The sequence below is a fragment of the Antarcticirhabdus aurantiaca genome (assembly GCF_009765365.1).
GTDB classification, from domain to species: domain Bacteria; phylum Pseudomonadota; class Alphaproteobacteria; order Rhizobiales; family Rhizobiaceae; genus Antarcticirhabdus; species Antarcticirhabdus aurantiaca.
This window is the reverse complement of sequence record NZ_VTOM01000008.1, coordinates 52120-107500: the sequence shown is the minus strand read 5'-3', so window position 1 is coordinate 107500 and position 55381 is coordinate 52120. Positions and strand designations below refer to the sequence as shown.

The window sequence follows — 55381 nt, the reverse complement described above, 5'->3', positions numbered from 1 at the left end:
GCTTGGCCAAGGCGTTCTCAATAGGGTTGAAGTTGGGTGAATAGGGCGACAAGAAGCAGAGGCTCGCCCCCGCTGCCTCGATGACGATCCGAACGCCCACCGCCTCGGGCTGGCAGATTGTCCATGATGACCACGTCGCCCGGCGAGAGGGTGGGCGCGAGCACCTGTGCGACAGAGGCCAGGAACACCGTGCCGTTGATGGCGCCGTCATAGACAAACGGAGCCGTCATGCCTGTGATACCTTCGCGCCTTTGCATTGACCTGTTTCAGGTAGGGGTATGCGGAGAGGGAACGGTTGCGGTCTGGCTCGGTTGCGAGAGCGTTCCAGGCGTTGCAGCAGGCGTCCATGACGGGGTCGAGATCGGCCGGCAGGGGGGAGGATCCGTCGCGCAAGATGACCCATCCCAAGACTCAGAGCACGCTCGATAAATTTGACGAGCCAAATAGTTTATTTTACAGCCTATCATCACGCATAATATCAAGGACCAGATCATGATCCCAGTGGTGGATCCCGCTTCTATCGCTGGGGAACATTATGACATAATCGTGGTGGGAACCGGCTTCGGCTCGGCCTTCTTCTTGCTTGGTCTGCTCGCAGATCTCGGAGAAAAAACACGTGTTTTGGTAGTGGAGAGAGGTGGCGTAAACGATCACGCATGGCAATTCTCCAACGGCCGCAACTCACCAATTCCTGATGATGCGACCTATTCGAGCACATCGGAAAAACCCTGGAATTTCACTATCGGTTTTGGTGGAGGCACTAACTGCTGGTTTGCTCAAACGCCACGCATGCAGCCAAGTGACTTCCGAATGCAAAGCCTATATGGCTTCGGCGATGACTGGCCAATTTCTTATGATGATCTTGAGCGGCATTACTGCCGCGCCGAGGAGGCGATGGCGATCTCGGGCGATCCGGCGATGGCTCAGGTTCTACCCCGCTCCATGCCATTCCCACAGCCGCCGCACAACATGTCGTCAGTAGACCGGATGATGCAGGCCGCCCAGCCTGACCGGCATTTTGTAATGCCTACTGCGCGCGCGCGCGTGGCAACCGATACACGTCCAGCTTGCTGCGCCTCCTTGCGCTGCCAAATCTGCCCAGCCGACGCTAAGTTCACCGCACTCAATAGCATGCGCGACATGTTCTCGCACCCTGCTATAACCCTCGTGGTCAATACGCGTGCGCTGCGCTTCGAGGAAACAAATGGGACCGTACGTCGGCTTGTGGTTTATCATAAGGAACGTGAGACGAGCGTTTCGGGTGATTTGTTCGTTCTAGGCGCCAACGCCATCCATAGTCCTGCAATTCTTCAGGCATCGGATATGGATGATAGGCTTACCGGCAAGGGTCTACACGAGGCCTTTGGGGCTGAGCTTGAGGTTTATCTCGATGGCCTCGATAATTTTGACGGCAGCACTATCACCACGGGCCTAAATTACTCAATGGCGGATGGCCCATTTCGGTCCAGCCATAGTGGAGCGTTGATCTATTTCGAAAACCGCTGGAAATATGGTCTGCGCCGGGAGCCGGGCCGCTGGCGCCAATCACTGCCGATCATGCTAGCAGTGGAGGACACGCTCGACGACCGCAACTACGTTGCACTCGGCGAGGATGGCGAACCGGTGGTTCATTTCCACGGCATTTCCGAGTATGCCAAAGACGGGATGCAGGCCGCGATCGATATGCTGCCGAAGGTTCTAGACCCGCTCCCTGTGGAGCGCATCCGCTTTCATGCCTATCGCAGTACGGAGTCGCATTTGCAGGGCACTTTGCGGATGGGATCCAACCCTGCGACCTCGGTCGTCGATGCGAGCCTCATCCATCATCGCTATCGCAATCTAGTGGTGGTCGGGTCCTCGACCTTCGCTACCTGTTCCACAGCCAATCCCAGTCTGACAGTGGCCGCCTTGTCACTGCGGGCAGCAAGCCGCCTCTCCGGGAGGAGTGCATGAACCTCAACGGTCAGCCGCCTTCTTCCAGCGGTTCTCGCGGCAACATTACCCGCCGTGGGCTACTAATGGGCCTGGGTGGGATCGCTGCCGCCGCCGTGCTTGGCGGCGGCGCAGCGAGCATGACTGACGAAGACTTTCTGCGAAGCACGCTGCACCGGCTTGTAGGACGCTTCGAGATGACGTCAGACCAGTTCGCCGCCTTCACACAGAGTTTCCGCGCCGGATATCCTGAGCTCGCTACAGTTAAAATGCTACCATTCCGCGTGAGCGAGCAATTTGGCGCGTCTTCCCTATTAGACAGTATCGCGCCTCAAGCGATTCTAAGTAAAGTTGAGACTTTCGAGCGTCGATTGCTTACGGAATTTATCATGAGTACGGATTATCTTCCGCTGTACGAGGAAAAGCCAAACCAAGGTGTGCTTTCAGTCTCGTATTTTGGGTTGCAAGGTTGCTCCAATCCCTATGCAGATCTAACCATGGCTTAGAGCGTCTAACAAAACGCTGGCTGGCGCGTTGTGAGGAGATTGCACGCCCTCTTCTTCCGGACGGCCTCTGGGCCGCGATCGAACCGCTTCTGCAGCCTGAGCTGCCCAAGCCCAGAGGCGGACGTCCCCGTGTTTCAGATCGGGCGGCTCTGACCGGCATCCTGTTCGTGCTGCGCTCGCGAACGCCTTGGGAGCTTCTGCCGCGGGAGATGGGCTGCGGCTCGGGCATGACGTGCTGGCGCCGACTGCGTGATTGGCAGGAGGCAGGCGTCTGGGCCAGGCTCCAGAAGGTGCTGCTGGATCGTCTCGGCCGGCGCAACGCCATCGACTTCAGCCGCGCCGCACTCGACAGCGCCTCGATCGCGGCCAAAAAGGGGGCGCGCAGACGGGGCCGAACCCCACGGATCGCGCCAGGTCCGGCACCAAGCGCCACATCATCACCGATGCGCAAGGCATCCCACTCGCGGTCAGGCTGACGGGCGCCAACGTCCACGACAGTTGCATGATCGAGGAGATGGTCGATGCCGTGCCCGCCATCCGTCAGTGCTGGGGACCACCTCGCCGCCGCCCGGCCAAGCTCCATGCCGACAAGGCCTATGATCATCGCCGCTGCCGGCAGGCGCTGACCGTCCGCCACATCCAGCACCGCATCGCCCGGCGCGACCTCGAGAGCAGCCAGCGCCTGGGTCGCCACAGGTGGGTGGTCGAGCGCAGTCTCGCCTGGCTGGCCCAGTTCCGACGGCTCGCCATCCGCTACGAGCGCCGGGCCGACATCCACCTCGCCCTTACCACCCTCGCAGCCGCCCTCATCACTCGGCGCTTCGTCGCAAAGTGGTTTTGTTAGAAGCTCTTAGCTCGACTTTGGCCAATCATGCGGCGTGACAGAGGGCGTAGGCCCAGGCGTCTGGCAGGCGGAAGCGAGGTTTTGTGCGGGGGCGTCTGCGCGGTGATGTCGCCAAAGTGCGCTCGCGCCAGATCGCGCAACGTACACCCGCCAGCGCGTCTGCGAAGGTCGGGCGCGGTTTGGGATACCATGCGGCCGTGGCGAGTGATCGCAGTTGGTAGGCCGAGAGCCTTGCGGCCAGTAGCGTGACGATCGAGAACAGGGCGAGCAGGCAAGGCGTGGTGCGGGCAATCGCCGTGTCCGACTACGGGCGCTGGGTCGTCACGCCGAGGTGGCGGCGCACTTCCGGAAAGGTGACCTCGACGCTCCAGCTTCGCACGAACCACGACAGGATCTGAGTTGCGTCGCGACGACGGGATCTGAGTTGCGTCGCGGGTGAGGTCTGTGCACAGCAGAGTTTGCGGCGGGGAATGATTCGTGGGATTGCGGACGAGCACCCAGCGCATCGGCATGACGGGCAAGCCGTCATGCCGATGCGCCCCGGCGACCTCGCTGCTGCACCCTCTGACGGGTAACCTGCCGATCCAAGAGGAAGGATGGAGACCTTCGGCGCTGCGCACAAGCCAACGCCCTACTATGATCGCAATTCTTATATTAGGCCATCGTTAGGTTTGCTCTGCGCAGCGTAAACCAATTGACCTGTAAATCTCTGTTCTCGCTTAAGAACCGGTGGCACGCCCAAGGGGAATCGAACCCCTGTTTGCGCCGTGAGAGGGCGCCGTCCTAACCGCTAGACGATGGGCGCGTGTCACCGGTGAAGTCGATATAGTCGGGGTCGTTTCCGATGGCAAGCGATTTTCGCGAGGGCTCTTGCGAGACGCTCAAGGCACCAGGCGGACGCGGCCGATCGGGGTGCCGGATGCGAGGTCGATGAGCAGCAGCTCCTCGCCGTCGGGGCCGGCCAAGCGCAGGAGCGCGCGCTCGCCGTCGCCGTCGAGCGCGACGTCCGAAACGCTGCGGCCCGGGCCGAGGGACACGGTCGCGGCCTCGGAGACCGCGACCGGCTGGGGCGCGCTGCGGTCGGCCATGCGGTAGACAAGCGCGGCGACGACCGCCATAAGCCCGAGAAAGGTCACGCCCATGGTGACGAGCAGCATGCGCACCATCCGGCGCCGGACGCGCTCGAGGGCCGGGTCGAGAGGCTTCTCGGTCTCGTCGTCGACAGCGGCCATGGCTGGCGTCCTCGTGTTCAGGGCATGAAGGGAAATCAAGATCGCCACCGCTCCTAACCGCCCGAGCCTCGACGAGGCAAGGCAGTTCACCGTCGGCGAGGCGGAGGCGGGCCTGCGCCTCGACCAGTTCCTGGCGCGCGCCGGCGGCGAGGAGCTGTCGCGCTCGCGGGTCCAGGCGCTGATCGCCGAGGGGCAGGCCTTCGTGGACGGAGCGCCCGCTCTGTCGCCCAAGCGCAAGGTCGCGGCAGGCGAAACGGTGAGCCTCGCCGTGCCCGAGCCCGCCGATGCCGACCCGGAGCCCGAGGCGATCCCGCTGGACATCCTTTACGAGGATGCGAGCCTCGTCGTCCTCAACAAGCCGGCAGGCCTCGTCGTCCATCCCGGGGCCGGAAACCCGCGCGGCACGTTGGTCAACGCCCTCCTCCACCACTGCGGCGATTCGCTGTCCGGCATCGGCGGCGTGAAACGGCCGGGCATCGTCCACCGGCTCGACAAGGACACGAGCGGCGTCATGGTGGTCGCCAAGAGCGACGCGGCGCATCGCGGCCTGTCCGAGCAGTTCGCTGCGCACGGGCGCGACGGGCGGCTGGAACGCGCCTATCGGGCGATCGTCTGGGGCGTGCCGGCGCGCGAACGCGGTACCATCGACGCCCATCTCGCCCGCTCGGGCACCGACCGCACCAAGCGGCGCGTGTCCTCGCCCGACCGGCCCGACGCGCGCGAGGCCGTGACCCATTACGCGGTGCTCGCCCGCGCGGCGGAGGCGCAGGCTTCGCTGGTGGAATGCGCGCTGGAAACCGGGCGCACCCACCAGATCCGCGTCCATATGGCCCATATCGGGCACCCGCTCATCGGCGACCACGTCTACGGCGCCGGCTTCAAGACGAAGGCGCGGCGGCTCGATCCGGCGGTGGCCGAGGCTGTCGCGGCGTTTCCGCGCCAAGCGCTCCACGCGGTCCGGCTCGGCTTCGAGCATCCGGAGACCGGCAGATCGATGCTGTTTGAAACAGAACTTCCCGCCGACATGGTGGAACTGCGAGCGCTTCTCGGGATTTAGCGAGCGGAACCGGACGATGCGGCTCCTCCAAACGACCGGCCTACGCGATGGCGCACGACGATTGGTCGGCGCCACATTGACGATTCGTAACTTGTTTCGCCGCTCTTCGGCCGTGAAATTCGCGTAGGAAAACCCCATATGTGGTGAGCCGAACCCGCTCGTGAAGGGGTGCGGCGGGGCCGGCCCGGCCAGGGCGGTCCGATGACGATGGAGGGTGCGAAATGGCCCAGATGAATCTGCCCAGCATTGCCTCGGGCGAAGGCGGCCTGAACCGCTACCTGGAAGAGATCCGCAGGTTCCCCATGCTGGAGCCGCAGGAAGAATACATGCTCGCCAAGCGCTATGCCGAGCACGACGACCGCGACGCCGCGCACAAGCTGGTGACGAGCCATCTGCGCCTCGTGGCCAAGATCGCCATGGGCTATCGCGGCTACGGCCTGCCGATCGGCGAGGTCGTGTCGGAGGGCAATGTCGGCCTGATGCAGGCCGTGAAGCGCTTCGACCCGGAGCGGGGCTTCCGCCTCGCCACCTACGCCATGTGGTGGATCAAGGCCTCGATCCAGGAGTACATTCTGCGCTCGTGGAGCCTCGTGAAGATGGGCACCACGGCCAACCAGAAGCGCCTGTTCTTCAACCTGCGCAAGATGAAGAGCCGCATCCAGGCCCTCGATGAGGGAGACCTGCGGCCCGATCAGGTGCAGCAGATCGCGACCCAGCTCGGCGTGACCGAGGAGGACGTGATCTCGATGAACCGCCGCCTGTCCGGCGACGCCTCGCTGAACGCGCCGATCCGCGCGACCGAGGGCGAGTCGGGCGAGTGGCAGGACTGGCTGGTAGACACCTCCGAGAACCAGGAGGACATCCTCGTCCAGCAGGACGAGCTCGATCAGCGCCGCTCGATGCTGCACTCGGCCATGGGCGTCCTGAACGACCGCGAGCGCCGCATCTTCGAGGCGCGGCGCTTGTCGGAGGACCCGTTGACGCTTGAAGCCCTGTCGGGCGAGTTCGACATCAGCCGCGAGCGCGTGCGCCAGATCGAGGTGCGCGCCTTCGAGAAGGTGCAGAAGGCGGTGCGCGACACCGCCGAGGCCGCCAAGCGCGCTCTGCGCCCGGTCGATAGCGGCGCATCCGCCGCCGCCTGACGCGAGCAACGAGGCCGACGATATGAAGGCGGCGTCCAGAGCGATCCGGACGCCGCCTTTTTCATGCCGATCGCCGTGCGGAGGCTCTCAGCCGGCGGAGGACACGTTGGAGGACTTCGCCGTCCAGGCGTCCATCGCCTCCTTGAAGACGCGGTCGCCCGGAATGCCCTTCTCGATCGAGATCAACGCGCGCCGGCCGGATTGATAAGCCAGCGGGATATCGATCCACTGCTCGCTGCCGAGCAGGGACAGGTTGTTCTGAACCGCCTGATCGATGTTGTTCAGCGCGATGATGAAGAAGCCGTCCGAGATCTTGCCGGCGACGCCTATCAACGGCTCGCCGCGCGCCTGCTCGGTGGGCTTGAGCGCGAGGCGCTGGACGTTGGCGACGCTGCCGCCGTCGAAGTCCGCGGGCGTGTCGAACATCAGCTCGATGACGTGGCTCGCCGGCAGCGTCGGGTCCGCGTTGCGGCGGATCGTCAGCGTCAGCGTCAGCTTTTCTTCGGGCACGCTGGCGACGGCGCGGATCGCCGGCTCGGCCGGCTGCCCGTCGCCGGGCACCTCGTTGACGACGCTCCAAACGACGTCGCCCGCCTGCTGCGTGCCGGGCTCGGTGTCCGAGCGCTCCTCGTAGAAGACCGCGCGCTGGCCGACGGGAACCGCGGCGCCCGCGGGCGGGGTCGCCGGCGGTGCGCCGGCCGCGGGCTGCCCGGCCGGACCGCCGGCGGCCGGCGTCGGCGAGCCGACAACGGTCGGGTCCTGGCCGATCTCGCTCGCGAGCGTCGTCGCCGCATCCGGATCGGCCGTCTCGGGCGTCGCGGCGGGCGAAGCGGCGGCGACGTCCGAGCCCTCGCCGAAGGCGTTCGCGGCGGCCGCGGCCGGCCCCTCGTCGACCTCCGTGCCGTCCGGCAGGAGGCGCTGCGTGAAGAGCCGGGTCGACTCGGCCGCCGGCGGCGCGGCCGGCGTCGCATTGCCGCCGTCGGGCGCGGCCGCGGTCTGCGTGGCCGACGTACCGGTCGCGGGCGCGCCCCCGTTGAGGTCGGCAATGGTCGAGTCGATCTCGCCGCGATAGATCCAGGCCAGGGCGCCGGCGCCGCCGAGCAGCGCGAGAAGCGCCGCCGCGGCGATCAGCGGCCGACGATTGGCCTTGGCTCGCGGACGCGCGGCGGGAAACAGCGGCGCGACGCTCTCGCCGCCGGCCGCGTCGCGGTCGGTGTCGCGCGGGCGCGAGAGCATGGCGGGCAGATCGCCGTCCGGGAGCTGGCCCGCGCCTTCGCCGACGGGCCTTGCGCCGCGAACGGGCTCGTCGGCCCGCGTCGTCGGCACGAAGGGAGCCGGGATCGGCTGGGGCCGCGCCATCTCCTCCGGCTCTTCCGCCTGGGCGGGAAAGGCCGGCGGCGGCTCGACGCGCCGGGACGCCGGTCCGGAACCGGGCGTGAAGGTCGCCGCCGGCAGCCGCGGCGCAGCGGGGCGCATCGGCGGTTCGAGGGCGGGGTCGGACAAGCGCTCGGCAGCGCGCGGCTGGACGGCCGCGGGCGCCGGAGCGCGGTGCTCGGGTTCAGGCTCGGGCTGCGGCGGCTCGACCGCGGCGCTCGTGCCCGCCGCCTCGATCTCGCGCTCGAGATAGAAGGCCTCGGTCCGCCCGATCGCGTCCTCCAGCGCGGCACGCCGCGCCTGCGCGATCTCCTCGCCCATCGGCGGGTTCGCGGACTCGATCTGCCGCTGGATGGCCGCCCGCGCCTTGTCGTAGACCTTCGCGCGCAGGCTCGGGCTCGCATTGGGCAGGCCGTCGATGGTTTTGCGTAAGACTGCGCCCAAGTCCGCCATGGATCAGTGCCACTTCGCCGGTGTCGCTCGGATTTTCGCCCGAAATTACAATGCTCTAGTCTTGGAAGGGGTCGCGAACAAGTATCGTGTCGTCTCTCTCAGGCGAGGTTGACAAAAGCGTGACGGGAGCTCCGACGAGCTCCTCGATCTGCCGCACGTACTTGACCGCCTGCGCCGGAAGGTCGCTCCAGCGACGCGCCCCGGCGGTGGTGTCCTTCCAGCCTTCGAAGGTTTCGTAGATCGGCTCGACCTCCTGCTGGGCGGCGAAGCCCGCCGGCAGGTAGTCGATCACCTTGCCGTTCAAACGATAGCCGACGGCGATCTTGATCTCGTCGAGGCCGTCGAGGACGTCGAGCTTGGTCAAAGCGAGGCCGTGGATGCCGTTGACGGCGACGGCCTGGCGCACCAGCACCGCGTCGAACCAGCCGCAGCGGCGCTTGCGCCCCGTCACCGTGCCGAACTCGTGGCCGCGAACCCCAAGGAACTCGCCGACCTCGTTCTCCTGCTCGGTCGGGAACGGCCCCTCGCCGACGCGGGTCGTGTAGGCCTTGGTGATGCCGAGAACGAAGCCGACGCTGCCGGGGCCGAGGCCGGAGCCCGCCGCCGCCTGGCCCGCCACCGTGTTGGAGGAGGTGACGAAGGGATAGGTGCCGTGGTCGATGTCGAGCAACGTGCCCTGCGCGCCCTCGAAGAGGATGCGGTCGCCCGCCTTCCGGCGCTCGTCGAGGAGGCGCCAGACGCGATCGATGAAGGGCACGATCTCGCCGGCGACGCTGGTCAGCTCGTCGAGGATCGCCTGCGGCTCGATCTCGGGCTGGCCGAGCCCGCGGCGCAGCGGATTGTGGTGCGCGAGCAGGCGCTCGACGCGCTCGGGCAGAACGGAGGGGTCGGCGAGGTCCATCACGCGGATGGCGCGGCGGCCGACCTTGTCCTCGTAGGCCGGGCCGATGCCGCGGCGGGTCGTGCCGATCTTGGTGCCGGCGGCCGCGTTCTCGCGGATGGCGTCGAGCTCGCTGTGCAGCGACAGGATGAGGCTGGCATTGTCGGCGATGCGCAACGAGTCGGGCGAGATCGAGACGCCCTGCCCTTCCAGGCGCTTGCGCTCGGCGACGAAGGCGTGGGGGTCGAAGACGACGCCGTTGCCGATCACCGACAGCTTGCCCTGGCGCACGACGCCCGAGGGCAGAAGCGAGAGCTTGTAGGACACGCCGTCGACCACCAGCGTGTGACCGGCATTGTGGCCGCCCTGGAAACGGACCACGACGTCGGCGCGCTCGGACAGCCAGTCGACGATCTTGCCCTTTCCTTCGTCGCCCCACTGCGATCCGACGACGACGACGTTTGCCATGCTTCCTGTCCTGTCTGATGTGCACGCTTGCGCACCGGCCCAACCCCTTGGTCGGATTGGCCGGCGCCTTGTCGCCCGGACTATAGAGAAGCGTTCACCATGAAGCGAGACCGGACGTCCCATCGCACGGGGAAAACACCCGAAGCTTGCGACGCGAATCGGATCATGGCCGCCACCTTCCGGCCGCGCCGCTTCTCGCCTAAAGCCGGGCGATGATCCGCGCCCTCGCCCACCCTTACGCCCTTCTCGCGCTGACCGCGCTGTTCTGGAGCGGCAACGCCATCGCCGGGAAGCTCGCCGTCGGCCACGTGTCGCCGATGGTCACGACCTTTCTCCGCTGGATGATCCCCTGCCTCATCCTCCTGCCCTTCGCGGCGCGGGACTTGAAGCGCGATTGGCCGCAGATCAGGGCGCATATCGGGATCCTGGCGCTGCTCGGCCTGTTCGGCTTCACCCTGTTCAACGCGCTCTTCTACGTCGCGCTGCACTACACGACGGCGATCAACGTGATGATCGAGCAGTCCTCGATGCCGCTCGTCGTGTTCCTGGCGAACTTCCTGCTCTTCGGCACGCTCGCCAATCGCTACCAGATCGTCGGCTTCGCCGTGACGCTCGTCGGCGTTCTCCTGACCGCGACCCACGGCGACATCGGGACGCTCCTCACGCTCGACTTCAACTTCGGCGACGCGCTGATGATGGGCGCGGTTCTCGTCTACGGCCTCTACACCGTCGCGCTGCGCTACAAGCCGGCGATCCATTGGCGCTCGACGATCTACGTCCTGTGCTTCGTCGCCTGCCTCGCGTCGATCCCGTTCCTCGTTGCCGAGCAGGCGATGGGCCTGTCGCGCTGGCCGGACATGCAGGGCGCGCTCGTCGTCCTCTACATCGCCCTGTTCCCCTCGATCGCCGCGCAGACGCTCTATATCCGCGGCGTCGAGATGATCGGCGCCAACCGCGCCAACCTCTTCATCAACCTCACGCCGATCTTCGGGGCGATCCTGGCCATGCTGGTGCTCGGCGAGGAGCTCTTCGCCTATCACGTCGCGGCGCTGGTCTTCGTGCTCGGCGGCATCGGCCTTGCCGAGTGGGGCCGCGCCAAGGGGCGCCCGGAAACGACGACGCCGCGCCGGTCCTGAGAACCGGCGCGGCGCGCGAGCGCTTGGAAGAGGTGCCGGGTCAGGCGGCCGCGTCGGCGACGTCGAACTCCAGCGGCTTGGCGCTCTCGATCTCCTTGTGGGCGAGAACGGACTTCAGGACCTCCTCGGGCACGGGCGAGTCGAGGTAGAGGAGCGCGATGGCATTGCCGCCCGGCCGGTCGCGGCCGAGCTGGAAGTTGGCGATGTTGACGCCCGCCTTGCCGAAGGTCGTGCCGAGAAGGCCGATGATGCCCGGCGCATCGTTGTTGGTGGTGTAGAGCATGTAGCGCCCGATCTCGGCATCGAGGTTGATGCCCTTGATCTGGATGAAGCGCGGCTTTCCGTCGGAGAAGCAGGTGCCGGCGACCGAGCGGGTCTGCTTCTCGGTGGTGACGGTCAGCTGGATGTAGCCGTCGAAGACGCCGGTCTTGTCGCGGCGCGACTCCGTCAGCTTGATGCCGCGCTCCTTCACCATCAGGGGCGCCGAGACCATGTTGACGCTGGCGACCTGGCTGCGCAGGAGGCCGGCGAGCGCGGCCGAGGTCAGCGCCCGCGTATTCATGCCGGCCGTCGCGCCGTCATAGGTGATCTCGACGGACTTGATCGCTTCTTCCGTCGCCTGGCCGGCAAAGGCGCCGAGGCATTCGGCGAGCTTCACGAAGGGCGTCAGCTTGGGGGCTTCCTCGGCGGTGATCGAGGGCATGTTGATGGCGTTGGAAACCGCGCCGTGGACGAGGTAGTCGGCCATCTGCTCGGCGACCTGGAGCGCGACGTTCTCCTGCGCTTCCGTCGTCGAGGCGCCGAGATGCGGCGTGCAGACGACGTTCTCCAGCCCGAACAGCGGCGACTCGGTCGCCGGCTCCACTTCGAAGACGTCGAAGCCCGCGCCCGCGACCTTGCCGGACTTGATGGCCTCGGCGAGATCCTTCTCGACCACGAGGCCGCCGCGCGCGCAGTTCACGATGCGCACGCCGTCCTTCATCTTGGCGATGGCGGCGGCGTCGACGATGCCGCGGGTGCGGTCGGTCATCGGCGTGTGGAGCGTGATGAAGTCGGCGCGGGCGAAAAGCTCGTCCAGTTCAACCTTCTCGATGCCGAGCTCGGCGGCGCGCTCGACCGACAGGAAGGGGTCGAAGGCGACGACGCGCATCTTCAGGCCGACGCCGCGGGACGCCACGATCGAGCCGATGTTGCCGCAGCCGATCACGCCGAGCGTCTTGCCGGTGATCTCGACGCCCATGAAGCGGTTCTTCTCCCACTTGCCGGCCTGCGTCGACACGTCGGCGGCGGGGAGCTGGCGGGCGACGGCGAACATCAGCGCGATCGCGTGCTCGGCGGTGGTGATCGAATTGCCGAAGGGCGTGTTCATCACGATGATGCCGCGGCGCGAGGCGGCGGGAATGTCGACGTTGTCGACGCCGATGCCGGCGCGCCCGACGACGCGCAGCCGCGTCGCCTTCTCGATCAGCTTCTCGGTGACCTTGGTCGCCGAGCGGATGGCGAGGCCGTCGTAGTTGCCGATGATCTCGGCGAGCTGATCCTTGTCCTTGCCGAGGTCCGGCATGTAGTCGACCTCGACGCCGCGGTCCTTGAAGATCTGGACGGCGGTCTTGGAAAGCTTGTCGGAAACGAGGACGCGGGGCGCCATGGGGATGCTCCGGGAAACGATGGGATGGGGACTGTCGGCGTCGGGATGAGGCGCGTCCCCTCGCCCGCTTGCGGGAGAAGGGTTCGCAAGGACGGGCGAGATGAGCGGCTCGACCAGGGGGACCGCGAAGCGGGCCGGGTGCGGGTGTCAGGCGCGCAAGCGGCCGGCAAACGGCTTGCGCCGCGGCTCGCATGAGCCACCCTCATCCCGCTGCCGCGACCTTCTCCCGCCAGCGGGAGAAGGGAGCAGCGTCGGCGCCGCGGGCTTGGGGCCTCAGGCCGCCTTGGCGGCGAGCTTCTGCTTCTCGGCCTCGAAGGCCCAGGCGATCCAGGGAAGCAGCGCCTCGATGGAGGCCAGCTCCACCGTCGCGCCGCACCAGATGCGCAGGCCCGGAGGGGCGTCGCGATAGGCGCCGACGTCGAGGGCGGCGCCCTCCTTCTCCAGCGCGGAGGCGACGCCCTTGGCGAAGGCGGCCTGGTCGGCCGGCGAGAGCGCGGTGACAGTCGGATCGGTGAAGGTCAGGCAGACCGAGGTGTTGGAGCGGATCTCGCGCGTCTTCGGCAGGAAGCCGAGCCAGTCGTTCGCCTCCACGAAGCGCTCGACGGCCGCGAGGTTCGCGTCGGCGCGGCGCTTCAGCTCGGCCAAACCGCCGATGCGCTTCGCCCAGGCAAGCGCGTCGAGATAGTCCTCGACGCAGAGCATGGAGGGCGTGTTGATCGTCTCGCCCTCGAACAGGCCCTCGATCAGCTTGCCGCCCTTGGTCATGCGGAAGATCTTCGGCAGCGGCCAGGCCGGCTTGTAACTTTCCAGGCGCTCGACTGCACGCGGTGACAGGATCAGCATGCCGTGCGCGGCCTCGCCGCCCAGCACCTTCTGCCAGGAGAAGGTGACGACATCGAGCTTGTCGTAGGGCAGATCCTGCGCGAAGGCGGCCGAGGTCGCGTCGCAGATGGTGAGGCCCTGGCGGTTCGCCGGGATCGCGTCGCCGTTCGGCACGCGCACGCCCGAGGTGGTGCCGTTCCAGGTGAAGACCACGTCGTGGTCGAAGTTCACGGTCGCGAAGTCGACGATCTCGCCGTAGGGCGCCTCGAGGACGCGGGCGTCGGTCAGCTTCAGCTGCTTGACGGCGTCCGTCACCCAGCCCGAGCCGAAGCTTTCCCAGGCGACCATGTCGACCGGGCGGGCGCCCAGCAGCGACCACATGGCCATCTCGACGGCGCCCGTGTCGGACGCCGGCACGATCGCGATGCGGTAGTCGGCGGGCACGCCGAGAACCTCGCGGGTGTCGTCGATGGCTTGCTTGAGCTTGGCCTTGCCGAGCTTGGCGCGGTGCGAGCGGCCGAGCGGCGCGTCGCCGAGAGCCTCCAGCGACCACCCGGGTCGCTTGGCGCAGGGGCCGGACGAAAAGCGGGGGTCGGCCGGACGCGCGTCCGGCTTGGGGAAGGTCGCCATATTGTGCTATCCTCGCAGATAGAAGCGCCTCGTTGGGGAGGCGTGTCCCGACGCGGTGGCTAATGCCTCGCGCCGCTGCGGTCAAGCGACAAAATCTTGGGATGCGCGCGGGAGAGCGACATCGCCCGTCCCGTGCGCGACGCGGCAAGCACCTAGAACAGCGAGTAGCGCAGACCCGCCTGGACAGTGTGGAGCTTGAAGCCGTCGTCTTCGGTGTTCAGCCCCATGTTGACGCCGTCGAGCAAGGGCGAGCCGATCCGATAGGCACCACCGCCATCGACATCAAGGAAGCGATAACCGACGTCGAGCTTCAAGGCGCTGGAAACGTCATAGCTGACGCCGGCCATGAGAGAGTAGGCGAAACGCCAATCCTTCTCCCCTTCGGCGTTGATCGAAGCACACCCCACGCCGTGACCGAAGAGCTGGTTGTCACAGTAGTTGATCGTGGCATTCTCGTAGTCGACCTGCACCGCTCCGGCGCCGGCTCCGACATAAGGGGTAAACCCGGAGATGGTGCCGAGGTCGACATAAGCGTTTGCCATGACCTCCCATCTCGTCATCTCCGCGTCGTCGGATGCGTCGCAGGGCTCGGCCCAGACGCAGTAGGCGAGGTTCTGAAGCTCGCCGCCGACATCAGCCTTGGCATAGCGGCCGGTCACGTCGCCGCGAAGGAAGTCGGTGAACTGGTAGCCGGCGCCAACAGAGAAGCCGTATCCGTCGTCGATGGTGATGTCGTTGCCGTCGTATTCCTGGCTGGTGAGAGGCAGGTTGATGCTGTGGTTGCGTCTCGTCTCGCTTTCGAAGTCGTAGCCGACGTCGCCGCGCAGGTACCAGCCGTTGCCGACCTCGACGGGAACCAGCTCGGGCGCCTCGGAATAGATCGGCGGCATGTCGACCGGCAGGATGTCGGCGGCCCGCGCCGTGCCGACGCCGGCAGCGAGGATCAGCGCGCCAGCGAGAAGGGTTGTGTTCAGCGTCGTCATGGATGGCCGGTCCCGTTTGGCGGCGCGCTGTCGCGGCGCCCTATGCCTCTGCCCCAAACTTGGCCCGCCAACCGTTAACGCCTCATTAACCGCGTTTCTTCACCGAGCGGAAACCATCGGCGACGTCGAAGCTCGGCAGGTCTGGCGCAAGCTCCCGGCGGGCCCCGGACGGATCTCCCGCCGAAGCGGAATGCGAAGCGCCGCGCAGCTCCGGGAAAGGAGCTGCGCGGCGCGTCAGGTTCGTTTCGGGTTCAGGTCTCCGGCGCGCGCCGGAGGGGGATCACTTGTAAACGGGCGCGGGCTCGAACGGCGCCGGCTCGAAAGCGGCGGGCTCGAAGGCGGCCTGCTCGACCGGGCCCTTGCCCTTGCCGAAGCCAAGGCCGCCACCACCGAACTCGTAGCGCAGACCGGCGCGGACCGTGTGGATGTCGAAGCCGTGGTCGCGGCCCTGGACGCCCGAGGCGCCGTACTTCATGTCCTCGCTGTCGTAGCCGAAGGCGTCGCCGTCCTCGATGCGGGTGTAGCGATAGCCCGCGTCGAAGATCAGGTTGTCGGTGATGTCGACGCTGGCGCCGGCCATCAGCGAGGCGGCGAAGCGCCAGGACGACTCGCCCTTGTGGTAGCCGACATAGGTCTCGCGGCCGAAGCAGCCGGGCTGGTCGCCGCAGGAGATCTCGTTGCGCATGTCGCCGTACTTGACGTGCGCGAAGCCGGCGCCCGCGCCGACATAGGGGCGCACGACACCGAAGCGGCCGATGTCGGCGTAGACGTTGGCCATCGTCGTCCAGATCTTGGCGTCGGCGTCGTCGTTGAACTTGCAGCCGCCCTTTACCGGGCTGAGATTGTAGCCGATCTCGACCGGGTAGGCGCAGTCGGTCGTGCCCTTCACGTCGTGCTTCATGTAGTCGACGGTGACGTCGGCGCGCAGGGTGTCGTTGAAGCGATAGCCCGCACCGAGGCCGAAAGTGCCCGCGCCGCGCAGCTTGATCTCGTCGTAGTGGAAGATGCCGTCGACGCCGCGGTCGATCTCGCCGGAGCCGTAGTTGTAGGAGCCGTCGTGGTTTTGCTTGCCGTCGTGGCCCCAGTTCCAGAACTTGTAGTCGCCGGACGTCTTGCTCTTGAAGGCGTAACCGACGTCGCCGCGGATATAGAAGCCGCCGCTCTCGACGTAGACCGGGGGCGGCTCGACGAAGACGGGCGGCTCTTCGATGATATCGGCCGCCTGCGCCGCTCCCATGACCGAGACGAGCGCCAGGACGGCCGCTCCCGCTGAAAGAATCGAACGCATGCCAGACTGCTCCGTGTCCGCGGGCGCCGATACGACGCCGTGCAACTTCTGACGAACACGGTAAACGGGGATGGTTAACGCACAGTTAGCGAGCTATGCGCAGCCCCTCATGCAGCAGCCTTGCGCAAGGCATCCACGATGTCGTCGACCACGGTCGAGACGAGGTTGGCGTCGTCCCCTTCCGCCATGACGCGGATGAGAGGCTCGGTGCCGGAGGGGCGGATCACCAGGCGGCCGGTGTTGCCGAGGCGCATGCGCGCACCTTCGATGGCCTCCTGAACGCGCGGTGCGTCGAGCGGTTCCCCGGAGGAGAAGCGAACGTTCTTGAGGATCTGCGGCACCGGCGTGAAGCGGCGGCAGACCTCCGAAACGGTGCCGCCGCTCGCCTTCACCGTCGCCAGCACCTGCAGCGCCGAAACGAGGCCGTCGCCCGTGGTGCCGAAGTCGGACAGGACGATGTGGCCGGATTGCTCGCCGCCGACATTGTAGCCGTGCTCGCGCATGTGCTCGACGACGTAGCGGTCGCCGACCTTGGTGCGGGCGAGCTGGAGCTGGCGCTCCTGGAGGAACCGCTCAAGGCCGAGGTTGGACATGATCGTCGCGACGATGCCGCCGGCCGCCAACCGCCCGTCGGCGGCCCAGGCCTCCGCGATCACGGCCATGATCTGGTCGCCGTCGACGATCGTGCCGCGCTCGTCGACGATGAGGACGCGGTCCGCGTCGCCGTCGAGCGCGATGCCGATGTCGGCGCGCACCTCGCGCACCTTCTCGCAGAGCGCCTGGGGCGCGGTCGAGCCGCAGTTCAGGTTGATGTTGGTGCCGTTCGGCTCGACGCCGATCTTCACCACCTCGGCGCCGAGTTCCCAGAGCGCCTCGGGCGCGACGCGATAAGCCGCGCCGTTGGCGCAGTCGATCGCGACGCGAAGGCCCTCGAGGCTCATCTCGCGCGGCAGCGTGCGCTTGGCGAACTCGATGTAGCGGTCACGCCCGCCGTCGTCGTAGCGCCGGGCGCGGCCGAGCTTGTCGCCGGTGGCGAGGTGCGAGGCGAGGTCCTCGTCGAGCAGCGACTCGATCTCGGCCTCGACCTCGTCGGACAGCTTGTAGCCGTCCGGGCCGAAGAGCTTGATGCCGTTGTCCTCGAAGGGGTTGTGCGAGGCGGAAATCATGACCCCGATGTCGGCGCGCATGGAGCGGGTCAACATGGCGACGGCCGGAGTCGGCATCGGGCCGAGCATGAGGACGTCCATGCCGGCGGCGGTGAAGCCCGCGCAGAGTGCCGGCTCCAGCATGTAGCCGGACAGGCGGGTGTCCTTGCCGATCACTACGCGGTGGCGGTACTCGCCGCGGCGGAAGGCGATGCCGGCGGCCATGCCGACCTTCATCGCGACCTCCGGCGTCATGGGAAAGCGGTTGGCCTTGCCGCGGATTCCGTCCGTGCCGAAGTAGCGTCGCGCCATGGATGAGGGTTCCTCGCCCGATTCTGGTGGATTGAGGGGGCCGTGACCCGCCTGGGTTTCCTGCCGCCCCCCTTAACCCGGGGATGGTGGCCGAACCGTTTCTTGCTCTGTCAAGTCGACACATGGATACGAAAAAGGCGGCCCGGGGGCCGCCTTCGGGAGATCGTTTCGATTGCGCTGCTGCCGTTGCGCCGGCGCAACGCCCCTCAGGTCGAGGGCTGGGGCTCCAGCCCGTCGCCGGCGGGGTCGCCGCGCTGGCCGGAGGGCCGAGCCGTACCGCCGGCCTTGGGCACCGCCGAGCCGCGCGAAGGCGGCGTATCGTCGCCCATGTCGCGGGCCAGCGGCTTGCCGGCCAGGAGGTCGCGAACCTCGTCGCCCGAGAGCGTCTCGTATTCGAGCAGGCCCTTGGCGATGACGTGGAGGTCGTCGATGTGCTCGTTGAGGACCTTGCGCGCGATGTTCTCGGCTTCCTCGATGATCCGGCGGACCTCCGAGTCGATGAGGCGCGCGGTATCCTCGGACATGTTCTGCTGCTGCGAGACCGAGTGGCCGAGGAAGACCTCTTCCTGGTTCTGGCGGTAGCGCAGGCGGCCGAGCTTGTCGCTCATGCCGTATTCCATGACCATCGCCCGGGCCATGTTGGTGGCCTGCTGGATGTCGTTGGACGCGCCCGTCGTGACGTTCTCGTGGCCGTAGATGATCTCCTCGGCGGCGCGACCGCCGAAGATCATGGCGAGGCGGGCCTCCATCTCGTTCTTGCGCATGCCGTAGCGGTCGCGCTCCGGCAGGTTCATCGTCACGCCCAGCGCACGGCCGCGCGGGATGATGGTCACCTTGTGCAGCGGGTCGTTGCCCGGAACGCAGAGGCCGACCAGGGCGTGGCCCGCTTCGTGGTAGGCGGTGAGCTTCTTCTCGTCCTCGGTCATGGCCATGGACCGGCGCTCGGCGCCCATCATGACCTTGTCCTTGGCATCCTCGAACTCGAGCATGGTGACGAGGCGCTTGGAGCGGCGCGCCGCCATCAGGGCCGCCTCGTTGACGAGGTTGGCGAGGTCGGCGCCGGAGAAGCCGGGCGTACCGCGGGCGATGGTCTTCAGGTCGACGTTGGGCGCGAGGGGCACGTTGCGCACGTGGACCTTGAGGATCTTCTCGCGGCCACCGACGTCCGGGTTCGGCACCATGACCTGACGGTCGAAGCGGCCGGGGCGCAGAAGCGCCGGGTCGAGGACGTCCGGACGGTTGGTCGCGGCGATGAGGATGATGCCCTCGTTCGCCTCGAAGCCGTCCATCTCGACGAGGAGCTGGTTCAGCGTCTGCTCGCGCTCGTCGTTGCCGCCGCCGAGGCCCGCGCCGCGGTGGCGACCGACGGCGTCGATCTCGTCGATGAAGATGATGCAGGGCGCGTTCTTCTTGGCCTGCTCGAACATGTCGCGCACGCGGCTCGCGCCGACGCCGACGAACATCTCGACGAAGTCGGAGCCCGAGATCGTGAAGAAGGGCACGTTTGCCTCGCCCGCGACGGCGCGGGCGGTGAGCGTCTTACCCGTGCCGGGAGGGCCGACGAGGAGGACGCCGCGCGGGATCTTGCCGCCGAGACGCTGGAACTTCTGCGGCTCGCGCAGGAACTCGACGATCTCCTCGAGGTCGGCCTTCGCCTCGTCGACGCCCGCGACGTCCGCGAAGGTGACGCGGCCGTGCGCCTCCGTCAGGAGCTTCGCCTTGGACTTGCCGAAGCCCATGGCCTTGCCGCCGGCACCGCCCTGCATCTGGCGCATCAGGAAGATCCAGACGCCGAGGATGAGGAGGATCGGGCCGAAGGACAGGAGCATCGACCAGATGGGATTGCTGTTGTCCGACGGAGCAGCGGCCTTGATCTCGATGTTGCGCGCTTCCAGGCGGCTCACGAGGTTCGGATCCTCGGGCGCATAGGTCTGGAAGGGGCTGCTCTGGTCGGTGTAGCTGCCGCTGACCCTCGGCCCCTGGATCGTCACCGAACGCACCCGACCCGAGTCCACGTCGGCGAGGAACTGGGAATAGGGTATCTCACGCGCCCCGGCCGTCTGCGAGCTGTTGGAAAACAGCTGGAAGAGAGCAATCAAGAGCAGCGCGATGATCGCCCAGAGTGCGAAGTTGCGGAAGTTCTGGTTCATCACTCGTCCTGGGAAGGCACGCGGGCTCTTCGCCAGCGGCACGGATCGAAGATAGGTGGGCGGTTCAGCCTTGCCAACAGGCTCACCGGCTTTTGCGGCGAAATGGCGTCGTCATCTTTAACCGGAAGGAAGCACGGCGGCGCTGCCGTCCGGCGTCGCGAGGTCGGCGCAGAGCCGCCAGCCGACGCGGCAGGTGGCGTCGAGAAGCCCGGAAACGGGGCCGGCCTTTCCGGCGGCGCCGGGATGAACGAGGCGGGCCTCGCCACTCGGGTCGAGCAACACGGGCAGCGTGCGCTCCGCTTCGCTGCCGCGCCCGAGCCGGCCGAACGGCACCACCAGCGCCCCGTCGCGTGCCTCGTCGTTGGTCAGGCGGATATCGAAGCGGTTGTCGAAGAGCAGCCGAACCTCGCCGGGTTCGCCGCGAAGCTCGGCCGGCCCGGTGCGCCCCCATTCGCGGCACGCGATCCAGACGTCCCCGCGGCGTCGGAACTGCGCGCCGTTGAGCGTCGCGGCCTCCGATCGGCCGCCGCGCAACTCGGATGCGAGGCGAAAGGCCGCGACACGCTCGGGCGCATGGCGCGCGCCGCCGGCGGCCGTCGCGACGCGGGCGACGAGGCGAGCCGCGAGTTCGGGCGGCCGACCTGCCAGCCCTTCGGCGGACAGGCGCACCCGCCCGAGATCGTCGGTGCGCGCCTCGACGGCATCGAGCGCGGCGCGCAGGGCCGCATCCTCCTCCGCCCGCTCCGCGGCGCGGCGCGCGATCGCGGCGGCGACGCTTGCCCGCTCGGAGGGATCCAAGGGGTTCGCGCGCAGCCGGGCACGGGCGAAGCGCGGGTCGCGGTTCGACGGGTCGAGCACCGGACGCCAGCCGGATCTGTCCAACGCACGGCGCAGGCCGTCGCCTGAAAGATGAAGGAAAGGGCGAAGAAGACGCAGGCCCGGCGCGAGATCGCGACAAGGGCGCATACCGGCAAGGGCGGAGCCCCCCTCCCCACGCGCCCGAGCCAGGAGATGCGTCTCGATCTGGTCGTCGGCGTGGTGGGCGGTGAGAACGGCGCTCGCGCCGATCGCGGCGGCGTGGGCCGCGAGAAGCCGGTAGCGCGCGTCGCGTGCTTCCGCCTGGAGATTGCCGCGCCCCTGCCATCCCCGCCAGCGCAGCGTGTCGTGCGGCAGGCCGCAGTCTGCCGCGCGCGCGGCGACGAAGCGGGCCTCCGCTTCCGCTTGCCGTCGCAGGCCGTGGTCGACGGTCGCGACGTAGAACTGAACGGTGCCGGGCGCCGATTCGAGCAGGCCGGCCGCGACGCGCAGCATGGCGAGCGAATCAGGACCGCCGGATACAGCGAGGAGAATGCGAGACGAGTCGCTGGGCGGCAGCCGCGACAGGGCCGCGCGAAGGCGTTCGGCCGGGTCGGCCTCGAAGACCTGCGTCAGCCGCAGCGGGAATTCTTCTTTTCGGCCGCGAGCTTGCGGGACACGCTGGCGCTGATGTCGGGATAGCGCTTCGACACTTCGGCGAAGGTGACGCAGGCCGTTTCCCGGTTGTCGAGCTTGGCCAGCGCCATGCCGAGCTTCAGCATCATCTCCGGCGCCTTGGCGCTTTTCGGATGGTTCTTCTGGGCGTTCAGGAAGGTCTCGGCCGCGTCGGCGAACTCGCCCTGCGCGAACTGGCTCTCGCCGAGCCAATATTGCGCGTCGGGCGCGTCCTTGGCAGTCGGATAGGCCTGGGAATACTGGCGGAAGGAATCCTCGGCGAGCTGGTAGTCGCCGGCGAGGAGGTAGTTGTAGGCGAGGTCGTAGAGTTCGCCCGCGCCCGCCGGGGTGATCGCGGCGACGGTCTGCGAGGACTGCGCCGGCGCGGCCGCGCGGCCGCCGCCGGCCGGCGGGGTCGAGCCGACAGAGCCGACGTCGAGCCCGCCCTCCAGAACGTCGCGGATCGGGTCGGCGCTCTCGGCCGACTCGGCCGAGGCCGTCGCGCGCGCACCACCCGCCGGCGCGGGCGCCGCCTCGCTGCGCCGGCCGCCGGACGAAGCCGGAGCGGCATTGCCGCCCCCGCCGCCGCCCGAGCCGCCTTCCAGCTCCTGCAGGCGGAACTCGTTGTCCTCCTGCTGCTTGCGCATGTTTTCCTGCATCTGGAGGATCTGGAAGGACAGATCCTCGATGCGACCGTTCAACGAGCGGATCTCTTCCTGCAGCTGGTCGATGCGCACGAAGGGATCGCCGCCGGCCTGCGCCATGCGCACGGGCGGCGCCGTCTCGGCCGGGGCGGCCGGCGTGTCGGCACCGAAGCCGAAGGGCGAGCCGACATCGAGGCTGAAGGCGTTCGAAGGCGTCGCGGCGAAGAGCGCGCCGGCCAAGGCGGTAACGGCGAGGAGCGGCATCGGTCTGGTCATCGAATGATCCCTGTCGGCCCGCGCGACGCGAACCGGGCGCAGGCCGGCTCGACGAACATGAGGGTGTGAGCGGGATCAGTGTGGTGGGGGCGAGTTCGGCGGAAGTAGGGCCTTGCCCGAAGCTTGCGTCATCCTAACCGTGCGGGGAGCAACACTGTTGCCGGCTCGCAACGCCGGGACGATCCGCCGGGACGGAAAACGGGCGCGGCGGAGGATGTCCGCCGCGCCCGCGAGATGAACGAAGCCTCGCGGCCTCGGGGTCAGGACCCGGCGCCGCCGAGGACGGTGACGGCGCGGCGGTTCTGGCTCCAGCAGGAGATGTCGTCGCAGACCGCGACGGGACGCTCCTTGCCGAAGGAGATCGTGCGCATGCGGCTGGAATCGACGCCGCGACGGGCGAGGTAGTCGCGGGCGGCCGCGGCGCGGCGGGCGCCGAGCGCGAGGTTGTACTCGCGGGTGCCGCGCTCGTCGGCGTGGCCTTCGACGGTGATGGCGTAGTTCGGATACTGGTTCAGCCACTGCGCCTGGCGGTCGAGCGTCTGCTGCGCGTCGGCGCGGACGACGGACGAGTCCGTGTCGAAGAAGATGCGGTCGCCGACGTTGACGGTGAAGTCCTGCGACGAGCCGGGGGTCGCGCTGCCCGCGACGCCGCCGGGGCCGCCCGCGCCGTAGCCGCCGGCACCGCCGGCGCCGCCGTAGCCGCCCTGCCCGCCGAGGCCGAGGTCGCCGGCATTGTTCGGCAGGGCCTGGTTCTTCGAGGCGCAGCCCGCGACCAGAAGCGAAGCGGCCAGAGCCGCGGCGAAGCGCAAGCCCGTACCCAGGGCGATCTGGCTCATGGACCAGCTCCTTCGATTGTTATGGTGTTTTCTAACCAGCCATTTACCACGCGGCCGATTAACACGGGGTAAAGCGCGGGCGGCCGAGAAGCCGTTCGAACGCGCCCATGTCCTTGACGTTGCGAGTGAATAGGGCCGCTTCGCGGCAGCGCAAAAAGAAGCGCGCCGGTGATGCCGGCGCGCCACGTTCAAGACGTTCGATCGGAAGGCGGCCGATCCTACTCCAGCGAGGGCGACCAGGCCGGGTCGGAGGCGAAGCCCGGCGTCGCGACCTGCTGCTCGTTCCGGCCGGTGAGGTCGATCGAGTAGAGCTTCGGCCCGCCGCCGCCCTGGGCTTCGCGGAAGAACATCACGACGCGCCCGTTCGGCGACCAGGTCGGTCCCTCGTTGTGGAAGCCGGAGGTCAGGATGCGCTCCCCCGAGCCGTCGGGCCGCATCACGCCGATCTGGAACTGGCCGCCGGTCTGCTTGGTGAAGGCGATGAGGTCGCCGCGCGGGCTCCAGACGGGCGTCGAGTAGGCGCCGTCGCCGAACGAGATGCGCGTCTGGCCCGACCCGTCGGCGTTCATCACGTAGAGCTGCTGACGCCCGCCGCGATCGCTCTCGAAGACGATGCGCGCGCCGTCCGGCGAATAGGAGGGCGAGGTGTCGATCGCCTGCGTCGAGGTCAGGCGTGTGGTCGCCCGCGAGCGCAGGTCCATGGCGTAGATGTTGGCGTTGCCGTCCTGCTGGAGGCTCATCACCACCTTCTGCCCGTCCGGGGAGAAGCGGGGCGAGAAGGTCATGCCGGGGAAGTTGCCGACGATCTCGCGCTGGCCGGTCTCGAGCTGCAGGAGATAGACCCGCGGCTCGGCCTGGCCGAAGGACATGTAGGTGATCTCCTGCCGGTTCGGCGAGAAGCGCGGGGTGAGGACGAGGTCGCGCCCGTCCGTCAGGTAGCGCACGTTCGCGCCGTCCTGGTCCATGATGGCGAGGCGCTTGCGGCGCTCGTTCTTCGGGCCCTGCTCGTCCACGAAGACGACGCGGGTGTCGAAGTAGCCCTTCTCGCCGGTCAGCCGCTCGTAGATCGCGTCGGCGATGATGTGGGCGACGCGGCGCCAGTTCTCGGGGTTGGTGTAGAACTGCTGCCCGTCGAGCTGGGTGTTGCCGTAGGTGTCCCACAGGCGGAACTCGACGCGCAGGCGCCCATCGGCCTCCGGGGTAACGCGGCCGGTGACGAGCGCCTGGGCGCTGATCGCGGTCCAGTCGGCGAAGCGGGGCGTCGCGTCGGGCGAGGCGTCCTTCTGGATGAAGGCGGCCTCGTCGATCGGTGCGAAGAGGCCCGAGCGCTTCAGGTCGGCCGTCACCACGTCGGAGATCTTGGCGCCGATGCCGTCGCGCGACAGGAAGTCGACGAGCGCGATCGGCATGGGCGCGACGTTGCCGCGGGTGACGTCGAGGCGCAGTTGGGCCTGTGCCGAGCCCGGCGCCAAGAGGGCGCCGGCGCCCAGAAGGGCCGTCACGGCAAGACAGATACGGGCGAGCTTCATCATCGGGTCGGTCCTCGTCACGGGGATGAAGGCCGGCCCGGCCGCGCCTCTCCCCGCTATTCACTGCAAATCCTGCCGCCCTCAAGGCCCGCCGAAAGCGGCGGAAGCCGGGCGACGCGCGGCGACGGATCGCCTCAGAACATCGCGCTCGGGTTGAACCCGACCTCGATGTAGTCGGCGAACTGGTCGAGCTTGTCCATCGGCAGCTTCAGCCCCTCGCCCCGGTCGCACTTCTGCACCGCGCGCTTGGCGCTCTCGTCGAAGGCGCGGTTGCCGCTGGTCTCGGTCACCTGCGGCTGGCCGTTGAGCTTCCCCGCTCCGTCGACGTTGAAGCGCAGCACGACGATGAGGCCCGCCGCGTCCTCGATGCCGGCCGGAAGCTGCCAGCAGCCGGCAAGCTGCTCGTTCAGAGCGTCGGTCTCGCCGCGCGACAGCTTGACGCCGGTGGTGCGCGAGGCGCCCGCGGCGGCCGGCGCCTCGGAGCGCTTGGCGCCGCCGCCGGACGCCTTCGACCGGTCGAGGAGCGCCGCGATCTCGTCGGCGTTGAAGTCCGACTCGGTCTCGCCGCGCGTTTCGCGCTCGGCGGTGCGGGTCGCCTCCGGCTTGGGCTTCGCCGTTTCCACCGGCTTCGGCTTTTCCGCCGGCGTCTCGGGCTTCGGCTCGGCGGTCTCGACCGGTTTCTCGGGCTTGGGCTTTTCCGGCTGCGGCTTCGGCGGCTCCGGCTTGGCCTCGGCGACCTTGACGGGCTCGGGCGGGCGCGGCCGGGTGACCGGCACGGGCACGTTGGTCGGCAGCGCCGGCTCCTGCGGCTGCGCGGCGACCTCCTGCGGCTGAGGCTCGGGCGGGGGTGGCGGCGTTTCCGCCACGGGCTCGGCCACCGGCTCCGGTTCGGGCTGGGGCTCGGGCGTCGGCTGGGGCTCGGGTTCCGGCGGCGGCGGAGGCGGCGCGGCTTCCGCGGCCGCCTGGCGCACCTCCTCGGGCCGCGACTGCGGCGTCGGCGGGGTTTCGAGGTCGACCTCGTTCTCGCCGACGTTCTCGGCGGGCATCGGCAGGGTCGCGGGCTTCTCGGTCGGGGTGGGTGCCGGGGTGTCGGCGAGCGGCGCGGATTTGTCGCCCGCCACGGCCTCGCTGAACTCCTCGACGGAGACGAGGTCGACGGGCAGGCTCGCGGGCTCGCTCACCTCGAAGGGGGCCGGCGCCGTGAACGACACCATGCCCCAGCCGAGCAGCAGGGCGTGCAGCGATGCGGAAGCGACGATGCCGGGTTTCATGGGCGTGCTCGACGGGTCCTCAGGCGCCCGTTTCCTGGGCCGTGACGAGGCCGATGTTCTTGAAGCCGGCCGAGGAGATCAGCGCCATGATCTTCATCACGGCGCCGTAGTCGGCGGTCTTGTCGGCCTTCACGAAGATGCGCTCCTCGTAGCCGGTCTGGGCGATCGCCTGAAGCTTGGGGACCACCTCCTGCGGGGTGATCTCGGTCTCCTGGATGAAGACGCGCCCGTCCGGCTGGACGGAGATGGTGATCGGCTGGGTCTGCGCGCTCATCGGCTGGGCGCGCGTCTCCGGCAGGTCGATCGGAACGCCCACGGTCAGCATGGGCGCGGCCACCATGAAGATGATCAGGAGCACCAGCATGACGTCCACGAAGGGCGTCACGTTGATCTCGCTCATCACGCCGCGACGCCGGCCGCCGCGGCGTCCGCGCCGTCCACCGCCCGATCCGCCCGTCGCCGCAGACATGCCCATGGCTCGTGTCCTTCAAAGTCTCGGGGGCCGCGCTGCGGAGCGCGGCCCGTGCCGGGTGGCTCAGCGCGCGGATTGCCCGGCGCGCTCGTCGATCTGCCGCGATAGGATGGCGGAAAACTCGTCGGCGAAGGCTTCGAGCCGCATGCCGATCTTCCCCGCATCCGCCGACAGCTTGTTGTAGGCGACGACCGCCGGAATGGCGGCGACGAGGCCGATGGCGGTCGCGAGCAGCGCTTCCGCGATGCCGGGCGCGACCACCGCGAGGTTGGTCGACTGCGAGCCCGCGATCGCCTGGAACGAGGTCATGATGCCGACAACCGTGCCGAAGAGGCCGACGAAGGGCGCGGCCGAGCCGATGGTGGCGAGGAAGCCGAGGCGCGATTCGAGGTCGTCCATCTCGCGGGCGAGGGTCACGTCCATCGCCTTCTCGATGCGGGTCTGGAGGCCCAGCGGCGAGCGGGCGCCCTTCTCGAAGGACTTCTTCCATTCGCGCATGGCGGCGACGAAGAGCGCGCCCATGCCGCTGGTCTTGCGCTCGGAGAGCGTGTGGTACAGCTCCTCCAGCGACTGGCCCGACCAGAAATTGTTCTCGAAGTTGTTCAGCTGGCGGCGCACCCGGCCATAGCGCATCGTCTTGTCGATGATGATCGCCCAGGTCCAGACCGAGCACAGAAGCAGGCCGATCATCACCAGCTTGACGATCAGACCCGCCTGCCAGAACAGGTCCCAAAGGGAAACGGACCCTGCCGCGGCCAGCGCGCCGTGTACCACGTCCCCGTTCATTCGCCGTGTTCTCCGAGCGTTGCAGGCTCCGGCCGCTCCGTTGCGGCGGGTCCGGATCCTGAGCGTGCGTTCTTGCGGAAGATCGGACCCCGGCCGCCTCTTCGCCCCGATGCCGGGAGCCGGACCGCCGATCCAACCGGCTGCCCTTTCCCAAGGGAATCAGGTGAAAGAATGGCGTGTGCGGCGCACAATCCCCTTCGTCACGCCCATTCATGCCCCGTCAAGGTTGACGAAACCTTACCGTCAAACGAATCGCGAGGCGACGGCCTCGACCAACCGCATCGGCCGCCCCGCCTTCGACAGGACGACGACCTCCACGATGGCTTCGGCGACGAGTGCGCCCGCCTTCTCGATGCGCTGGTCGAGCGTGATGCGGATCCCCTTGATCGGGCGCGGGCGCGTCGTGACCGTCAGGACGTCGTCGATGCCGGCGGCCGAGCGGAAGTCGATCGTCATGCGCCGGACCGCGAAGAAGCAGGGCTCGCCGTAGGCGCCGTCGAGAAGCTCGCGATGCCCGACGCCGAGGAGACGGAGGTAATCGGTGCGCCCGCGCTCGAAGAAGTGAAGGTAGCGCGCGTGGTAGACGAGGCCGGAAAAGTCCGTGTCCTCGAAATAGACCCGCACGTCGAGGCGATGGCCGCCTTCGACGAGCTCTCCCGCGAGCCCGTGCCCCATGGTCGTCCTTTCCGATCCGCTGCCGGCAACCGTCATCCGCCTGTAACACAGCTTCGCCAAAGGGGCGCCGTTTCCGAGATCCATCCGAAAGGCCGTTTCCGTGACGCCCAGAAGCCTCGCCGCCCTCGCCGCCCTCCTTCTCGCCTCCACCGCCGCAGCCTCCGCCGAGCCGGTGTTCAACCGCATCGCCTCCTTCCCGGTGACGGCCAACAAGCCGGAGGGCGCGGACCTCGCCAGCCCCTCCTCCGCCGAGATCGTCGCCGCCAGCGCCGACGGCATGACCCTCGCCTATTCCGACAGCCCGGCCGGCGGCGTCGGCTTCATCGACATCGCCGATCCCCGCGCGCCCAAGGCCGGCGGCTTCGTCGCCTTCGAAGGCGGGGAGCCGACCTCGGTCGCCTTCGCCGGCGAAACCCTGCTCGTCGGCGTCAACACGTCGGAGAGCTTCGTCTCGCCCTCCGGCCAGCTCGCCGCGGTGAACGTCTCGACCAAGGCGGTCTCGGCGACATGCGAGCTCGGCGGCCAGCCGGACTCCGTCGCCGTCGCGCCGGACGGCTCCTTCGCGGCCGTCGCCATCGAGAACGAGCGCGACGAGGAGGTGAACGACGGTGCCCTGCCGCAGATGCCGGCCGGCTTCCTCGCGGTTCTGCCGCTGTCGAACGGCGCGCCGGACTGCGGCGCGATCAAGCGCGTCGAGCTGACCGGCCTGTCGGGCGACACGCCGGAGGACCCGGAGCCGGAGTTCGTCGACGTGAACGCCGACGGCGAGATCGTCGTGACGCTCCAGGAGAACAACGCCATCGCCATCGTCGACGGCAAGACGGGCGCGGTCACCGCCCACTTCTCCGCCGGCGCGGTGGCGCTGGAGAACGTCGACACGCAAGAGGACGGGCGCATCGCCTTCACCGACCAGATCGAGGCGCGCCCGCGCGAGCCCGACGCGGTGAAGTGGCTGGGCACCGACCGCCTCGTGATCGCCAACGAGGGCGACTGGAAGGGCGGCACCCGCGGCTTCACCATCCTGACCCGCGAGGGCACGGTCGCCTGGGAGTCCGGCCCCGCCTTCGAGATGGAGCTCGCCCGCGCCGGCCATTATCCGGAAGGGCGCTCGGACGCCAAGGGCGTCGAGCCGGAGGGCCTCGCCGTCGCGGAGTTCGGCGAGGAGCGGCTGATCTTCGTCCTGTTCGAGCGCGGCTCGGCGGTCGGCGTCTACCGAGACGCGGCCGGCGCCGCGCCCGAGTTCCTCCAGCTCCTGCCCTCCGGCATCTCGCCGGAAGGCGCGGTGGCGATTTCCGAGCGCAACCTTCTCGCCACCGCCAACGAGGCGGACCTCGGCGAGGATGGCGGCGCGCGCAGCCACGTCATGCTCTACGAGCGGGCGGAAGGCGCCGCCGCCTATCCGCAGCTCGTTTCGCTCGACGCGCAGAACGGCCGGCCGATTCCCTGGGGCGCGATCTCCGGCCTGTCGGCCGACCCAGCGGGCGCGGAGAAGCTCTTCGCCGTCAGCGACTCGGTCTATTCCGCCGCGCCGACGATCTACGCCATCGACGCCTCCTCGACGCCGGCGCGCATCACCCGCGCCATTCCCGTGACGCGGAACGGCGCGGCTGCCGAGAAGCTCGACATGGAGGGCATCGCCGCCGACGCCGACGGGACGTTCTGGATCGGCAGCGAGGGCGACCCCGAGAAGGAAGTGCCGCACGCCATCCTCCACGTCGGCGCCGACGGCGCGATCCTGGAGGAGATCCCCTTCCCCGAGGCGCTGACCGCCGGCCAGACCCGCTTCGGCACGGAGGGCGTCGCGAAGATCGGCGACACGCTCTGGCTCGCCATCCAGCGCAACTGGAAGGACGATCCGAAAAGCGCCGCCAAGCTCGTCTCCTACGACCTCGAGACCAAGGAATGGGGCGCCGTCCTCTACCCGCTCGACGCGCCGAAGGGCGAGGGCTGGGTCGGGCTGTCGGAGATGGCGGTGAAGGGCGACCATGCTTTTTTCGTCGAGCGCGACAACCAGATCGGCGATAAGGCCGCGATCAAGCAGATCACCCGCGTCGCGCTCGCCGAGCTGCAGCCCGCCCCGCTCGGCGGCGAGCTGCCGACGGTCGAGAAGGAGGTCGTCCACGACCTCCTGCCGGAACTGGCGAGCCTGACCAGCGGCTACGTCGTCGACAAGGTCGAGGGCTTCGCCTTCGACGCGGCCGGCACGGCCTTCGTCGCCACCGACAATGACGGCGTCGACGATTCCTCGGGCGAGACGCTGTTCTTCCGCCTGCCCGGCCTCTGACACCGGGAGCATCCGGCCGTAGGATCGAGGGCGGGGCCTCAGGGCCCCGCCCTTTTTCGTGTAGCCGACAGGAGCGAACCGTCATGGCCGATCCGCCGCCCGCCTTCGCCACCCGCGCCTCGCTGGCCGCCGACCTGTCCGCCCTCGGCCTGTCCGCCGGCGACCTCGTGATGGTCCATGCCGCCATGCGCCGCGTCGGCCCGCTCCTCAACGGCCCGGACGCGCTGATCGGCGCGCTCCTCGACGTCGTCGGACCGGCGGGGACGGTGATGGCCTATGCCGACTGGGACAGCCGCCAGGACGAGCTGACCGACGAGACCGACCGCGTCCGGCCGGAATGGCGGGAGCACGTGCCGCCCTTCGATTCCCTGCGCTCGCGCGCGACGCGGCTGAACGGCATCCTTCCGGAGTTCCTGCGCACGACGCCGGGCGCCCGGCGCAGCGGCAATCCCGGCGCCTCGGTCGCGGCTCTCGGCCGGCTCGCCGACTGGATCACCGCGGACCACCCGCTCGACTACGGCTACGGCGAGGGCTCGCCCCTCGCCAGGCTGGTCGAGGCCCGTGGCCGCGTCCTGATGGTCGGCGCGCCCTGGGACACGATGACCCTCCTCCACCACGCCGAGCATCTGGCGCGCCTGCCGAACAAACGCGTCTTCCGCGTCGAGGTGCCCTTCGCGGACGAGGATGGCACGCGCTGGCGCTGGATCGAGGAATTCGACACGGCAGCACCGGTGGTCGACGGCCTGCCGGAGGACGCGATCGGCCGGATCGTCGGGGCCATGGTCGCGGCGGGCGCCGGACGGCGGGGCCTCGTCGGCGCCGCGCCCTCGCTCCTCGTCGAGGCCGAGCCGGCAGTGCGTTTCGCCGTCGACTGGCTGGAGCGCTGGGCGTCGGCGCGCGAGTCGAACTGATCCCCGTCGGCCCGATCAGTCCTCCTGCCCGTCCTCGAAGAGGCTCGCCTGCGTCGCGCCGAGCGAGGACGGCACGGCGAGGCCGAGATGGCGGAAGGCGTGCGCCGTCATCAGGCGGCCGCGCGGGGTGCGCTGGATGAAGCCCTGCTGGAGGAGATAGGGCTCGACGATGTCCTCGATCGCGTCGCGCGGCTCGGAGAGCGCCGCCGCGATCGTCTCGATGCCGACGGGGCCGCCGCCGAAGTTCATGGCGATGAGGTCGAGGTAGCGCCGGTCGAGCTGGTCGAGGCCGAGCCGGTCGACCTCGAGCCGCGTCAACGCGGCATCGGCGACCGTGCGCGTGACCACCTCGGCGCCGCCGGCCTGGGCGAAGTCGCGCACGCGGCGCAGCAGGCGGCCGGCGATGCGCGGCGTGCCGCGCGAGCGCCGCGCGATCTCGACGGCGCCCCCCTCGTCCATCGCAAGACCCAGGATGCGCGCGCCGCGCGACACGATGCCGTGCAGCTCCTCCACGGTGTAGAAGTTCAGCCGCACGGGAATGCCGAAGCGATCGCGAAGCGGGTTCGTCAGGAGGCCGAGGCGCGTCGTCGCGGCGACGAGCGTGAAGCGGGAAAGGTCGATCTTCACCGAGCGCGCCGCCGGCCCCTCGCCGATGATGAGATCGAGCTGGAAGTCCTCCATCGCGGGGTAGAGTATCTCCTCCACCGCCGGACTGAGGCGGTGGATCTCGTCGATGAAGAGGACGTCGCGCTCCTCGAGGTTGGTGAGGAGCGCCGCGAGGTCGCCGGCCTTGGCGATCACCGGGCCGGAGGTCGAGCGGAAGTTGACGCCGAGTTCCTTGGCCATGATCTGCGCGAGCGTCGTCTTGCCGAGGCCCGGCGGCCCGACGAAGAGCACGTGGTCGAGCGCCTCGCCGCGGGCCTTCGCCGCCTCGATGAAGATCTTGAGGTTCGCCCGCGCCGCCGCCTGCCCGACGAAGTCGTCGAGCCGCTGCGGGCGCAGCGTCGTGTCGGCGTCCTCGCCGCGCTTCTCGGGCGTGATCAGGCGCTTGGTATCACTCATGGTCGAAGGGTCGTCCTCGTCGGTCATTGCGGATCACCCTCGCCTCAGAGCCGGCTCAGCGCCTTGAGGCCGAGGCGGATCAGGGTCGCGGACGAGGCGTCCTCGCCCGCCTCCTTGGCGGCGATGCCGACGGCGGATGCCGCCTGATCGCGGCCGTAGCCGAGATTGACGAGGGCCGACACCGCATCCTGGATCGGCGCGGGCGCGAGCCCTTCGCCGATGTCGCGCTTGAGACCGATGCCCTCGGCGAGCCCCACCCCGGCATAGGCCGGCGCGCGGTCCTTCAGCTCGGCGACGATGCGCGCGGCGACCTTCGGCCCGACGCCGGGCGCGCGGGCGATCGCCGCGCGGTCCTGGAGCGCGACGGCGCTGGCGAGATCGCCGGGCGCCATGATGCCGACGACGGCGAGCGCCACCTTGGCGCCGACGCCCTGCACCGTCTGGAGCAGCCGGAACCATTCGCGCTCGTGCGCCGAGGCGAAGCCGTAGAGCCGGATCATGTCCTCGCGGACATAGGTCTCGATGAACAGCGTCGCCGCCTCCCCCGCGCCCGGCAGATTGCCGAGCGTGCGCGCGCCGCAGAAGGCGAGGTAGCCGACGCCGTGGACATCGAGCACCACGTGGTCCTCGCCGATCTCGTCCACCGTTCCCTTCAGCTTGCCGATCAAGGATGCGTCTCCGGGCAGATGATGTCGAGGTCCGGGAAGTAGCCGCGGTAGCGCGCCCCGTCGCGCGTCAATAGGCGGTGCCCGGCGACGAGCGCGTGGGCGCCGATCAGGAAGTCCGGCAGCGTGCGCTCCCGCTGCCCGCCGCGCTGACGGTACAGCCGGTGCGCCTGTCCCGCCGGAAAGGCGGCGGCGAAGGGCAGGTCCTCCTCCACCGCCTCGAAGGGCGCGAGCAAGGCCCGCAGGGACCGCTCCTGCCCCGGATGCTGGGTGAGTTCCGCCCAGACCACGACGCTGACCGCGAGCCTGCCGTCGTCGCGTGCATCGAGCATCTGTCGTCCCGACCAGGCCCGCTGACCCGGATCGGCCCTGGCGGCGACGAGATCGACCAGGACGTTCGTGTCAACGAGGGTCGAGATCGTCACGCCGCCCCCGAAGATCGCTCATTGCTTCGTCGGGGCTGAGGCCGGCGAAATCCATGGTTCCGGCCACCGCCTGCAGGTGCTCCTCCAGCCGCCGCCGCCGCTCGCCTGCCGATTCGGCCGGCGGCTTGCGCACCAGCTCGACGAGATCGCCGCGATCGACGAACTCGACCTCGCTGCCCGGCCCGATGCCCAGCTTGTCGCGGATCGGCTTGGGGATCGTCACCTGGCTCTTCTCGGTCAGCCGCATGCCGACGCCTCCGTAATACGATAAGGTATTACCTACGGCGAGACCGTGAACAAGTCAAGAACAACGATGCGGCGGGCGCGTCGATGAGGCGGCGTCCATCACGCCGCATGTCGATGCGCGACGAGGGAGTTGACACCCCGTCGCGATCGTGCTGGATAGTGAACAAAGACAGAACGGAGAGATCGAACGAACCCTCAGGCAGCGGCGTAGGCCGCGAGACGCTGCGACGACTGGCGATGATGGGTGTGGCAGATGGCGATGGCGATCGCGTCCGCGGCATCCGCGGTGTCGAAGGTCGCGCGCGGCATCAGGACCTTCACCATCATCTGGATCTGATCCTTGTCGGCGTGGCCGACGCCGATCACGGCCTTCTTCACGGCATTGGGCGCGTATTCCGCGACCGGCAGGCCGGCGAGCGCGGGCACGAGCATGGCGATACCGCGGGCCTGGCCGAGCTTGAGCGTCGCGGTCGCGTCCTTGTTGACGAAGGTCTGTTCCACCGCCGCCTCGTCGGGGCGCAGGCGATCGATGACGGCCGCCAAGCCGTCATGCAGCTGGCGCAGGCGCGAGGCGAGGTCGAGCTTGTCGTCCGACGTCACGGTTCCGCTTGCGACGAAGCGGAGCGAATTGCCTTCCGTTTCGACGACGCCCCAGCCGGTGCGGCGCAGTCCGGGATCGATTCCGACGATGCGAATGGCCGTGACTCCCGGCATGTATGCGACCCTCTCATTCGTACGTGAGATCGGTCGTAAAGACAAAGGATGAACGGAGGGAAAACGAAGCATGCCTCCCGTTCGGGCCGGCTTCGCGCTATCCTTCGGGCTGATGTTGCGGGGCGGAGACAGGCCGATGAGCGAGGCGCTTTCGGGCCGGCGGATGACGCCGGAGGAGTTCTTCGAGTGGCAGGCCGAGCAGGACCGGAACTACGAGCTGGTCGACGGCGTGCCGGTGCTGCCGGTGAAGGCGATGACCGGCGCCTCGCATCGGCATGACTACGTGTCGGTGAACGTCCTGACCCTTCTGCGACAGAAGCTGCGCGGTAAGCCATGCCGCCCGCATACCGACGACATCGCCGTCCGCAACGCCAACCGCAACATCCGGCGTCCGGACATCGTCGTGGATTGTCGTTCGACGCCGGATGGCAAGACCACCGAGGCCCGCGAGCCGCGCCTGCTCGTCGAGGTGCTGTCGCCCTCGACCACGCGCTTCGACCGCTTCCAGAAGATCGAGGAGTACAAGGCCAACGACAGCATCCGCGTCGTGCTTCTCGTCGACACGCAGTCGCCCTCTGTCATCGTCTGGCGGCGCGCCGCGGACGGTTGGCGCTCGGAAACACTGACGGGCCTCGACGCCTCGATCCCGCTGCCGGAGATCGAGGCGGAACTCGCCATGGCCGAGATCTACGAGGACGTGCCCTTTCCGGCGCCGGCCGATTGAGGCGCGCCGCGGCTCAGGCCGCGGAAAGCTTGGCGAGGGTCGCCTCGTCCACCTCGTAGTTGGCGTAGACGTTCTGGACGTCGTCGTCCTCGTCGAGGTTGCCGATGAGCTTCATGACGCTCTCGGCCTTTTCCTCGTCCACCGGCGTGCCGGTCTGCGGCTTCCAGACCGTCTTGACGCTCTCGGCGGGCCCGAGCGAGGCCTCCAGCGCGCTCGACACGTCGCCGAGATCGCCGAAGGCGGTGTAGATCGTGTGGCCGTCCTCGTCCGAGACGACGTCCTCGGCGCCCGCCTCGATGGCGGCCTCCATCACCTTGTCGGCGCTGCCGGCGCCCGCGGGATAAACGATCTCGCCGACCCGGTCGAACATGAACGACACGGAGCCCGTCTCGCCCAGCGCCCCGCCCGCCTTGGTGAAGTAGGAGCGAACGTTCGAGGCCGTACGGTTGCGGTTGTCGGTCAGCGCCTCGACGATGACGGCGACGCCGCCGGGGCCGTAGCCCTCGTAGCGGATCTCCTCGTAGTTCTCCGTGTCACCACCCATCGCCTTCTTGATGGCGCGCTCGATGTTGTCCTTGGGCATGGACTGCGCCTTGGCGTTCTGGATCGCCAGCCGCAGGCGCGGGTTCATGTCGGGATCGGGCAGGCCCGCCTTGGCCGCCACGGTGATCTCGCGGGCGAGCTTGGAGAAGAGCTTGGAGCGGACCGAGTCCTGCCGCCCCTTGCGGTGCATGATGTTCTTGAACTGTGAATGGCCGGCCATGGCGACCCCGTTTCCCGCGTCGAGTGATCCGTGAATGGCCCGTCATATAAAAAACGCCCCGGTAAAGGTCCAGGACGAAGGCGGCGCGGTCTCTCCGCGCGTCCAGATGACGGGAGCGTGACTTTGCCTGGCGCGCGGGAGCGATAGGCTGACTTTGCCATCCCGGCCCGCTCGACGGAGGCTGATCTTGATCCGACCGTTGCTGATCGCCGCGCTTCTCGCCGCCCTGCCGCTGCCTGTCCTCGCGCAAGGGGCCGCGGATGGCCCGGCACCCTCGACCTGCCTCGCCGTCGCCGATGCCGGCCCGAACGTGCGCTTCGCCCGGATCGACGCCGGGGCGGCACCGATCCATCTGGCGCAGGCCCGCACGCGCGACCGCCTCGCGGCCGAGGTGCGGATCACCTATGCCGGCCACTCGACCTATCTCATCGAGAGTCCGGAAGGGGTTCTCTCGGCGACCGACTTCAACGGCGTCTATGGCGGCGATCCCCTTCCCCGCCTCGTCACGATGAACAAGGCCCATTCGAGCCACAACACGCCCAGTCCCGATCCCGGCATCGAGCACGTGCTGCGCGGCTGGAGCGAGGACGGCAACGGGCCGGCGCGCCACGCGGTGACGGTCGGCGACGTCTATGTCCGCAACGTTCCCACCGACATCCGCGGCTGGGGCGGCGGCATGGAGCCGGACGGCAACTCGATCTTCATCTTCGAGATCGCCGGGCTCTGCATCGGCCATCTCGGCCACCTGCACCACACCCTGACGGAGGAGGACTACGCCGCCATCGGACGCCTCGACGTCCTGATGGTGCCCGTCGACGGCGGCATGACGATGAGCCAGGAGGGCATGGGCGAGATCGCCGAGCGGCTGCACGCCTCGATCGTCCTGCCGATGCACCGGTTCCGCGGGCCGATCGACCGCTTCCTCGACAAGCTGCCGGACTTCGCCGTCGACAGGCGGACGGAGCCCGGCTTCTCGGTGTCGGTGCGCAGCCTGCCCGCGCAGCCGACGGTGATCGTGCTGGCGGGGGTGTGAGCGTCAGGCCCAGAAGGGCGGCAGCACCTCGTCGAGCCGTGGACCGACGCGCAGCGGCGAGACGCGCTCGGCAAGACCCGTGCGATCGGAGATCTCGACGCAGAGACCGCAGATCGTGGCCGGGCCGGAGGCGGCCTCGAAGCGACCGCGCGGAACCTTCGTCACGAACCGGTTGACCGGCTCCTCCTTGTCCATGCCGAGCGAGGAGTCGTAGTCGCCGCACATGCCGGCATCCGACTGGTAGGCGGTGCCGCCGACGAGGATCTGGTGGTCGGCGGTCGGCACGTGGGTGTGCGTGCCGACGACGACCGACACGCGGCCGTCGAGGAAATGGCCGAAGCACTGCTTCTCGCTGGTCGCCTCGGCATGGAAGTCGAAGACGATGGCGTCCGCCTGCTCGCCGAGCGGGCAGGCCGAAACGATCGCCTCCGCGGCGCGGAACGGATCGTCGAGTTCGGGATGCATGAAGGCGCGGCCGAGGACGTTGGCGACGAGGACGCGCGCGCCGTTTCTCGCGACGAAGAGGCCGGAACCCTGGCCGGGGGTGCCGTCGGGATAGTTGGCCGGGCGCAGGAAGGCGTCGTGGCGGGTGGCGAAGACCAGCGCTTCCCGCTGGTCCCAGACATGGTTGCCCGTGGTCATCACATCGGCGCCGGCCGCGATCGTGTCGAGGAAGATCTCCTCGGTGACGCCGAAGCCGCCGGCCGCGTTCTCGCCGTTCACGACGACGAAGTCGAGCTTCAGGTCGGCCACGAGGCCGGGCAGGCGCTCGATCACCGCGCTGCGGCCGGTGCGGCCCACCATGTCGCCGAGAAACAGGAAGCGCATCAGCCGCTCGCGGCCTCCTTGGCGGCCTTCATGCGGCCGAGCGCCCGCTTCACCGGCTCGCGCGCGGCGATGCGGTCCACCCAGGCGGCGAGCGCCGGGAAGTCGCTCCGCCCGTCCACGCCGTCGAGCCCCGAACGCGCCCAGGACCAGTTGATCATGTCGGCGATGCCGTAGGGACCGGCCAGCCATTCGAAATCCGAGAGCCGGCTTTCCAGGACGCCGAGGAGCCGACGCGTCTCGTTCTCGTAGCGCTCGATGGCGTAGGGGATCTTCTCCGGCGCATAGCTCTTGAAGTGGTGGAGCTGGCCGATCATCGGGCCGGTGCCGCCGACCTGGAAGAAGGTCCAGGAAAAGGTCTCCGCCCGGTGCGGCTGGGCGGTGGGCAGGAACTGTCCGGTCTTTTCGGCGAGGTAGACGAGGATCGAGCCGGACTCGAAGACGCGCATCTCGCCGCCGTTCTCCGTCCGGTCGACGAGAGCGGGAATGCGGCCGTTGGGGTTCATGGCGAGGAAGTCGGGCTTCTTCTGAAGGCCGGTCGAGATGTCGGTCATATGCAGGCCATATTCGAGCCCGCATTCCTCCAGCATGATGACCGGCTTCTCGCCGTTCGGCGTCGTCCAAGTATAGAGCTCAATCATCGTCTCGCCTTAACGTAAGGTGCGCCACTTCAGTCCGCGAAGCTAGGCTGGCCGACCGAATCTGCCAGGGACCGTCGTCCCGCGCCGGTTCGGCTTCGCCATAGCCATCCACCGACCAACCGGCAAGAACACGACAGGCCATCCATGCAGTCCCGACGCTTCCTCGCGCCCGCGCTCCTCGCCGCGACGCTTCTCTCCGGCTGCCTGTCCTTCGGCCCCGGCGATCCGACGCAGGACGTGGCGATCGACGGCCCGCAGGCGCTCGCCGAGGTCAACGCGTTCCGTGCCGCCAACGGTCTCGGTCCGGTGTCGCCCGATCCCCAGCTCACCCAGGCCGCGGCGATCCATTCGCGCCGCATGGCGTCCGTGCAGGACCTCAGCCACACGCTCGGCGGGGCCCTTCCCCGCCGCCTGGGCGCCGTCGGCTACAACCGGTGGAGCGCGGCGGCCGAGAACATCGGCAAGGGCTACATGACCTACGGCGCGGCGATGACCGGCTGGATCAACTCGCCCGGGCACCGCAAGAACCTCCTGAACCCGAACGTCAACCGCATTGGCGTCGCCGCGGCCCAGCCCGAAGGCCGGACCTATCCGCGCTATTGGACGATGATCCTGACGCGGCCGGACTAGCGGCGGACGATCCCCGCTTCGGTGACGATCATGTCGAGCGGCACGTCGAAGGCGTCGGTCGGGGCGCGCTCGACCTCCTGGGCGGCAAATGCGACGCCGACGAGGTGCGGCACGACGCCTCGCGCCCGGATCGCGGCGATCGCGCGGTCGTAATAGCCGCGGCCGTAACCGACGCGGCGGCACTGCCGGTCGAAGGCCGACAAGGGGACGAGCATCAGCTCCGGATCGAGGACGGCTGCCCCGGGTCCCGGCGCGAGCGTGCCGAAGCCCTGCGGCTCCAGCGGCGCGTCGCGCAGGAGCTCGCGGAACTGCAGCTCGCCCTCGACGATCGCCGGCACGCAGAGCCGGCAGCCGCGCTCGCTCGCGAAGGCGGTCATGGCGGGACGCAGGTCGATCTCGGAGCGGATCGGCAGAAAGCCGGACAGGATCGTGCCGGGCACGGGGTCGAGGATGTCGAGGAGCCGCTCGCAAACGATGAGCGAAGCTTCGATGCGCGCCTCGACGCTCATCGCTTCGCGCCGCGCGAGGGCAGCGGCGCGCGCGGCGCGCTTGGCTTCGCGAAGCTCGGCGTCGGGAAGGCCTGGCGGGGGGGCCGTGTCGCTCATGCCGCCGTCGATGCCGGAGCATGGGGCGCAGCGTCAAGGCCGAAGGAAAGACGAGTGGCGAGCCACGACGGCCGATGGGAAAGTCGATCCCGGGAACCTACAAAGTAGGTGGGCGCCATGTGCTCCGGCCCACGGACCGGAACAGGGACAGCTCCCTGGAGATCGATAAGGCCCCGGGGAAATGTCATCCCTGTCGAACCGCGCAGCCCGCCGACACCTGTTATAGGCGATCCGACCGGCCGCCGCCAGCGCGGGGCGCCCCGATCACGCGAAATGTTTGGAAAGCTTGAGGCCTTGCGCCTGGTAGTTCGAGGCGAGCGCGGTGCCGTAGAGCCGCGTCGGAAGCGCGACCATGCGCTCGTAGACGAGGCGGCCGACGATCTGCCCGTGCTCCAGGATGAAGGGCACCTCGTGGGAGCGCACCTCGAGGACGGCGCGGCTCCCCGCCCCGCCCGCCGCGGCATTGCCGAAGCCGGGATCGAAGAAGCCGGCATAATGGACGCGGAACTCGCCGACGAGCGGATCGAACGGCGTCATCTCCGCCGCGAAGGCCGGCGGCACGTGGATCGCCTCCTTCGACACGAGGATGTAGAACTCGTCCGGGTCCAGCACGAGATCGCCGGCATTCCCCAGGCGCAGCGGCTCCCAGAAGTCGAGAATGCGATGAGCGCCGCGCTTGTCGACGTCGACGACCGCCGTGTGGCGCTTGCCCCGATAGCCGACGAGCCCTTGCGCGTCGCCCGACAGGTCGATGGACAGCGCGATGCCGCCGCCGGTGATGCTGGCGTCCGGCGCGTCGGTCAGCCGCTCGGCGGCGTGGAGCGCCGACATCTCGGCCGGCTCCAGGGTCGGTCGGCCGGTGCGAAAGCGGATCTGGCTGAGGCGCGAGCCCTCGCGCACCAGGATCGGGAAGGTGCGCGGCGAAATCTCGAGGAAGAGCGGCCCGCTATAGCCGTCCGGCACCTTGTCGAACTCCTCGCCCCCGTCGGCGAGGACGCGGGTGAAGATGTCGAGGCGGCCGGTGGAGGATTTCGGATTGGCCGTCGCGCGCGTGCCGGCCGGCAGAGCGAAATGCTCCAGGAGTTCCACCACGTAGACGCAGCCGACCTCGAGAACCGCCCCGTCGGTCAGGGAAAACGTGTGGAGGCCGAAGCGTTCGAGCTTGTTCGAAACGGCATGTCCGCGCCCCGGCAGGAAGCTCGCCCGCACGCGCACCGCCTTCGGCCCGAGCCGGAGGTCGAGGCTCGCCGGCTGGATCTGGTCGGCGTCGAGGGCTCGTCCGGCGCGGATCGCGCCGGCCTCGAAGAGGGCCGCGATTCTCGCGTCGGGCAGGATTCCGTCGGTCATCAGCCTGTCGTCGTTCAGCGCCATGGCCGGCCATCCTAGCTGAGGTTTCTGAATCGCGCGTTGCCCTCATGCGCAGCTTCGCGCCCGCCTGACGATCCGTTCACGTCTTCGCACTTGCGAAGTTAAGCATACCATCCGATGTCGTGGGGAACGCCATTCGCAGATCGAGGTTCGCCCGAATGCCCACCGTCGCCGTCTTCGTCGGGTCCCTGCGCAAGGACTCCATCAATCGCAAGTTCGCGCAAAGCATCGGCAAGCTCGCCGGCGATCGCCTGACCTTCCGCTTCGTCGAAATCGGCGACATCCCGCTCTACAACGAGGATCTCTGGGCGAACCCGCCGGAGAGCGTGCTGCGGATGAAGCGCGAGATCGAGGCGGCGGACGCCGTCCTGTTCGTCACGCCGGAATACAACCGCTATTTCTCGCCCGCGATCAAGAACGCCATCGACTGGGGCACCCGGCCCTGGGGTAAGAACTCCTGGAGCACCAAGCCGTCGGCCGTGATCGGCGCGACGCCGGGCGCGACCGGCGCCTCGGCCGGCCAGAACTCGCTGAAGGGCCTCCTCACGGTTGTCGACACGGTGCTGATGGGCCAGCCGGAGGTCTACTTCCAGTACAAGCCCGAACTCTTCGGCGAGGACGGCTCGGTCACGGATGCCGCCACCCGCGACTTCCTGAACAAGTGGGTCGACCGCTTCGCGGCCTGGATCGAGCGCACGTCCGAGCCCAAGACCCGGGCGCAGGCCGACGCGCGCGTCGTCGCCTGAGAACAAATTGACGAAACCGGCCGGCGGCTGTATGGAGCCGCCGGATCGTGGTGATTTGGCCGGCCGGCTTGCAGCCACGTAAAACAACTCGCTAAAGGGCCGTTCCTTCGCTCGTATGAACCGACGAGGACCGGCTCGGCGTCTCGCCCCGGCCGGTGCCGACGATCGAAGGATGATCCGATGGACGAGACCGCCCGCTCGAAGCGCCCGACGCGCCCCGCCACCACGCTCGTGCATGGCGGGACGATGCGCTCGCAATTCGGCGAAACGTCCGAAGCGCTCTTCCTGACCCAGGGCTTCGTCTACGACACCGCCGAGGCGGCCGAGGCGCGCTTCAAGGGCGAGGAGCCGGGCTTCGTCTATTCCCGCTACTCGAACCCGACGACGCGCATGTTCGAGGAGCGGATGATCGCCCTCGAAGGCGCCGGCGACGCGCGCGCCACGGCTTCGGGCATGGCGGCGGTCTGGAGCGCCCTTCAGTGCCAGTTGAAGGCCGGCGACCACGTCGTCTCGGCCCGCGCGCTGTTCGGCTCGTGTCGCTACGTCGTGGAGACCGTGCTCGGCCGCGCCGGGATCGCCTCGACCTTCGTCGACGGGCGCGACCTCGACGCCTGGCGCGCGGCGGTGCGGCCGGAGACCAAGGTGTTCTTCGCGGAAACGCCGACCAACCCGACGCTGGAGCTGGTCGACATCGCGGGGATTTCGCAGCTCGCCCGCGACGTCGGCGCGCGCGTCGTCATCGACAACGTCTTCGCCACCCCCCTCCTCCAGAAGCCGCTGGAGCTCGGTGCCGACGTCGTCGTCTATTCCGCCACCAAGCACATCGACGGCCAGGGACGGTGCCTGGGCGGCGTCGTCCTCTCGTCCCAGGAGTGGGTGGACGAGTTCCTGGCGGACTTCTTCCGCCACACCGGACCCTCGCTCTCGCCCTTCAACGCCTGGACCTTCCTCAAAGGGCTCGAAACCCTGCCGCTGCGCGTCGCCCAGCAGACCCGCAGCGCCGCGGCCCTCGCCGACCGTCTCGCCGAGCTGCCGGGCATCGCCCGCGTCCTCTACCCCGGCCGCGACGACCATCCGGACGCGGCGCTCGCCCGGCGGCAGATGAAGGGCGGCTCGACGCTCCTCGCCTTCGAGCTCCAGGGCGGCAAGGAAGCGGCCTTCCGCTTCGCCAACGCGTTGGAGGTCATCAAGATTTCCAACAATCTCGGCGACTCCAAGAGCCTCGTCACCCATCCCGCGACGACGACGCACAAGAACCTCGCGCCTGAGGTTCGCGCCGAGCTCGGCATCTCGGACGGGCTCCTGCGCCTGTCGGTCGGGCTGGAGGACGAGGACGACCTCCTCGACGACGTGACTTTCGCGACGAAGGCTGCAGCGCGCTAACCGAACAAGCGCGCCGCCTCGCGCAGGCGAAACGCCGTCGTCCAGAGCGTGACGGCGGCAAAACCGTAGGCGAGCGCGGGAAAGGCCGCGGGGAACAGGCAGAAGGCGAGGAAGACGGCGATCGTTTCCGTCGCTTCGGCGAGCCCCGTCGTGAAGTAGATCGACTTCTCGCCCCGCGCGCGGCTTTCGAGCCCGCGCTTGGCGGCGAGCGCGGAGAAGGCGAGGAAGCTCGCGCCGTTGGCGTAGAAGGCGCAGAGAAGAACGGCCGCCGGCAGGGCGTTGACGGCCGGATCCTGGATCGCGAAGCCGAGCGGGATCAGCCCGTAGAAGGCGAAGTCGAGAACGATGTCGAGGTAGCCGCCGAGATCGGTGCGCCGCGTTTCGGCCGCCAGCGCCCCGTCGAGCCCGTCGGCGAGGCGCGAGACGAGAACGAGGAGGCCCCCGAGGAGCGGGAGACCCAGCGCGATCGCCGCGAAGGCGGCGGCGCCGAGAAGGAAGCCCGCCACCGTCACGCCGTTCGGGGTCGCGCCGGCAGCCTTCAGCCGCAGCGCCGCGCGTCTCAGCCAGGGATCGAGATGCGGCCGGATCAGCCCGTCGAGCATGTGCGTCTCCATCCTCCAGCCGCCCGATTGACCCGCCGGCGCGGGCTCGTGATAGAACGCCCACCCGAGCGCCAATCCGATGGACGGCCCATGTACAAGGCGACGACGCGACATATCACGGTGACGGTGACGCCGACCTATCTCGCGGACCAGTCGAAGCCGGACGAAGGCTCCTGGGTCTGGGCCTACACGGTCGAGATCGAGAACGGCAGCCGGGAGCCGGTGCAGCTGCGCTCGCGCCACTGGCGCATCACCGATGCCCGCGGCCACGTCGAGGAGGTCACGGGCCCCGGCGTCGTCGGCGAGGAACCGGTGCTCTCCCCCGGCGACAGCTTCACCTACACCTCGGGCTGCCCGCTGCCGACGCCCTCCGGCTTCATGACCGGCACCTATCGCATGCAGGGGCCCGACGGCGGCTTCTTCGACGTCGAGATCCCCGCCTTCTCGCTCGACCTTCCCGAAGAGCGCCGCACGCTCAACTGATGGCGCTGACCGTCCGCCGCGTCGCGATCGCGAACTACCGCTCGATCCGCCGCATCGCCTTTCCGCTGGAACCGCTGACCGTCTTCGTCGGCGCCAACGGCACGGGCAAGACCAACCTTTATCGCGCGCTGCAGCTCGCCCAGTTCGCAGCCCGCGGCACCCTTTCGGCCGAGATCGCCGGCGAAGGCGGCATGGAGGCGGTCTTCTGGGCCGGACGCCTGCCGAAGAACGAGGCCCTGCGAATCGCCGTGGAGGTGGAACTGGGCCCCGCGGCGGCGGAAGGGCCGGCGGTCCTCGCCTACGGCTTCGAGATCGGCTTCCGCATGCTGACCATGGCTGCCTTTCCTTTCGAGCCGCAGGTCAAGACGGAAACGCTGCATCGCCTGTCCGGCCGCCGCCGCACCCTGCTTCTCGAACGGCGCGGCCCGCGCCTCGCCGCGCGCCGCGAAGGCGACGGTCTCGTTCCGGTCGAACTCGATCTCCTGGCCTCCGAGACTGCCCTGTCGCGCCTGGAGGACGCCGGCGCCTTTCCGGAGATCGATCTGGCACGCCGCTCGCTGCTCGACTGGCGCTTCCACCATGCCCTGCGCACCGATCCGCAGGCGCCGATGCGCCGCCCGGCGCTCGCCGTCGCCAGCCCCACCCTCGACGCCGACGGCGCCAACCTCGCCGCCGTTCTCGCGACTCTCGTCCACATCCGCGAGGACACGGCCGAGCTCGACGCCGCGATCGCCGACGCCTTTCCCGGCGCCCGGCTCGACGTGCCCGAGCCGGGCCGCGAGGCGAGCTTCGGCCTCAGCTTCCGCGAGCATCCCCAGCGCGTCTTCGGCGCGAACGAGTTGTCGGACGGCACGCTGCGCTACCTGTCGCTCGCGGGCGCTCTTCTCGCCTATCGTCGCCCGGCTCTCCTCGCCTTCAACGAGCCGGAAGCGAGCCTCCATCCGGACCTTCTGCCGCCGCTGGCCCGGCTGATCGCCCGCGCCGCCGACGGCGGGGGATCGATCTGGCTCGTGACCCATTCGCCCGTTCTGGCGGACGCCCTAGCCAAGGCCGGCGGCCTGGTTCCCCGGCGCGTCGAGAAGGATCGCGAGGGGGCGACGAGCCTTGCCGGCCTCACGCGCTTCGGCGACTTCGCCGAGGTGGATACACCGGGAACTTGAACTTGGCCGCGACTGCAATCCGCGGCTTCACGCAAAATCAACACAGCGGGTTCTAAATCCGTGCCGATCCGCTCGGCCGCCAAGGAAGCAGCCGGCACGGGCGGCGGTAATGACATGCAGGCGCCGAATGCGACACTTGCGGACCCGCGTACGAACGATCGATGCATCGGCGGAGGCGGAAGCCCCTCCCGATCTCCCTCATCGATCCTGGCAGCTGCTCACCGAGAGCCTGCGCGAGGCCAATCACGCTTTGAGCGACAAGCTCCGGCACGTCGAGGCGGCGCTCGACAACATGTGCCAGGGTCTCTGCATGTTCGACGACGAGGCGCGCCTCCTCGTCTGCAATCGGCGCTATCGCGAAATCTTCGACCTCGCCGAGGATGAGGTCGCACTCGGCATGTCGCAGAGCGACCTCTGCGCCGCGCTCATCGAGCGGGGCGCCTATCCGCCCGGTACCTCGGTCGAGACCGTCATCGAACACACGCGCGCGGCCCTGCGCCGGAACGACGGCATTCCGATCCTGCGCGCCCTCGCAGACGGGCGGATGCTTTCGGTGCAGTATCGCCGCCTGGACGGTGGTGGTTGGGTCTCGACCTTCGAGGACGTGACGGAGCACCGGCGCACCGAGGCGCGCGCCGCGCATCTCGCCGGCCACGACGCGCTGACCGATCTCGTCAATGCGCGCACGCTTCGGCACGCCCCCCACCGACTGCTCGGCGCGTTCGATCGCGACAGGCCGGTTCTGGCGGCCTTCCAGCTCGACATTCTACGCTTCAAGGCGATCAACGACACCTACGGACACGCGGCGGGCGACGAGGTGCTGCGCATGGTGGCGGATCGCCTGCGCCAGGCGACGCGATCAGACGACGTCGTCGCGCGGCTCGGCGGCGACGAGTTCGCGATCCTTCGCCGCGTCGAGAACGACGTCGCCGCCATGAGCTTCGCCGAGCACCTGCGCCTGACGCTGTCCCGCTCCTTCGACCTCGGAGCGGACCGGGTGGAGGTCGGCGCCTGCGTCGGCGTGGCGCTGCGCGAGGGGATCGTCGGCGACGTGGAGCCGCTCCTTCGCGAGGCGGATCTCGCGCTGCGCTGCGCCAAGTCCGAGGACCGCGGCGAGGTGCGCGTCTTCGACGTGGCCATGGCGGACAGCGCGCAGATGCGCCGTGACCTCGAGCTGGAGCTCCGGCAGGCCCTCGTGCGCAGCGAGTTCGAGCTGCACTACCAGCCGCTGGTCGAGATCGACACCAAGCGCATCGTCGCCGCTGAAGCGCTGATCCGCTGGCGCCATCCCGAGCGCGGCCTCGTGCCGCCGGCGACCTTCATTCCCCTGGCGGAAGAGGTCGGGCTGATCGTGCCGATCGGCGACTGGGTGGTTCGGCAGGCCTGCGCCGACGCGACGCGATGGCCCGACCACATCGTGGTCGCGGTGAACGTGTCGAGCCTGCAGATGCGCCGGAAGGGCTTCGCCGAGCTCGTGCTGCGGACGCTCTCCGTGACCGGCCTTCCGCCCGAGCGGCTCGAACTGGAGTTGACGGAAAGCGCCCTTCTGGAAGACGACGACACGACGCTTCGCAACCTCGCCGGCTTGCGCGAGGCGGGCGTGCGCTTCGCCATCGACGATTTCGGCACGGGCTACGCCTCGCTGAGCTACCTGCGCCGCTTCCCCATCGACAAGATCAAGATCGACCGCTCCTTCGTGACGGATGCCGAAACGAGCGCCGACGCGCTCGCCATCATCCGCGCCGTCGCGGGCCTGGGCACCAGCCTCGGCATGACGACGGTGGTGGAAGGCGTCGAGACCGAGCAGCAGCTCGACCTCGCGCGCGGCGAGGGCGTCGATCAGGTGCAGGGCTACCTGATCAGCCGGCCGGTGCCCGAGGACGGCTTCTCCAGCCTCGTGAGCAAGGATCCCGGCTGACCGGCCGCCCGACTCATTCCCACTCGATCGTGCCGGGCGGCTTGGAGGTCACGTCGTAGACGACGCGGTTGACGCCCTTCACCTCGTTGATGATGCGCGTCGCGGCGTTGCCGAGGAACTCCATGTCGAAGGCATAGAAGTCCGCCGTCATGCCGTCGACGGAGGTGACCGCGCGCAGCGCCAGCACGAACTCGTAGGTGCGCCCGTCGCCCATGACGCCGACCGTCTGGACGGGCAGGAGCACCGCGAAGGCCTGCCAGATCGCGTCGTAGAGCCCGGCCTTGCGGATCTCGTCGATGAAGATCGCGTCGGCCTGGCGCAGGATGTCGAGCTTCTCGCGCGTCACCGCGCCGGGGCAGCGGATGGCGAGGCCCGGTCCCGGAAAGGGATGGCGGCCGACGAACTGGTCGGGCAGGCCGAGCTCGCGCCCGAGCTCGCGCACCTCGTCCTTGAAGAGCTCGCGCAGGGGCTCGACGAGCTTCATGTTCATGCGCTCGGGCAGCCCACCGACATTGTGGTGCGACTTGATCGTCACCGACGGGCCGCCGGTGAAGCTCACCGATTCGATCACGTCGGGATAAAGCGTGCCCTGCGCCAGGAAGTCGGCGCCGCCGAGCTTCTCGGCCTCGGCCTCGAAGGTCTCGATGAACAAGCGCCCGATCGTCTTGCGCTTCTTTTCCGGGTCCGTCTCGCCTTCGAGGGCGTCGAGGAAGGTGTCCTGAACCTCGGCATGGACGAGCGGGATGTTGTAGTGGTCGCGGAACATCGAGACCACCTGCTCCGCCTCGCCGAGGCGCAGGAGGCCGTGGTCGACGAAGATGCAGGTGAGCTGGTCGCCGATGGCCTCGTGGAGGAGCACGGCCGCGACGGAGGAGTCGACGCCGCCCGAAAGGCCGCAGATGACGCGCGACGATCCCACCTTCTGGCGGATCTCGGCGATCGCTTGGCTCCGGAAGGCGGCCATGGTCCAGGTGCCCGGCGCCCCGGCGATGCGATGGACGAAGTTGGAGATCAGCTTGGCGCCGTCCGGCGTGTGCGCGACCTCGGGGTGGAACTGCACGCCGTAGAAGCGGCGGCTCTCGTCGGCAATGGCCGCGAAGGGCGCGCCCGGCGATGCCGCGACGATCTCGAAGCCGGGGGGAAGCGCCGTCACCCGGTCGCCGTGGCTCATCCAGACCTGATGGCGCGTGCCCTCGGCCCATATGCCGTCGAAGAGCGGCGAGCCCTTCTTGACCTCCAGGAAGGCGCGCCCGAACTCGCGGTGAAGCCCGCCCTCGATGCGGCCGCCGAGCTGGGCGCACATGGTCTGCTGGCCGTAGCAGATGCCGAGCACCGGCAGGCCCGAGTCGAACAGGGCGTCCGGCGCGCGCGGCGAGCCGTCGTCGATCGTGGACGCAGGCGATCCCGAGAGGATGACGCCGCGCGGGCGCAAGCGCTCCAACCCTTCCGCGGCGGACTGGAAGGGAACGATCTCGGAATAGACCCCGGCCTCGCGGACGCGACGCGCGATGAGCTGCGTCACCTGGGAGCCGAAGTCGACGATGAGGATGGTGTCGGGGTGCTGGGTCATGGCGGACTTCTAAGGAGAAACGCCGGAAAGGCAAGGCGTCGCAACGATCGTCATCGAACAATCATCGCGCCGTCACGGCTTTGTCGCCGCCGGCGGGCCAAGGCAGGTGCCGCGATCAATCTCCCTTCGGAGCCGATTCCATGCGCCGTCTTCTCGCTTCATCCGCGCTCGCCGCGCTTCTCGTCGCGCCCGTCATGGCGCAGGACGCCCAGCCCGACGGCCGCGCCTTCCCCGCGACCCTGGCGGGCCAGGCGATCCTGCCCGCCGAGACCCTGGTGCCCGCCCCGGCCGACGCGCCGGAGCACTTCCGCCATGCCGGCAAGTTCACCACGCCCGACCGCCACCGCAGCGACGCGCTCGGCTCGGTCCCCGGCATGGACGGCAAGCGCCCGACCGGCCTGTCGCTGCCCTTCGACGGCCAGCCCGTGCAGGGCTTCTCCGGCATCAAGTCGGTGGGCGACGGCACCTACTGGACGCTTTCCGACAACGGCTTCGGCTCGAAGAGCAACTCGTCCGACGCCCTCCTGATGCTGCACCACATCCGCCCCGACTGGCAGGCCGGCACGGTGGAGCGGATGGAGACGGTGTTCCTCACCGATCCGAACCGCCTCGCCCCCTTCCCCATCGTCTCGGAAACGGAGGGCAAGCGCTACCTCACCGGCGCCGACTTCGACGTCGAATCGATCCAGCCGGACGAGACCGGCTTCTGGGTCGGCGAGGAGTTCGGCCCGTGGCTCCTGCGCTTCGACCGGCAGGGCCGGCTGGAAAGCGTCCACGCGACGCGCGTCGGCGAGACCGAGGTGAAGTCGCCGGACAACCCGACGCTCGTCCTGCCGGGCAAGCCGGACGCCCAGCCCACCGCCTTCAACATCAAGCGCTCGGGCGGCTACGAGGGGCTCGCCCGCTCGCCCGACGGCGCGAAGCTCTACGGCCTCCTGGAAGGCCCGGTCTACGTCGACGGCAAGGCCGAGACCACGCCGGACGGACGCACGGCGCTTCGCATCGTCGAGTTCGACGCGGCGGCGGGCGACTGGACCGGCCGCTCCTGGCTCTACCCGCTTCCCGAGGGCGGCGAGGCGATCGGCGACTTCAACATGATCGACGACACCCACGCCCTCGTCATCGAGCGCGACAACGGCGCCGGCCGGGAAGCCCAGGCCTGCGCCGGCGAGCCGGACGCCTCCTGTTTCGCCACGCCCGCCAAGCTGAAGCGCGTCGCCAAGATCGCGCTGACGCCGGAGGGCGCGGGCGAGCCGGTCGCCAAGATCGGCTACATCGACCTCATGGACATCCAGGACTCGAAGGGCCTAGCGCGCCAGGGCGGGATCGAGGGCGGCTACGACATGCCCTTCGTCACCATCGAGAACGTCGACCGCGTGGACGAGACGCACATCATCGTCGGCAACGACAACAACCTGCCCTTCTCGGCCGGCCGCGCGCTGAACAAGGCGGACGACACCGAGTTCGTGCTGCTCGAAGTCGGCGACTTCCTGAAGGCCGAGTGAGACTCAGGCGGGCGCGTCGAGGGGCGCGCCCGCTTCCAAGGCTTCGGCGAGCCGGTCCACGGCCTGGCCAAGGTTCTCGTCGACGACGTGGAGCAGCGTCGTCCAGTCGTCGTAGTGGTGCAGTTCGCTCGCCCCGTCCGAGATGCCGCGGAAGCCGCACAGCGGCACGCCGAATCGCCGGCAGGCGCGCATGACGGCGAAGGTCTCCATGTCCACCATCTCGGCGTCGACGCCGTCATAGCCCGCGCCCGACACGACGTTGCCGCCCGTCGACAGGCGAACGGCGGGAACGGCGGGAACGGCCGCAACGGGCAGCGCCAGCGGCACGTGAACGGGATGGTCGACGAAGGGCGTGACGCCCTTGGTGAAGCCGAGCGCCGAGGCGTCGACGTCGCGCCAGGCGACGCTCGCCGCGGCATAGACCGCGCCCTGTTCCAGGACGCGCGAGCCGGCCGAGCCGAGCGAGACGACGAGGTCGGGAAGGCCCCCGCCGCGCGCCAGAGCCGAAAGCGCGAGGCTTGTTTCGAGCGCCGCCTCGATCGGACCGACGCCCGTCATCCAGGGACGGATGCGCCGGCGCAGATGCGGCCCGTATTCCGCCGCCGCCGCCATGACGAAAAGCACGCGCCGGCCGCCGACAAGGGCGACGTCGGGCACGAGACCGGGATGCGCTGAACTCGTCATGGTCGGAGCTTCATCCCAGAACGTCCCGTCAGTTGAGCCACCAGATCGACGCGTTCAACAGCGTCGCATAGGAAACCCAGACCGCGTAAGGCACGAACAGCCAGGCCGAGATGCGATCCTGCCGCCACGCCACGCCGACAAAGGCGAGGATGGTGGCGAGAAGCAGCATCACCACCACCAGCGCAACGCCGGTCAGGTGGAGCGAGAAGAAGACGATCGGCCAGGCGAAGTTCAGGACGATCTGCACCCACCAGAGCCGTTGGGCCGTGACCCGCCGATGCTGCCAGACGCGCCAGCCGGCCACGCCGACGAGAATGTAGAGAACGAACCAGACCGGTCCGAAGACCCAGCCGGGCGGATTGAAGGCCGGCTTCTGGAGGCCGGCATACCATTCGCCCGGCGCCGTCAGAACACCGATCGTCGACCCGCCGCCGAGGGTGAACAGGAGGAACGCGATCAGAACCAGGATACGCAGACACAACTCCCGCGATTGGGCGCCATCAGAGGCGGCTCGTTCTCCGCTCTCAGCCACCACCTTGACGTTGCATCGCGGCGAAAAAAAAGCCGTCTGTGCCGGTTCTCCCCGGTGAAAGCAGCAATCCGCGGCCATCCCCAAGTTTTTCCGTCCGGTACCGTTCCGGCGCGCCCGGCAGCGCGTCGCGCCAGAGCGCCCTGGCATCTTCGACGCGGAACGCCGGATGCTTGGCGAGGAAGGCCGCGACGCGGTCGCGGTTCTCCTCGGGCAGCAGCGAGCAGGTCACGAAGACGAAGCGACCGCCCGGCCGCACGAAGGCGGCGGCCCGGTCGAGAACGCCGTCCTGCTCGCTCATCCGCTTGGCGACCGTCCCTTCCGACAAGCGCCACTTGGCATCCGGCCGACGCCGCCACGTGCCCGTGCCCGTGCAGGGGGCGTCGACGAGAACGAGGTCCATCGTGCCCGCGAGCGGCGACAGGTCGTCGCGCGGCGCGTGGACCTCGACGTTGGCGAGTCCGGCGCGGCGCAGGCGATCGTGGATCGGCGCGAGGCGCGTGCGGTCGGCATCGAAGGCGTGGATCTCACCGGTGTTGCGCATCGCGGCGCCGAGCGCCAGCGTCTTGCCGCCGGCGCCGGCGCAGTAGTCGAGGACGCGCTGCCCCTCCCCCGCGCCGGCGAGCAGCGCCACGAGCTGCGAGCCCTCGTCCTGGATCTCGAAATGTCCCTTCTGGAAGCCGGCCTCGACCTGGACGTTGGGGTGGCGCCGGTCGCCCTCGATCGGGTCGATGCGCAGGCCCGCCGGCGCGAGCGGGCTGCGATGCGCCTCGAAGGGCGCGAGCTCTCGCTCCACCGCCTCCGGCTCGGCGAGGAGCGTGTTGACGCGCATGTCGAGCGGGGGACGGGCGGCGAGCGCCTGCGCCTCGCCGATCCAATCGGCACCGAAGGCGTCCGCGAAGCGCGGCGCGAGCCAGTCGGGCAGGTCGGCGCGGATCGCGTCCGGCGCCTCGTCGAGGTCGCGGTTCAGGAAGGCGTCGAGGATCTGCCGGTCCGGCAGCGCCGGCGCGAAACGATCGCCATCGAGCGCGACCGCGAGCCGCTCGACGCTTCCGGACGGCTCGGCGAGCACGGCACCGATCACGAGGTCCGCCGGCGCGTTGCTGCCGATGCGCCAGGCGATCGAGCGCCGCCGCCGCAGAACGTCGTAGACGAGGTTGCCGATCGCCGCCCGGTCGCCCGAGCCGGCGAAGCGGTGGGACAGGCCCCAGTCCTTCAGCGCGTCGGCGACCGGCCGGCGCCGCGCATCCATGTCGGCGACGATCTCCGCCGCCGCCGCCATCCGCCCGCCTAGGCGCACGGGACGATCTCCCCGGGACGAGAAACGGGGACATGGGCGATGAGGCTGCGGCTGTGGGTCAATCGATTAGGCTTCGTAGGGGTTGAGGAGCTTCGCGCCGTTCGGCTCGACGTGCCGGATGTTGCGCGGGGGAACGACGAGGTCGGGTGTGACAGCAGTGGCGGCAATGAGGTCGGCATTGCTGGATTGACGATCCTGTTCCAGCATGCCGCGCGACCGCCGTATCGATATTCAAGTCGGCCTCAGGATAAGCGCCGCGGTGCCCCGCAACAAGGCGCCGGACTGACTGCAGAACGGCGGAAGGGCCGGGATCGCTCCCGGCCCTTCCGCTTCTTCGTCTCTGATCCCGATCGGCTTACTCGGCGGCCTGCTGCGGCGTCTCGGAGGTCACCGAGATTGCCGGCTCGCGGCCTTCGAGGACGCGGCTGGCAGCGCGCACGCCCGCTTCGTAGTCCGGATGGACGCGGCCGAAATGGACCATCTGCCGCTCGTAGATCTCCTCCGGAATGCCGCTCATCGCCGCCGCGATGTTGGCGAAGAGGCGCTTCTTCTCGCCCTCGTCGAAGAGGTTGAACAGCGCGCGGACCTGACCGTAGTCGTCGTTGCCGTCGCGATGGTTGTAGCGGTCGGCGTCGCCGTGGATGCGCAGCGGCGGCTCCTGCGCGGACTTGTCTTCGAACGGGCCGTTCACCGAGTTCGGCTCGTAATAGGCGTTCGGGTTGCCGGTCTTGAGGCCCCCGTAGACGTTCATCTGGCCGTCGCGGTGATAGTGGTGGACGGGAACGCGCGGCTGGTTGACCGGGATCGACTCGTAGTGCGTGCCGAGGCGGTAGCGATGCGCATCGGCATAGGAGAAGACGCGCGCCTGGAGCATCTTGTCCGGCGAATAGCCGATGCCCGGCACGATGTTGGAGGGCGAGAAGGCCGCCTGCTCGATCTCGGCGAAGTAGTTCTCCGGGTTCCGGTTCAGCTCGAGGACGCCGACGTCGATCGGCGGGTACTCGGCATGCGGCCAGACCTTGGTGAGGTCGAACGGGTTGTAGCTCGTCTTTCCGGCGTCGAGCTCGGGCATGATCTGGACCTGCACGGTCCAGCTCGGGAATTCGCCCTTCTCGATCTTGCCGAAGAGCTGCTCCTGGTAGTGCTCGCGCGTCTTGGCCGTGACCTGGTCGGCTTCCTCGTTGGTGAAGAACTTGTGGCCCTGCCGGGTCTTGAAGTGGAACTTCACCCAGTAGCGCTCGCCCGCGTCGTTCCAGAACGAGAAGGTGTGGCTGCCGTAGCCGTTCATGCGGGTCGGGTCGACCGGCAGGCCGCGGTCCGACATCAGGATCGTGACTTGGTGCAGCGACTCAGGGCTCAGCGACCAGAAGTCCCACATGGCGGTGGGCGAGCGCAGGTTCGTCTTCGGGTGGCGCTTCTGCGTGTGGATGAAGTCGGGGAACTTGTAGGCGTCGCGCACGAAGAAGACCGGCGTGTTGTTGCCGACGAGGTCCCAGTTACCCTCGCTCGTGTAGAACTTCAGCGCGAAGCCGCGCACGTCGCGCTCGGTGTCCGAGGCGCCCTGCTCGCCGGCGACGGTGGAGAAGCGCGCCAGCATCGGCGTCTGCGTGCCCGGCTGGAAGACCTTGGCCTTGGTGTACTTCGAGATGTCGCCGGTGATCGTCAGCGTGCCGTAGGCGCCCCAGCCCTTGGCGTGGACGACGCGCTCGGGAATGCGTTCGCGGTTCTGGTGCGCCAGCTTCTCGATCAGCTGGTAGTCCTGGAGAAGCACCGGGCCGCGCGAGCCCGCGGTCCAGGAGTTCTGGTTGTCCGGCACCGGTGCGCCGGCCGTCGTCGTCAGGGTCGTGCGATCCGTCATGCCTCGAGGCTCCTTCGCTTGGAATCGTTCCAGGCGAGAGATACCTGTTGCCGTCAATCGATCCCAATCGTATTTCCCGACCAGGCCGATCAGGAAAACCGATCAGACATGCTGACGACGCGCCAATTGCGTTATTTCGAAACCCTCTGCGACACGCTGCACTTCGGCCGGGCGGCCAAGCGCCTCAACGTCAGCCAGCCGGCTTTGTCGGGGCAGATCGCGCAGATGGAGGCCTTTTTCGGCGCGCCGCTCTTTGATCGCCGGCCGAACGGGGCGACGCTGACCCGCGAGGGTGAGGCGGTGCGCGCGGGCGCTGCCCGGGTTCTCGCCGAACTCCGGACGCTGGAAGCGCTGGCTCCTTCCGTCGGCGCCGTCCTGGAAGGGCGGCTGCGGCTCGGGCTCATCGCGACCGTCGCCCCCTATCTCCTGCCGAGCCTCCTGCCGCGGCTGCGCGCCAACCATCCGGCGCTGCGCTGCGAGGTGCGCGAGAGCCTGACGAAGAGCCTCGTCGAGGAGATCGTGCTCGGCGACCTCGATTGCGCCGTCGCGGCCCTGCCGCTCGAAGCGCCGGGGCTGGCGACGTTGCCGCTCACAGAGGACCCGTTCCTTCTCGCCGTGCCGAGCGCGGAGGCCGACCGCTTTCCCGCATCCCCGACCGTGTCGGACCTCGGGCGGGAGCGGCTCATCCTCCTGGAGGAGGGCCATTGTCTGCGCGACCAGGCGCTGCAGGTCTGCCGCCTCGCGGAGGCGGGAGAGCTCGCGAGCTTCGGCGCGACGAGCCTGACG

The 55381-nt window shown here is 68.8% G+C and carries 52 protein-coding genes, 1 tRNA gene, 1 other RNA gene, 1 pseudogene and 1 riboswitch (2 of these 56 running past the window's edge); of the genes and pseudogenes, 18 read left to right on the top strand and 37 right to left on the bottom strand.

Annotation, left to right across the window (positions count from 1 at the left end; all coding sequences use genetic code 11):
• A pseudogene (locus FZN60_RS11595) lies at positions 1-239 on the bottom strand (transposase); its annotated part reaches 134 nt to the left of the window's first position; the annotation flags it as partial.
• Between the two features lie 253 nt (positions 240-492).
• Between FZN60_RS11595 and FZN60_RS11590 the strand changes: the two are divergent.
• The 3 genes from FZN60_RS11590 to FZN60_RS11580 all read left to right on the top strand — a co-directional run bounded on the left by FZN60_RS11590 (position 493) and on the right by FZN60_RS11580 (position 3282).
• Positions 493-1953 (top strand): GMC oxidoreductase, encoded by a 1461-nt coding sequence (locus FZN60_RS11590; protein ID WP_158873643.1) that lies wholly within the window; start codon positions 493-495, stop codon positions 1951-1953.
• On the top strand, positions 1950-2438 hold the full coding sequence (locus FZN60_RS11585; RefSeq protein ID WP_158873642.1) for a hypothetical protein: 489 nt from the start codon (positions 1950-1952) through the stop codon (positions 2436-2438). Before FZN60_RS11590 ends, FZN60_RS11585 begins: the two co-directional genes overlap by 4 nt.
• Positions 2439-2476: 38 nt before the next feature.
• Positions 2477-3282, top strand: a protein-coding gene (locus tag FZN60_RS11580) for an IS5 family transposase (protein ID WP_158873753.1) whose coding sequence is annotated in 2 segments (ribosomal slippage) — positions 2477-2807 and positions 2807-3282 — 807 coding nt in all. Because the reading frame shifts where the segments join, the coding sequence is not laid out codon by codon here.
• A 730-nt stretch (positions 3283-4012) separates the two neighbouring features.
• On the opposite strand, the gene FZN60_RS11575 is transcribed toward FZN60_RS11580, so the two are convergent.
• Together FZN60_RS11575 and FZN60_RS11570 are read right to left on the bottom strand one after the other, a co-directional pair.
• A tRNA-Glu gene (locus tag FZN60_RS11575) sits at positions 4013-4087 on the bottom strand.
• A gap of 76 nt (positions 4088-4163) precedes the next feature.
• The gene (locus tag FZN60_RS11570; RefSeq protein WP_158873641.1) at positions 4164-4514 is read right to left on the bottom strand and encodes a fimbrial protein; all 351 of its coding nucleotides are present in this window, start codon (positions 4512-4514) and stop codon (positions 4164-4166) included.
• 112 nt (positions 4515-4626) lie between these two features.
• On the opposite strand from FZN60_RS11570, the gene FZN60_RS11565 reads away from it, so the two are divergent.
• Positions 4627-5571, top strand: coding sequence for an RluA family pseudouridine synthase (locus tag FZN60_RS11565; RefSeq protein ID WP_246726737.1), 945 nt, complete (start codon positions 4627-4629; stop codon positions 5569-5571).
• A 221-nt stretch (positions 5572-5792) separates the two neighbouring features.
• Positions 5793-6713 carry an RNA polymerase sigma factor RpoH gene (gene rpoH / locus FZN60_RS11560; protein WP_158873640.1) on the top strand — a complete coding sequence of 307 codons (921 nt, stop codon included), beginning with the start codon at positions 5793-5795 and terminating at the stop codon, positions 6711-6713.
• Between the two features lie 87 nt (positions 6714-6800).
• On the opposite strand, the gene FZN60_RS11555 is transcribed toward rpoH, so the two are convergent.
• Both FZN60_RS11555 and FZN60_RS11550 read right to left on the bottom strand, forming a co-directional pair.
• Positions 6801-8540, bottom strand: a complete 1740-nt coding sequence (locus FZN60_RS11555; RefSeq protein WP_158873639.1) for a hypothetical protein — start codon at positions 8538-8540, stop codon at positions 6801-6803.
• Between the two features lie 55 nt (positions 8541-8595).
• Positions 8596-9888 carry an adenylosuccinate synthase gene (locus FZN60_RS11550; RefSeq protein ID WP_158873638.1) on the bottom strand — a complete coding sequence of 431 codons (1293 nt, stop codon included), beginning with the start codon at positions 9886-9888 and terminating at the stop codon, positions 8596-8598.
• A 212-nt stretch (positions 9889-10100) separates the two neighbouring features.
• Here FZN60_RS11550 and FZN60_RS11545 point away from each other — a divergent pair, with 212 nt between their 5' ends.
• Positions 10101-11024 carry a DMT family transporter gene (locus tag FZN60_RS11545; protein ID WP_158873637.1) on the top strand — a complete coding sequence of 308 codons (924 nt, stop codon included), beginning with the start codon at positions 10101-10103 and terminating at the stop codon, positions 11022-11024.
• A 40-nt stretch (positions 11025-11064) separates the two neighbouring features.
• Here FZN60_RS11545 and serA read toward each other — a convergent pair whose 3' ends face one another.
• The 14 genes from serA to FZN60_RS11475 all read right to left on the bottom strand — a co-directional run bounded on the left by serA (position 11065) and on the right by FZN60_RS11475 (position 27961).
• Positions 11065-12672 carry a phosphoglycerate dehydrogenase gene (gene serA, locus FZN60_RS11540; protein WP_158873636.1) on the bottom strand — a complete coding sequence of 536 codons (1608 nt, stop codon included), beginning with the start codon at positions 12670-12672 and terminating at the stop codon, positions 11065-11067.
• A gap of 273 nt (positions 12673-12945) precedes the next feature.
• Positions 12946-14124 carry a phosphoserine transaminase gene (locus FZN60_RS11535; protein ID WP_158873635.1) on the bottom strand — a complete coding sequence of 393 codons (1179 nt, stop codon included), beginning with the start codon at positions 14122-14124 and terminating at the stop codon, positions 12946-12948.
• Between the two features lie 152 nt (positions 14125-14276).
• A complete protein-coding gene (locus FZN60_RS11530) occupies positions 14277-15107 on the bottom strand; it encodes an outer membrane protein (RefSeq protein WP_158873634.1) in 831 nt (276 codons plus the stop codon).
• Positions 15108-15387: 280 nt separating this feature from the next.
• Positions 15388-16395, bottom strand: a complete 1008-nt coding sequence (locus FZN60_RS11525) for an outer membrane protein (RefSeq protein WP_158873633.1) — start codon at positions 16393-16395, stop codon at positions 15388-15390.
• 107 nt (positions 16396-16502) lie between these two features.
• Entirely contained in the window at positions 16503-17852 is a 1350-nt protein-coding gene (gene glmM / locus FZN60_RS11520) for a phosphoglucosamine mutase (protein ID WP_158873632.1), read from the bottom strand.
• A 206-nt stretch (positions 17853-18058) separates the two neighbouring features.
• On the bottom strand, positions 18059-20002 hold the full coding sequence (ftsH, locus tag FZN60_RS11515; RefSeq protein ID WP_158873631.1) for an ATP-dependent zinc metalloprotease FtsH: 1944 nt from the start codon (positions 20000-20002) through the stop codon (positions 18059-18061).
• A 117-nt stretch (positions 20003-20119) separates the two neighbouring features.
• The gene (tilS, locus tag FZN60_RS11510) at positions 20120-21376 is read right to left on the bottom strand and encodes a tRNA lysidine(34) synthetase TilS (protein WP_500786074.1); all 1257 of its coding nucleotides are present in this window, start codon (positions 21374-21376) and stop codon (positions 20120-20122) included.
• Positions 21377-21429: 53 nt separating this feature from the next.
• Complete coding sequence (gene ybgF, locus FZN60_RS11505; protein WP_158873629.1) at positions 21430-22392, bottom strand: tol-pal system protein YbgF; 963 nt, start codon at positions 22390-22392, stop codon at positions 21430-21432.
• 260 nt (positions 22393-22652) lie between these two features.
• A complete protein-coding gene (gene pal, locus FZN60_RS11500; protein WP_158873628.1) occupies positions 22653-23228 on the bottom strand; it encodes a peptidoglycan-associated lipoprotein Pal in 576 nt (191 codons plus the stop codon).
• Positions 23229-23446: 218 nt separating this feature from the next.
• On the bottom strand, positions 23447-24757 hold the full coding sequence (gene tolB / locus FZN60_RS11495; protein ID WP_422570308.1) for a Tol-Pal system beta propeller repeat protein TolB: 1311 nt from the start codon (positions 24755-24757) through the stop codon (positions 23447-23449).
• A gap of 134 nt (positions 24758-24891) precedes the next feature.
• Positions 24892-26028, bottom strand: coding sequence for a cell envelope integrity protein TolA (gene tolA / locus FZN60_RS11490; RefSeq protein WP_158873626.1), 1137 nt, complete (start codon positions 26026-26028; stop codon positions 24892-24894).
• Positions 26029-26047: 19 nt separating this feature from the next.
• Positions 26048-26503 (bottom strand): protein TolR, encoded by a 456-nt coding sequence (tolR, locus tag FZN60_RS11485; RefSeq protein ID WP_158873625.1) that lies wholly within the window; start codon positions 26501-26503, stop codon positions 26048-26050.
• A gap of 60 nt (positions 26504-26563) precedes the next feature.
• A complete protein-coding gene (gene tolQ / locus FZN60_RS11480) occupies positions 26564-27286 on the bottom strand; it encodes a protein TolQ (RefSeq protein WP_158873624.1) in 723 nt (240 codons plus the stop codon).
• A 243-nt stretch (positions 27287-27529) separates the two neighbouring features.
• Positions 27530-27961, bottom strand: coding sequence for a YbgC/FadM family acyl-CoA thioesterase (locus FZN60_RS11475; protein ID WP_158873623.1), 432 nt, complete (start codon positions 27959-27961; stop codon positions 27530-27532).
• Between the two features lie 100 nt (positions 27962-28061).
• Here FZN60_RS11475 and FZN60_RS11470 point away from each other — a divergent pair, with 100 nt between their 5' ends.
• Together FZN60_RS11470 and aac(3) are read left to right on the top strand one after the other, a co-directional pair.
• Positions 28062-30245 carry an esterase-like activity of phytase family protein gene (locus FZN60_RS11470; protein ID WP_158873622.1) on the top strand — a complete coding sequence of 728 codons (2184 nt, stop codon included), beginning with the start codon at positions 28062-28064 and terminating at the stop codon, positions 30243-30245.
• A gap of 83 nt (positions 30246-30328) precedes the next feature.
• Positions 30329-31156 carry an aminoglycoside 3-N-acetyltransferase gene (gene aac(3) / locus FZN60_RS11465; RefSeq protein ID WP_158873621.1) on the top strand — a complete coding sequence of 276 codons (828 nt, stop codon included), beginning with the start codon at positions 30329-30331 and terminating at the stop codon, positions 31154-31156.
• A gap of 15 nt (positions 31157-31171) precedes the next feature.
• Here the strand turns inward: aac(3) and ruvB are convergent, their stop codons facing one another.
• The 5 genes from ruvB to ruvC form a co-directional block, all read right to left on the bottom strand.
• Positions 31172-32218, bottom strand: coding sequence for a Holliday junction branch migration DNA helicase RuvB (ruvB, locus tag FZN60_RS11460; protein ID WP_158873620.1), 1047 nt, complete (start codon positions 32216-32218; stop codon positions 31172-31174).
• A 44-nt stretch (positions 32219-32262) separates the two neighbouring features.
• Positions 32263-32886 carry a Holliday junction branch migration protein RuvA gene (ruvA, locus tag FZN60_RS11455; protein WP_158873619.1) on the bottom strand — a complete coding sequence of 208 codons (624 nt, stop codon included), beginning with the start codon at positions 32884-32886 and terminating at the stop codon, positions 32263-32265.
• On the bottom strand, positions 32883-33308 hold the full coding sequence (locus tag FZN60_RS11450; RefSeq protein WP_158873618.1) for a type II toxin-antitoxin system VapC family toxin: 426 nt from the start codon (positions 33306-33308) through the stop codon (positions 32883-32885). Before FZN60_RS11450 ends, ruvA begins: the two co-directional genes overlap by 4 nt.
• Entirely contained in the window at positions 33286-33555 is a 270-nt protein-coding gene (locus FZN60_RS11445; RefSeq protein WP_158873617.1) for an AbrB/MazE/SpoVT family DNA-binding domain-containing protein, read from the bottom strand. The genes FZN60_RS11450 and FZN60_RS11445 overlap by 23 nt, the downstream gene beginning before the upstream one ends.
• Positions 33556-33749: 194 nt before the next feature.
• The gene (ruvC, locus tag FZN60_RS11440; protein WP_158873616.1) at positions 33750-34268 is read right to left on the bottom strand and encodes a crossover junction endodeoxyribonuclease RuvC; all 519 of its coding nucleotides are present in this window, start codon (positions 34266-34268) and stop codon (positions 33750-33752) included.
• Between the two features lie 136 nt (positions 34269-34404).
• Between ruvC and FZN60_RS11435 the strand changes: the two genes are divergently transcribed.
• Entirely contained in the window at positions 34405-34992 is a 588-nt protein-coding gene (locus FZN60_RS11435) for a Uma2 family endonuclease (RefSeq protein ID WP_158873615.1), read from the top strand.
• Between the two features lie 13 nt (positions 34993-35005).
• On the opposite strand, the gene FZN60_RS11430 is transcribed toward FZN60_RS11435, so the two are convergent.
• On the bottom strand, positions 35006-35755 hold the full coding sequence (locus FZN60_RS11430; RefSeq protein ID WP_158873614.1) for a YebC/PmpR family DNA-binding transcriptional regulator: 750 nt from the start codon (positions 35753-35755) through the stop codon (positions 35006-35008).
• A gap of 187 nt (positions 35756-35942) precedes the next feature.
• Between FZN60_RS11430 and FZN60_RS11425 the strand changes: the two genes are divergently transcribed.
• Positions 35943-36788 carry an MBL fold metallo-hydrolase gene (locus FZN60_RS11425; protein WP_158873613.1) on the top strand — a complete coding sequence of 282 codons (846 nt, stop codon included), beginning with the start codon at positions 35943-35945 and terminating at the stop codon, positions 36786-36788.
• A 3-nt stretch (positions 36789-36791) separates the two neighbouring features.
• Here FZN60_RS11425 and FZN60_RS11420 read toward each other — a convergent pair whose 3' ends face one another.
• Entirely contained in the window at positions 36792-37616 is an 825-nt protein-coding gene (locus FZN60_RS11420) for a TIGR00282 family metallophosphoesterase (RefSeq protein WP_158873612.1), read from the bottom strand.
• Complete coding sequence (locus tag FZN60_RS11415) at positions 37616-38254, bottom strand: glutathione S-transferase N-terminal domain-containing protein (RefSeq protein ID WP_158873611.1); 639 nt, start codon at positions 38252-38254, stop codon at positions 37616-37618. Before FZN60_RS11415 ends, FZN60_RS11420 begins: the two co-directional genes overlap by 1 nt.
• Positions 38255-38398: 144 nt before the next feature.
• Between FZN60_RS11415 and FZN60_RS11410 the strand changes: the two genes are divergently transcribed.
• Positions 38399-38884, top strand: coding sequence for a CAP domain-containing protein (locus tag FZN60_RS11410; RefSeq protein WP_158873610.1), 486 nt, complete (start codon positions 38399-38401; stop codon positions 38882-38884).
• On the opposite strand, the gene FZN60_RS11405 is transcribed toward FZN60_RS11410, so the two are convergent.
• The 3 genes from FZN60_RS11405 to FZN60_RS11395 form a co-directional block, all read right to left on the bottom strand.
• The gene (locus FZN60_RS11405; protein ID WP_158873609.1) at positions 38881-39489 is read right to left on the bottom strand and encodes a 5-formyltetrahydrofolate cyclo-ligase; all 609 of its coding nucleotides are present in this window, start codon (positions 39487-39489) and stop codon (positions 38881-38883) included. The two genes, FZN60_RS11410 and FZN60_RS11405, sit on opposite strands and share 4 nt — an antisense overlap.
• A gap of 55 nt (positions 39490-39544) precedes the next feature.
• A non-coding RNA gene (gene ssrS / locus FZN60_RS11400) (6S RNA) lies at positions 39545-39701 on the bottom strand.
• Positions 39702-39753: 52 nt separating this feature from the next.
• Complete coding sequence (locus FZN60_RS11395) at positions 39754-40839, bottom strand: 2'-deoxycytidine 5'-triphosphate deaminase (RefSeq protein ID WP_199266548.1); 1086 nt, start codon at positions 40837-40839, stop codon at positions 39754-39756.
• Positions 40840-41015: 176 nt separating this feature from the next.
• On the opposite strand from FZN60_RS11395, the gene FZN60_RS11390 reads away from it, so the two are divergent.
• Together FZN60_RS11390 and FZN60_RS11385 are read left to right on the top strand one after the other, a co-directional pair.
• Positions 41016-41603, top strand: a complete 588-nt coding sequence (locus tag FZN60_RS11390) for an NADPH-dependent FMN reductase (protein ID WP_158873608.1) — start codon at positions 41016-41018, stop codon at positions 41601-41603.
• Between the two features lie 37 nt (positions 41604-41640).
• Positions 41641-41718: riboswitch (SAM riboswitch) on the top strand.
• Positions 41719-41783: 65 nt separating this feature from the next.
• Entirely contained in the window at positions 41784-42986 is a 1203-nt protein-coding gene (locus FZN60_RS11385) for an O-succinylhomoserine sulfhydrylase (protein ID WP_158873607.1), read from the top strand.
• Here the strand turns inward: FZN60_RS11385 and FZN60_RS11380 are convergent.
• Positions 42983-43588: a CDP-alcohol phosphatidyltransferase family protein gene (locus FZN60_RS11380; protein WP_158873750.1), complete on the bottom strand. Its 606-nt coding sequence runs from the start codon at positions 43586-43588 to the stop codon at positions 42983-42985. The genes FZN60_RS11385 and FZN60_RS11380 overlap by 4 nt on opposite strands.
• A gap of 90 nt (positions 43589-43678) precedes the next feature.
• On the opposite strand from FZN60_RS11380, the gene apaG reads away from it, so the two are divergent.
• From apaG to FZN60_RS11365, 3 genes are all read left to right on the top strand, one after another.
• Positions 43679-44071 carry a Co2+/Mg2+ efflux facilitator ApaG/CorD gene (gene apaG / locus FZN60_RS11375; protein ID WP_158873606.1) on the top strand — a complete coding sequence of 131 codons (393 nt, stop codon included), beginning with the start codon at positions 43679-43681 and terminating at the stop codon, positions 44069-44071.
• Positions 44071-45231 (top strand): AAA family ATPase, encoded by a 1161-nt coding sequence (locus FZN60_RS11370; protein ID WP_158873605.1) that lies wholly within the window; start codon positions 44071-44073, stop codon positions 45229-45231. The genes apaG and FZN60_RS11370 overlap by 1 nt, the downstream gene beginning before the upstream one ends.
• 250 nt (positions 45232-45481) lie before the next feature.
• Positions 45482-47149, top strand: a complete 1668-nt coding sequence (locus FZN60_RS11365; protein WP_246726717.1) for a putative bifunctional diguanylate cyclase/phosphodiesterase — start codon at positions 45482-45484, stop codon at positions 47147-47149.
• 13 nt (positions 47150-47162) lie between these two features.
• Here the strand turns inward: FZN60_RS11365 and guaA are convergent, their stop codons facing one another.
• Positions 47163-48719, bottom strand: a complete 1557-nt coding sequence (gene guaA, locus FZN60_RS11360) for a glutamine-hydrolyzing GMP synthase (RefSeq protein WP_158873604.1) — start codon at positions 48717-48719, stop codon at positions 47163-47165.
• A gap of 140 nt (positions 48720-48859) precedes the next feature.
• On the opposite strand from guaA, the gene FZN60_RS11355 reads away from it, so the two are divergent.
• A complete protein-coding gene (locus tag FZN60_RS11355; protein ID WP_158873603.1) occupies positions 48860-50224 on the top strand; it encodes an esterase-like activity of phytase family protein in 1365 nt (454 codons plus the stop codon).
• Positions 50225-50227: 3 nt separating this feature from the next.
• Here the strand turns inward: FZN60_RS11355 and FZN60_RS11350 are convergent, their stop codons facing one another.
• The 5 genes from FZN60_RS11350 to katA all read right to left on the bottom strand — a co-directional run bounded on the left by FZN60_RS11350 (position 50228) and on the right by katA (position 54595).
• On the bottom strand, positions 50228-50908 hold the full coding sequence (locus FZN60_RS11350; protein WP_158873602.1) for a 5'-methylthioadenosine/S-adenosylhomocysteine nucleosidase: 681 nt from the start codon (positions 50906-50908) through the stop codon (positions 50228-50230).
• A 28-nt stretch (positions 50909-50936) separates the two neighbouring features.
• Positions 50937-51389 carry a TspO/MBR family protein gene (locus tag FZN60_RS11345; protein WP_369413036.1) on the bottom strand — a complete coding sequence of 151 codons (453 nt, stop codon included), beginning with the start codon at positions 51387-51389 and terminating at the stop codon, positions 50937-50939.
• Between the two features lie 43 nt (positions 51390-51432).
• Positions 51433-52737, bottom strand: coding sequence for an RsmB/NOP family class I SAM-dependent RNA methyltransferase (locus tag FZN60_RS11340; RefSeq protein ID WP_158873600.1), 1305 nt, complete (start codon positions 52735-52737; stop codon positions 51433-51435).
• Between the two features lie 66 nt (positions 52738-52803).
• Complete coding sequence (locus FZN60_RS11335) at positions 52804-52944, bottom strand: PIN domain-containing protein (protein WP_158873599.1); 141 nt, start codon at positions 52942-52944, stop codon at positions 52804-52806.
• Positions 52945-53092: 148 nt separating this feature from the next.
• Positions 53093-54595 carry a catalase KatA gene (katA, locus tag FZN60_RS11330; RefSeq protein ID WP_158873598.1) on the bottom strand — a complete coding sequence of 501 codons (1503 nt, stop codon included), beginning with the start codon at positions 54593-54595 and terminating at the stop codon, positions 53093-53095.
• A 108-nt stretch (positions 54596-54703) separates the two neighbouring features.
• On the opposite strand from katA, the gene FZN60_RS11325 reads away from it, so the two are divergent.
• Positions 54704-55381: the 5' portion of a hydrogen peroxide-inducible genes activator gene (locus tag FZN60_RS11325; RefSeq protein ID WP_158873597.1), read on the top strand. It continues 240 nt past the right edge of the window; only the first 678 of its 918 coding nucleotides appear in the window; it begins with the start codon at positions 54704-54706; the stop codon falls past the right edge of the window.

What these genes read in the sequence shown, in the direction of transcription:
- FZN60_RS11590 (WP_158873643.1), top strand. Translation starts at nt 493, where the DNA reads ATGATCCCAGTGGTGGATCCCGCTTCTATCGCTGGGGAACATTATGAC.
- FZN60_RS11585 (WP_158873642.1), top strand. Translation starts at nt 1,950, where the DNA reads ATGAACCTCAACGGTCAGCCGCCTTCTTCCAGCGGTTCTCGCGGCAAC.
- FZN60_RS11570 (WP_158873641.1), bottom strand. Translation starts at nt 4,514, where the DNA reads ATGGCCGCTGTCGACGACGAGACCGAGAAGCCTCTCGACCCGGCCCTC.
- rpoH (WP_158873640.1), top strand. Translation starts at nt 5,793, where the DNA reads ATGGCCCAGATGAATCTGCCCAGCATTGCCTCGGGCGAAGGCGGCCTG.
- FZN60_RS11555 (WP_158873639.1), bottom strand. Translation starts at nt 8,540, where the DNA reads ATGGCGGACTTGGGCGCAGTCTTACGCAAAACCATCGACGGCCTGCCC.
- FZN60_RS11550 (WP_158873638.1), bottom strand. Translation starts at nt 9,888, where the DNA reads ATGGCAAACGTCGTCGTCGTCGGATCGCAGTGGGGCGACGAAGGAAAG.
- FZN60_RS11545 (WP_158873637.1), top strand. Translation starts at nt 10,101, where the DNA reads ATGATCCGCGCCCTCGCCCACCCTTACGCCCTTCTCGCGCTGACCGCG.
- serA (WP_158873636.1), bottom strand. Translation starts at nt 12,672, where the DNA reads ATGGCGCCCCGCGTCCTCGTTTCCGACAAGCTTTCCAAGACCGCCGTC.
- FZN60_RS11535 (WP_158873635.1), bottom strand. Translation starts at nt 14,124, where the DNA reads ATGGCGACCTTCCCCAAGCCGGACGCGCGTCCGGCCGACCCCCGCTTT.
- FZN60_RS11530 (WP_158873634.1), bottom strand. Translation starts at nt 15,107, where the DNA reads ATGACGACGCTGAACACAACCCTTCTCGCTGGCGCGCTGATCCTCGCT.
- FZN60_RS11525 (WP_158873633.1), bottom strand. Translation starts at nt 16,395, where the DNA reads ATGCGTTCGATTCTTTCAGCGGGAGCGGCCGTCCTGGCGCTCGTCTCG.
- glmM (WP_158873632.1), bottom strand. Translation starts at nt 17,852, where the DNA reads ATGGCGCGACGCTACTTCGGCACGGACGGAATCCGCGGCAAGGCCAAC.
- ftsH (WP_158873631.1), bottom strand. Translation starts at nt 20,002, where the DNA reads ATGAACCAGAACTTCCGCAACTTCGCACTCTGGGCGATCATCGCGCTG.
- ybgF (WP_158873629.1), bottom strand. Translation starts at nt 22,392, where the DNA reads ATGACCAGACCGATGCCGCTCCTCGCCGTTACCGCCTTGGCCGGCGCG.
- pal (WP_158873628.1), bottom strand. Translation starts at nt 23,228, where the DNA reads ATGAGCCAGATCGCCCTGGGTACGGGCTTGCGCTTCGCCGCGGCTCTG.
- tolB (WP_422570308.1), bottom strand. Translation starts at nt 24,757, where the DNA reads ATGAAGCTCGCCCGTATCTGTCTTGCCGTGACGGCCCTTCTGGGCGCC.
- tolA (WP_158873626.1), bottom strand. Translation starts at nt 26,028, where the DNA reads ATGAAACCCGGCATCGTCGCTTCCGCATCGCTGCACGCCCTGCTGCTC.
- tolR (WP_158873625.1), bottom strand. Translation starts at nt 26,503, where the DNA reads ATGGGCATGTCTGCGGCGACGGGCGGATCGGGCGGTGGACGGCGCGGA.
- tolQ (WP_158873624.1), bottom strand. Translation starts at nt 27,286, where the DNA reads ATGAACGGGGACGTGGTACACGGCGCGCTGGCCGCGGCAGGGTCCGTT.
- FZN60_RS11475 (WP_158873623.1), bottom strand. Translation starts at nt 27,961, where the DNA reads ATGGGGCACGGGCTCGCGGGAGAGCTCGTCGAAGGCGGCCATCGCCTC.
- ruvB (WP_158873620.1), bottom strand. Translation starts at nt 32,218, where the DNA reads ATGAGTGATACCAAGCGCCTGATCACGCCCGAGAAGCGCGGCGAGGAC.
- FZN60_RS11445 (WP_158873617.1), bottom strand. Translation starts at nt 33,555, where the DNA reads ATGCGGCTGACCGAGAAGAGCCAGGTGACGATCCCCAAGCCGATCCGC.
- ruvC (WP_158873616.1), bottom strand. Translation starts at nt 34,268, where the DNA reads ATGCCGGGAGTCACGGCCATTCGCATCGTCGGAATCGATCCCGGACTG.
- FZN60_RS11435 (WP_158873615.1), top strand. Translation starts at nt 34,405, where the DNA reads ATGAGCGAGGCGCTTTCGGGCCGGCGGATGACGCCGGAGGAGTTCTTC.
- FZN60_RS11430 (WP_158873614.1), bottom strand. Translation starts at nt 35,755, where the DNA reads ATGGCCGGCCATTCACAGTTCAAGAACATCATGCACCGCAAGGGGCGG.
- FZN60_RS11420 (WP_158873612.1), bottom strand. Translation starts at nt 37,616, where the DNA reads ATGCGCTTCCTGTTTCTCGGCGACATGGTGGGCCGCACCGGCCGCAGC.
- FZN60_RS11415 (WP_158873611.1), bottom strand. Translation starts at nt 38,254, where the DNA reads ATGATTGAGCTCTATACTTGGACGACGCCGAACGGCGAGAAGCCGGTC.
- FZN60_RS11410 (WP_158873610.1), top strand. Translation starts at nt 38,399, where the DNA reads ATGCAGTCCCGACGCTTCCTCGCGCCCGCGCTCCTCGCCGCGACGCTT.
- FZN60_RS11405 (WP_158873609.1), bottom strand. Translation starts at nt 39,489, where the DNA reads ATGAGCGACACGGCCCCCCCGCCAGGCCTTCCCGACGCCGAGCTTCGC.
- FZN60_RS11390 (WP_158873608.1), top strand. Translation starts at nt 41,016, where the DNA reads ATGCCCACCGTCGCCGTCTTCGTCGGGTCCCTGCGCAAGGACTCCATC.
- FZN60_RS11385 (WP_158873607.1), top strand. Translation starts at nt 41,784, where the DNA reads ATGGACGAGACCGCCCGCTCGAAGCGCCCGACGCGCCCCGCCACCACG.
- FZN60_RS11380 (WP_158873750.1), bottom strand. Translation starts at nt 43,588, where the DNA reads ATGCTCGACGGGCTGATCCGGCCGCATCTCGATCCCTGGCTGAGACGC.
- apaG (WP_158873606.1), top strand. Translation starts at nt 43,679, where the DNA reads ATGTACAAGGCGACGACGCGACATATCACGGTGACGGTGACGCCGACC.
- FZN60_RS11370 (WP_158873605.1), top strand. Translation starts at nt 44,071, where the DNA reads ATGGCGCTGACCGTCCGCCGCGTCGCGATCGCGAACTACCGCTCGATC.
- guaA (WP_158873604.1), bottom strand. Translation starts at nt 48,719, where the DNA reads ATGACCCAGCACCCCGACACCATCCTCATCGTCGACTTCGGCTCCCAG.
- FZN60_RS11355 (WP_158873603.1), top strand. Translation starts at nt 48,860, where the DNA reads ATGCGCCGTCTTCTCGCTTCATCCGCGCTCGCCGCGCTTCTCGTCGCG.
- FZN60_RS11350 (WP_158873602.1), bottom strand. Translation starts at nt 50,908, where the DNA reads ATGACGAGTTCAGCGCATCCCGGTCTCGTGCCCGACGTCGCCCTTGTC.
- FZN60_RS11335 (WP_158873599.1), bottom strand. Translation starts at nt 52,944, where the DNA reads ATGCTGGAACAGGATCGTCAATCCAGCAATGCCGACCTCATTGCCGCC.
- katA (WP_158873598.1), bottom strand. Translation starts at nt 54,595, where the DNA reads ATGACGGATCGCACGACCCTGACGACGACGGCCGGCGCACCGGTGCCG.